This window comes from Clostridium sp. 19966, assembly GCF_032335695.1.
In the GTDB taxonomy this organism is placed as follows: domain Bacteria; phylum Bacillota; class Clostridia; order Clostridiales; family Clostridiaceae; genus JACTOJ01.
In genome coordinates, this window is sequence record NZ_JACTOJ010000005.1 from 115,344 (window position 1) to 173,014 (window position 57,671).

Here is a 57,671-nt window from a genome sequence, read left to right on the forward strand (position 1 = left end):
AGTAAGAATTCTTTAATTTCTTATTAATATTTATCAAATCAGGAGGGCATTATGTTAAAAAGGGCGCTTATTAGTGTTTTTAAAAAGGATGGCATACTAGAACTTAGTAAGTTCTTAGATAGTATAGGAGTTGAAATTATATCTACCGGAGGTACATATAAATATCTTAAAGAAAGTGGTATTAAGGTTATAGAAGTAAGTGAAGTAACTAATTTTCCTGAAATGCTTGACGGAAGAGTTAAGACTCTTAATCCTATGATACACGGTGGAATATTAGCTATTAGAGATAATGAAGAGCACATGAAAACATTAAAAGAAAAGGGCATAGATACTATTGATATGGTAGTGGTTAATTTATATCCTTTCTTTGAAAAAGTAAATGCTGATATATCCTTTGAGGAAAAGATAGAATTCATAGATATCGGCGGTCCTACTATGCTAAGATCTGCAGCTAAAAATTTTAGAGATGTTGTTGTTATATCTGATACAAGTGATTATACAGTAATTATTGATGAACTTAAAGAAAATAATGCTATAAGTTTTAATACTAGAAAGAAGCTTGCAGGTAAGGTATTCAATCTAACCTCTGCCTATGATGCGGCAATAAGTGATTTTCTATTAGATGAGGAAGATTATCCTGAATATTACACTGTTTCTTATAGAAAAAATTCTGTATTAAGATATGGTGAAAATCCTCATCAGAGTGCTGCATATTATGTAGATGCTGCAAACAGAGGTTCTCTTAAAGATTTCGAATTTTTAAATGGTAAAGAACTTTCATACAATAATATTAAAGATGTAGATATAGCATGGAAAGTTGTATCAGAATTCGAAGAAATAGCCTGTTGTGGACTTAAACATAACACTCCTTGTGGTGTAGCAGTTGGAGAAAGTGTTTACGATTCTTATGTAAAAGCTTATGAATGTGATCCAGTATCTATATTTGGTGGAATAGTTGCTGTAAATAGAAAACTTGATAAAGCTACAGCTGAAGAAATGATTAAAATATTTTTAGAAGTAGTTATTGCACCTGATTATGATGAAGATGCTTTAGAAGTTTTAAAAACTAAGAAAAACTTAAGAGTACTAAAATGCAATACTCTCCCAATGAATAAGAGAACCTTAGTTTCTGTAGATGGTGGACTGCTGGTACAATCAGAAGATAGAAATCTTATAGATAACTTGAATATTGTTACTGAAAAAGAGCCAACTAAAGAAGAAATTGAAAATATCATTTTTGGAATGAAGGTAGTAAAATATGTTAAGTCCAACGCTATTGTTGTTGTTAAGGATAAAAAGGCAGTAGGAATTGGTGGCGGTCAGGTAAATAGAATATGGCCTACCATAGATGCCCTAAAAAGAGGAGAAGGTGCTACAGTGCTGGCGTCTGATGCATTTTTTCCTTTTAACGACGTAGTAGAAGAAGCTGCTAAGTATGGAATAAAAGCCATAATTCAACCAGGTGGTTCTATAAGAGATAAAGATTCCATAGAAGCTTGTAATAAGCATGGAATATCTATGGTGTTTACTGGAATAAGACATTTTAAACATTAATTGAGGTGTAATATGAATATTTTAGTTATAGGTTCTGGCGGAAGAGAACATGCAATTGCATATAAAATTGCTCAAAATCCTAATGTAGAAACAGTTTATTGCGCACCAGGAAATGGTGGAACTCATTATGAAAACAAATGTAAGAATATCCATATATCATCTTTTGAAGAGCTAGCTTTATTTGCACAAAATAATAATGTTGAACTTACTATAGTTGGTCCAGAAGATCCATTAACAAAGGGAATTGTTGATGTATTTAAAAACAAAGGGCTTAAAATTTTTGGTCCTTCGGCTGAAGCTGCAAAATTAGAGGGAAGCAAGATATATGCCAAAAACTTTATGAAAAAATATGGAGTTAAAACTGCTGCTTATGAAAGCTTTCACGATTTAGATTCAGCGCTTAAATATGTTAGAAATTGTGATTATCCAATAGTTATAAAGGCCGACGGACTTGCTGCTGGAAAGGGTGTAGTTATAACTTCTGAGGTAAAAGAAGCAGAGGACACCATTAAAGATTTTATGATTAATGATATTTTTAGTGGTTCTGGTAAGAAAATAGTTATAGAAGAATTCTTGGATGGAGTAGAGGCTTCCATATTATCTATAACCGATGGAGAAACAATTCTTCCTTTTATATCTGCTAAGGATCATAAGCAAATATTTGATGAGAATAAAGGTCCTAATACAGGTGGAATGGGTGCTATTGCTCCTAATCCTTATTGCAGCGAAGAAGTATTAAAGGCTTTTAATGATGACATATTGCTCCCCACTTTGAATGGAATAAAAAGCGAACATTTGGATTATAGGGGTATAATATTCTTTGGTTTAATGATTACGAAAAAAGGAATATATTTACTAGAGTATAATGTGAGACTTGGAGATCCAGAAACACAGGCAGTATTGCCATTAATGGAAAGTGATCTTTTAGAGCTTGTTAATAGTGCCCTAAAGTTGGATTTAAAAGCTTTTAATTTAAGATGGAAAAAAGAACACAGCTGTTGCATAGTGGCCGCTTCAAAAGGATATCCAGGCAGCTACGAAAAGGGAATGCAGATACATGTAAATAACATGAACAGCGGCAAGGTATTTTGCGCTGGAGTATCATTAAATGAAGAAAAGGAAATGATAACTTCTGGTGGAAGAGTACTTTCTGTAGTTTCTCAAGGAACTAATCTTGAAGAAGCTATATCAGAAGCTTATAAAAATTTGAAATTAGTTAAATTTGATGGCATGTACCATAGAAAAGATATAGGTACATTGTATTAATAAATATTAAAGCAGCCTTGTATAGGCTGTTTTTTGCTTGTATAATTACTTTGATCAATATTTTATTTATATGGAGGAAAAAACTTTGAATTTATCAGGTAAGGTGGCAATAGTTACAGGAGCTTCAAGAGGTATAGGAAAAGCTATTGCTTTAGAGCTATCCTCTAAGGGTGCTTCAGTTATAATAAATTATTCTAAGGATAAAGATGGAGCAGAGGAAACATTAAATGAAATTTTAAAATCAGGTGGATATGCTATAGCAAAAGCTTGGAATGTTGGTAATTATGAAAGCTGTATAGAAGCAATAAACTATATTACAGAAAAGTTCGGTAAAATCGATATACTGGTAAATAACGCAGGAATATCAAAAATAGGACTTTTCATGGATATGAATAAAAACGAATGGGATGAAATTATAAATATAAATCTCAAAGGTATCATCAATATGTGTAACTTAGTTATTAATCCTATGTTAAAAAGCGGTGAAGGGAATATAGTTAATATTTCATCAATATGGGGTGTAAGCGGTGCTTCCTGTGAAGTGATATATTCAACTACCAAAGGAGCTATTAATGCTTTTACAAAAGCTCTTTCTAAAGAACTTGCTATGAGTAAAATAAGAGTTAACGCAGTGGCTCCAGGAGTTATAGATACCGCTATGAATAGATGGATGAGCTCTGATGAAGAAAAAGAGCTAATAGATGAAATTCCTTTAGGAAGGTTTGGTAAAGCTGATGAGGTAGCTAAAGCTGTTAGTTTTCTTTGCAGTGGAGATTCATCTTATATAACAGGACAAATATTGACTGTTGATGGAGGCTTTCTATAAAAGATTAATCTTTTATAGAAAGCTCTTTAACTTTATTTAAAGAAAAATAGAAGCATACAGAATGTTTTCTATTTTGTACTCCAAAAGTACTATTGTGAAGTAATAGTATATTTTTTACTATTGATAAACCAAGTCCAGTACCACCAGCTATTCTTATTCTTGATTTATCTACCTTATAAAATTTATCCCAAATATTTTCCAAATCTTCTTCCGGTATATTTTCACCGCTATTTTCAATTTCAACTATGAGTTTATCATCTTTTGAGTAACTGTTTACTTTCATTATCCCGTTCTCATCACAGTGCCTTACAGCATTAGTTAAAAAATTGGTTATAACTTGCTCAATTCTTTTAGGATCACCATATACTAAGGTTTCTTCTTCAATACTTACATTTAAATTTATGTTTTTTTGAGAAATAAATTGGGAATGCTTATTTAATGCCATTTTTAATAATTTATCTATATAAAAGTTTTCTGGAACAAGCTTAAAGGACCCGCTTTCAAGCTGTGATAAATCCAGCATATCCTTAACTAAAGAATTCATTTTGTTTGCTTCATCCATTATGACTTCAATATAAAAATCCTTGGATTCATCATCAACAATATTATCTTTAAGTCCTTCAGCATATCCAGATATGAGCGAAATAGGCGTTTTTAATTCATGAGAAACTCCAGCAACAAATTCTTTTCTCATTCTCTCCAAATTTCTTTCTTTTTCAATATCTTTTTCTAGTTGTGTGTTCCTTTCTTGTAAATCTTTTAAAGCTAACCCCAATCTAGCAGATAAGAAATTTAGTGCATTCGCTAAACTCCCAAGTTCGTCATCACTCTTAACATCACATTTTATTTGAAAATCCATATCGGCCATTTTAACTGCAGTATTATTAAGCTTAACTAAAGGTTTAGAAATCATATTTGAATAAACTCTAGATAATATTAATATTAAGAAAAGCATTGCTATAAAAATATATACATAAAACAGTTTGATTACTCCAGAAGCTTCCTGTATTGGCTGAAGAGAGCTTACAGCAACTACCAAATCCGTATCTGTAGATTTTAGTGGTGGAACTACACAAATTATATTATTCGTATTAAAATCGGGGTCATTATACATAGTGGTATAAACTTTTTTACTGGATTTTATATCATTTAAAGATTTTGATGATACATAATACCATTCATATAATATTTTTATTATAGTGTTAGATTTGCTTGTGTCATCCTCTTGTATGTTACTTGTTGAATATTTTGGCACACCTTGGCTATCTAATATAACTATAGTGGCATTATTTTTCACCTCAAATTCCTTCATCATATCCATTAATTCTGTACCGCTTTTAAACTCATCTGAATAAGTGCTATAAAGATGCTGGACATTTGAACTAAAAGCTTTTAATTTCATGTTCATATAAAACTTTTCGAAAAACATAGATTGAAAAAGCATAGTCAATAGAATAAACAGAGAGAGAAATATAGCTGTTACAATAAATAATTTCTTAGATATGCTTCCTTTCATTTTTTCACCTCAAATCTATAGCCGCTTCCTCTTATAGTTGTTATAAAGTCTGCTTTATCACCAAGCTTTTCCCTTATTCTTTTGATATTAGTATCCACTGTACGTGTGTCACCATAGTAATCAATTCCCCACACACTATCTAATATTTGTGTTCTTGTCAGAGCCATCCCTTTATTCTTGACTAAATACAATAAGAGTTCATATTCCTTAGGGGATAGAATGACTTCTTGTCCATCTACTTTTACATCATGAGATAATTCGTCTATAACCAATCCATCCATGTTGAATGTAGAATTTTCTGTTGAATTTATAGAATCAACTCTATTAAATATCGCCTTTATCTTTGCCATTAGTATTTTAGGACTAAAAGGTTTTGTTATATAATCATCTGCCCCAAATTCATAGCCTAAAAGTTTATCATCCTCTTCAGACCTAGCTGTAAGCATTATTATGGGTGTATTAGAATTTTTTCTTATGCTTTTACATACTTCAAATCCATCTAAAAAAGGCATCATTACGTCTAAAATTATTAAATCTATATTATTATTCTTAAATAAATTTATAGCTTCAATTCCGTTGGAGGCTTCTATATATGTATATCCCTCTCTTTTTAAATAATCTCCTATTAATTTTCTCATTCTTTCTTCATCCTCAACAATTAATATGCTTTTATTCATAAATACCTCTCCATTAATAAATTTACTTATATATTGTAAATTAGCATATTATACTATTAATTTCAATTAATAATTAAAATTTCAAACTTCTTTAATAAAAAATGGTGCATTTTTGCACCACTTCTTGTATAAAATATTAATTAAATAAATATTTTCTTCGAGTTTAACAGATCGTAAACATCATCCAGCGCTTCACCAAATCTTTGATAATGAACTACTTCTCTAGCCCATAGAAATTTTAATACATCCTTTATATCATTATCATCTGTTAAGTTTATTAAATGTTCATAAGTAATTTTTGCTTTTTGTTCAGCCGCCATATCTTCATGTAAATCTACCACAGGACTATCGCTAGTTTGAATATATGCTGCAGTCCAGGGTACTCCATTGGCATCATTAAAAAACAATGCTCTGCCATGCTGAGCATAGTGTCCACCTAATCCAGCTTCTTTTAGTTCTTCAACTGTGGCTCCATCCATAAGCTGATATACCATCGTTGCCATTATTTCTAAATGAGCTAACTCTTCTGTTCCTATATCATTTAGAAGTCCCTTTGTTTTGCCTGTTGGCATAGTGTATCTTTGATTCAAATATCTTAATGAAGCACTTAATTCACCATCTGGTCCTCCATATTGAGTTATAAGAAACTTCGCCATTTTTAAATCTTTATTTTTTATATTTACAGGATGCTGTAAGTCCTTTTGGTATAACCACATACTTTTTCCTCCTATTCACATATTTGCCAAGGCCAAGGCTCATCTACCCATTGCCAAGGCAGCTTACTTGAAAAATAGCCAAAATTTACAAAGGGCCCGTAATTGTCTTCGTATTTTTTTCTTAGCATATCCAATTCTTTAACCGTTTCATTATATTTTGCTGCAGCTTTTTCACAAGTTGGAAAATTATCTAAATATAAATTTAAGTCCACAGACATAAAATGCAATTCTCTAATCTGACTCAGCAATTTTCTTTTGCCTTCGTCTAATTTATACATTTCTTTCATTTACAAGTCCTCCTATCTATATTTTTTCATTTCATAGTTAATAGGCATGTTTGTAAAAACACTTCCTTTGTGTAACGCTTCTTTAGGAGAATACAATTCACCATAAGGCTGATTTATTATATATGCTCTTGCAAGCAGCATATTTTGTGACTTTAAATCAGTTTCACTTATTTCATCAAAAGGTACATTGTTATGGTCAAAGTTTCTGTAATCGTACATTAATTTCACCTCTATAATATTTTTTATTATAAATTGAATTTTGTTAACACAATAGTATGGTATTCATGATTATGTAAAAGGTTAATATAAATTCACTAATGTTTTACATAAAAAAAATAATGCATTATAATGAAATTATATTTACTATAAATAAAGTGTCAAACCTCATTATGCTTTAATAAGCTATATGTAGGTGATGTAATTATGATAGATTCAAAATTAACTTTTAGTGATATCTATAAAATGAGCACTTATGAAATAAGTAAAAGGTTTTTATATCTAGGTGAAGGCATAAGCCGAAAAGTATTTGCTATAAACGATAAATATGTGATTAAAATAGCTAAAGGCATGGAGGGTTTATATCAAAATAAAGTAGAACTCTATGTTTTTAAGCATTGTGGTGAAAAATACAAAAAATATCTTTGCCCTATAATTTGGCATAAACCAGATATGCTGGTAATGCCTAGAGCTGTTCCTCTAAAATCTATTGATTCCTCGTTGAAAAAGGTAAATTTAAAAAATATACGTAATGAAGAGGAAGCATATTCAGATATAATGAGATTAACAAGAAATTTCTTGCTCTTAAAGGACGATATTGAGTCCGCTAGTTCCTGGGGAAAAATCGATGGAACTGCAATTTTAATTGACTACGGGTGTACTAGTGAAGAGGGAGACGAATTTTATAATGATCTCTAAACAGACCTTAATTATTTATTTTTACAGGAGATATGCGTATGAGAAAAATTTATGTAGACAATTCATCTACAACTTTTCCTAAGCCAAAAGAAGTTGGTGATGCAGTATATGATTATTTAACTAATATAGGTGCTAATGTTGGAAGAGGAAATTATCAAAGTTCCTATTCCACCAGCAGAATCGTATATGAAACTAGAGAACTAATTTGTGAGATGTTTAACTTTGATGAACCAAGAAATGTTGTTTTTACAACTAATATTACTGAAAGTTTAAATGTTATTTTAAAAGGATTTCTAAAAAAAGGAGAGCACGTAATTATAACTTCTATGGAACACAATGCTGTTATTAGACCAATTCATACGCTTTTGAATAAAGGGATTAATCACAGCATTGTCCCTTGCAATAAACAGGGATTAATTAACTTAAAAGATTTAGAAAAATCAATAAATTCTTCTACAAAGCTAATTTTAGTAACTCATGTATCTAATGTTTCGGGCAGTATTATGCCAATAGATGAAATAGCTGCTATAGCTAAAAAATACAATATTTATTATGTAATAGACAGCGCCCAGAGTGCAGGCATTCTCCCAATAAACTTTAATGATTTAAGGCTAGCTGCATTACCCCTTACTGGACATAAAGGCTTACTTGGTCCTCAAGGTATTGGTGCTATTATACTAAGAGAAGATTTTGCAGCTAAATTAGATACTTTAAAAGAAGGAGGTACTGGCAGCTTTTCAGAAGCTCTTATTCAACCAGACATACTTCCAGACAAATTCGAAAGCGGAACATTAAATGTTCCAGGAATAATTGGACTTAATGCTTCCTTGAAATGGATAAAAGCTCGTGGTATTGAAAATATATATGAGCATGAAAAACTTTTAGGGAAAATTTTTCTAGATAACGTTATGAATATTAAAGGAGTAAATTTATATGGATCTAAGGATATAAACAATAGATTAAGCGTTTTCTCTATAAATATGGATAATATAGATGCTTCAGAAGCCGCTTACATATTAGATAGTGAATATGGAATAATGACAAGATGCGGTCTTCATTGTTCTCCGCTAGCTCACAAAACCTTAGGCACATTTCCAGAAGGAACTATAAGGATAAGTTTAGGATATTTTAATACTAAAGATGATATTGAATATATTTCCAAAGCATTAAATGATATATCTAAAGCAAAGAGGGGATAATTGTGACAAAACTTCTGAAAAAACAGAAGACTATATTAGCTTACATATTAGTTATATTAGTATCTTCAGCCTTATTTATATACAATTTTATAAATATATCAAATTTAAATCTGAATAACAAAGATAATTTAGCTGCGTATAATTATAGAATTTCAGTAATAATTTGGCTATGTAGCACTGCGCTAAGCATATTAATTCCATGTTTAATAATTTTTTCTGGAATTTCACAGAAAATCATCAGTAAGATAGAATATAGAATTAGTAATAAGTACATTTCAGCCTTTGTATTTTATTTATGCTATACAATAATTAACTTTATATTATATTTTCCATTTTATTTATTGGGAGGATATTTTAAAAATCATATACTACATTTATCAAATTTGAATTTCATACAATGGATAGCTTTAGAATTGAAATATTTGATAATTAACGGCTTAATAGAAGCATTAACCGTTACTGGTATATTCTTCATTATAAATATAAGTAAAAAACGATGGTGGTACATAGTAAGTCTAATCGCTATACCATATATAATATTTAGCACATTACTTTATCCTGTATTTATGGATCCTATATTTAATAAATTTACTCCTATGACTAATAAAAATCTTGAACAAAAAATACTTTCCTTAGCAGAAAAATGTAATGTAAATAATCTTAACATTTATGTGGTAGATAAGAGTAAAGAAACTAATACCATGAATGCATATATGACAGGGCTTTTTAACACAAAGCGAATAGTTATATGGGATACCACTCTAAAAAATATGAATGACAGAGAAGTTTTATTTACTACTGCTCATGAGTTAGGACATTATGTATTAGGTCATATACCTAAGTCTATAGCATTAGGATGTATTGGAGTATTTATAATTTTATTTATAGCAAATAAATTAGTAAATATAATTATAAAAACATATGGTAGTAAAATAGGCATAAAAAGCATTTATAATATTTCCGTCATACCTTTATTTGTGGTGATTCTAAATATAATTATGCTTTTTTCTGATCCTATAAGTAATGCTTATTCTAGACACGTAGAATTAGAAGCGGATAAATTTGCTTTAGAAATCACTCACGATAGTGATGCTGCTAAATCCTCAGAAATTAAATATTTAAAAGGCAATTTGTCTGTTTATGACCCTGGTCTTATATACAAAATATTCAATTATGACCATCCAACAGTAAAAGAAAGAATGGAACTGTATGATAACTATAAACCTTGGGAAAAGAATGAAAAAACAAAGTTCCAAAATTATTATAAAAAATAATTAAATAGATGTCAGAGCTATGTCTGACATCTTATTTAATTACTGTATTTCATTCATAAGAGTATTCGAAGAATTTTTTAATTCCTGAATCTCACTTTCAGGCGCATCTTTAATTGTATACCAGCCTTTTTGTCTCATAGCATCAAATACTTTGTATTGAACTTCTTCAGAAGACTTTAAATTTCCTACTAAAGTGTCTCTAAGGTTGTTACAAGAACTTTCGGTTATTCCACTGCTATAAGAGCTTATTCCATGTTTTTCAGTAGTTAAAATATCCTGTAAAATATCTTTATTGCTTAAGCCAGTCATAACATATCCCTCCTATTTTTTACTGATGTGAATCTAAATAATTCTTTAGATTAGTAAAGTTTTGTTTATGAATTCTAATTCCTTCATCAAATAGTGGCTTTAATGAATTGTCACTGCAGCTGTTAGAATATTGGCTATACTTTTTAGCAATTAATGATTCAAAGTTTAATTGGTCTTTTAAAATTTTTAGATTTGGTGCTTCTAATTGTTTAGTCATAGTGCTATTCATGGGTAAATTCCTCCTTGTAAATGATATTTACTACAAGCTTTATTATTAGCAAAACACTTAAAATTATTTATGCAATATGTAGTAAAATTAGAGTATTTCTATAAAACTATCTACTATAACTGCTTCGGTTAAGGTTTCAATATAATTTAGCACATTTTGAATTGAGCTTTCTGCATGTCTCTTACTATTACTTACTAAAGCTACTCCTAATATTATGGAATTATGCATATCTAAATCTTCAATTTCACCTATTGATATATTAAATTTATGACGACTATTATCTATAATTTTATTTACTATCATTCTTTTCTCCTTTAAAGAATGACACCATTCAGCAATGAGATGTATTTTTAAAGTTCCTATAAACAATTTAAATCACTCCTAATAATTTTATTAGTTTAATAATTTTTAATTGAAATTTATATATGCTTTTTATTAAATAGTGTAATATAATATTATTTTATTATACAGTTTTTTAAATATTTAAATAAAGCATTGACAAGTACCAGGCAAAAGGTGTTATAATTAATGCAACAAATCATATTATGTGAAAGGTGATAGGAATATGAATAGTTTGACTAGCTTATTAAAAAACAATAATTTCATATATTATTTTAGCCAAAGTTTTTATTATTACTTTGGTTATTTATCGTTAAATAAATATGGAATTATTAGATGAGTCAATATAAGTTAGTTATATTATTATATTCTTTTATTTTAAAAGGACTCATGGAGTCCTTTTTTTATTTATCATTTTTTAACTTATAAAATTTTATAAAAATGGGGGTTTTATCAATGGTAATAATTTTAAAAAAGGACGCTAAAATCGATGATGTAGAAAAAATAAAAAGAAAGGTAGAAAAACTTGGCTGCTCAGTTCATTTAAGTCATGGTGAAAGCTGTACTATAATAGGTGTAGTTGGAGATACCAGCAAAATAGATACAGGGATTTTTGAAGTTGAAGATTGTGTAGATAATGTAATGAGAGTTCAATCACCATACAAAAGAGCCAGCAGAGCTTTTCATCCAGAGGATACATTAATACAAGTTGACAATAAACAGATTGGTGGAAACAAGTTGACAGTAATAGCCGGACCTTGCTCTGTAGAAAATGAAAGCCAACTTATGACAATCGCTAAAGCAGTTAAGAAATCTGGAGCGACTTGCTTAAGAGGTGGGGCATACAAGCCAAGAACATCTCCATACAGCTTCCAAGGATTAGGCATTGAAGGTCTTAAGCTTTTAAAAGAAGCTAAAAGAATAACAGGACTTCCAGTAGTTTCAGAAGTTATGGCAATAGAACAAATAGATGGCATGCTAGACTACGTAGATATATTACAAGTAGGAGCTAGAAACATGCAAAACTTTGAACTGTTAAAAGAAGTAGGAAAAGTAAACAAACCTATTTTACTTAAAAGAGGTTTATCTGCTACTATTGAAGAACTACTTATGTCAGCAGAATACATTATGTCCAGCGGTAATGAAGATGTAATTTTGTGTGAAAGAGGAATTAGAACTTTTGAAAAGTACACAAGAAACACTTTAGATTTAAGTGCAGTATTAGCTATAAAAAAATTAAGCCATCTTCCTGTTATAGTAGATCCTAGTCATGCTAGCGGGAAATGGTGGATGGTAGAACCTCTTTCTAGAGCAGCTTTAGCAGTAGGTGCTGATGGAATTGCAGTGGAAGTTCATCATGATCCTGCTAATGCATTAAGCGATGGAGAGCAGTCAATTCTTCCAGAAAAATTTGATGCTATGATGAAATCTCTTAAGGAAATAGCTAAGGTAATGAATAAAGATATACAGGAGTAAAAATTATGGATTTGAGTGGCTTTAATGTAACTATTGTAGGTTTAGGATTGATAGGAGGATCAATAGCTTTATCTCTAAAAAAGTTGAATCCCAATAAAATATGGGCTATCGATAATAATAGAGATACTCTTAATTTAGCTATTAGTAATAAAGTTATTAGTGATAATATAAGTGACTCAGAAAAAATAAAAAAAAGTGATTTAGTTGTTATTTGTCTATATCCAAACGACACTGTAGAGTTTATAAAAAAGAATATTCATAATTTTAAAAGTAATGCTATTATTACGGATGTTTCTGGAATGAAAGAGAATTTGATAAAAGAGATAAACTCTATTGAAAGAAAAGATATAAATTTTATTGGAGGGCACCCAATGGCAGGCAAAGAAGTTTCTGGCTTTCAGAATGCTGATGCAAATTTATTTAAAGACTGCAACTACTTTATAGTGCCTTCCCAAAAATCTAGTAACGAAAGTATAGAATTGTATAAACAAATACTAGTTTCTATCGGTTGCAAAAAGGTAATCAATGTAGATGCTGCAGATCACGATAAGCTAATAGCTTATATAAGCCATTTACCTCATATAATAGCTGTGGCGCTCATCAATGCGGATACAAATAATCTATCACTTAATAATATAATCGGCGGCAGCTTTAAAGATGCTACACGAGTTGCAGATATAAATGCTAGACTTTGGAGCGAATTATTCATGGATAATAAAAAAAATATTATACCTGTTATAAATGATTTTATAACTTCTCTTGCTAAAATCAAAAATTCTTTAGAGAAAAATGATGTAAACACCTTAGAATGCCTATTAAATTCTGCTTCTCAAAAAAGAAAGGAGATAAAGAAATGATAACTTTGCCTATAAATCTTCCTGGTAAGGAATATACTATCTTTATCGAAAGAGATATCCTTAATAGTGTTGGAAATATCATAAAAGGTATTGTACCTTGCAAAAAAGCTGTAATAATAACTGACTCAAATGTGAATAAACTATATAGCAAAAAAGTATTGCAATCGCTTGAGGATTCCGGATATGAATGCCATATAATAGAACTTCCTGCCGGAGAAACAAGTAAAAGTATAGAAATGCTTGAATTTATATATGAAAATTTAGTTGAGCTCAATATGAACAGGGATGGAATACTTATAGCTCTAGGAGGTGGAGTAATAGGGGATATCACAGGCTTTGCGGCAGCTACATTCTTACGAGGCATTAAATTTATACAAATTCCTACTTCCATTATAGCTCAGGTAGACAGCAGTATAGGTGGAAAAGTAGCAGTAAATTTAAAAAGCGGTAAGAACTTGGTAGGCAATTTCTATCATCCAAAAGCTGTAATAATAGATCCTAATTGCTTAAATACCCTGCCTCATAAATTTTACTGTGACGGAATGGCAGAGGTTATTAAATATTCACTTATAAAAGATAAAGATTTATTTAATAAGCTTAGCAATTATAAAAACAAAGATGAATTGTTAGCAAATATTGAGGATATAATTTATACTTGTTGCAGCATAAAGAAAACTATAGTGGAAAAAGATGAGTTAGATAGAGGTGACAGAATGTTACTAAACTTTGGGCACACTATAGGTCATGCTGTAGAAAAATATTTTAATTACAATAAATATACCCATGGGGAGGCCATAGCTATAGGGATGTATAATATCACTTTAATTGGTGAAAAATTAGGATATTCAACATATGGCTGCAGTATTGTAATAAAAGATATATTAAAAAAATATGAGCTCCCTTTTGAATTAATAGACGTTGATATGGAAGTTATATTAGATAATATTAAAAATGACAAAAAGGTTTTCGATAAAGGAATCTCTTTTATATTTATTAAGGAAATAGAAAATTCATTTATAAAAAATCTTTCCTTAGATCAAGTAAGAAAAGTATTTTTGGAGGTATAAGTTTGGATAGTATTAATTTGAAGCCTGTAAATAATGTTTTAGGCGAGGTAAATATTCCTTCTTCTAAAAGTCTTAGTCATAGGGCAATAATTTGCGCTGCTCTTTCAGAGGGTGAAAGTATCATTAAAAATATAACTTTTTCTAGAGATATCTATGCTACTATATCCATACTTAAGAATCTCGGTATAAGCATTGCTGTATTTGAAAATAGTGTAAAGATAATTTCTAATGGCAAAATAAGATTGACAGATAGCACATTATTTAGTGATGAAAGTGGTTCCACTTTGAGATTTCTAATACCTGTAGCATTATTGCAAGAAGAAAAAGTTATTTTTACAGGTGCAGGAAAATTAATAGAAAGGCCCTTAAATCCATATTATAAAATTTTTCATGAGCAAAATATAAATTATAATAACGATAATGGTAAGCTGCCTCTTACTGTGCAGGGAAAAATAAAATCTGGAAACTTTCAGATACCTGGAGATATAAGTTCACAATTTATAAGTGGTCTTATGTTTGCATTGCCTCTTCTTCCTAATGACTCTACAATAAATATTGAAGGGCAGCTTGAATCCAAGGCCTATATTGACCTTACAATGGACTGCTTAAATAAATTTGGAATAAAAGTAATCAATAATAATTATAGAAGTTTTTATATTAAGGGAAATCAAAAATATGTTCCTATGGAATATAATGTAGAGGGAGATTTCTCTCAAGCAGCTTTTTTTATGGTGGCAGGAACAATAAGTGGTGAGGTTGAATGTAAAAATCTTAACATGGAATCCTTACAGGGAGATAAAAAAATAGTTGAACTGTTAAAGTCTATGGGTGCAATAATTGAAGAAAAGAATTCATCAATTATATGTAGAAAGTCAAAGCTTTCAGGAATTAATATAGATGCATCCGAAATACCTGACTTAGTTCCTGTACTTGCTGTTGCAGCTTCCTTGAGTCATGGCAGAACGAATATATATAATGCGGCCAGACTTAGGATAAAAGAATGTGATAGATTAGCTGCTACTTGCAGAGAGCTTAGCAGACTTGGAGCTGAAATCATTGAAAAAGATGATTCTCTTATTATAAATGGAAAAGAAACTCTTTTAGGAGGAGCAGTTGATTCTTGGAATGATCATAGAATCGTTATGGCTATGTCAATAGCAGCTCTTAGATGTAAGGATTCGGTTAAAATTAGTAATTATAAAGCCGTAAATAAATCTTATCCAAACTTTTTTGAAGACTATAAATCTATTGGTGGTAATATCTTTATATAAAAAGGAGCATTTTAATGAAAGACTTGGAACAATACAGGAACGAAATAGATTCTTTAGATAAGGACTTAATAAAACTCCTAGAAAGAAGATTTGAGCTTAGCATTAAAATAGGTGAATATAAAAAATTACAAGGATTGCCTGTACTTAATGAAGAAAGAGAAAAAGAAGTTATAAAAAAAAATTTAGCTTTAATTAGTAATCTAGAATTAAAAGAACCGCTTGAAAACATTTTGAAATACATAATGAAACAAAGCCGAAATATCCAAAAAACAATTAAATAGAAGGTGATAAATATGTCTCATAATTATGGACTTATTGGAGAAAAACTAGGTCATAGCATTTCTCCAATGATACACGATGAAATATTTAGCTATCTTAGTATAATAGGAAATTACAACATATATGAAATACCTAAAGAAAATCTATCAAATGAATTTTTAAAGTTTAAATATAGTGATATATCAGGATTAAATGTTACTATTCCATATAAAGTTGAAGTTATAAAATATTTAGATTCATTAGATAGAAAAGCTGAAATTATTGGATCAATAAACACTATAAGTTTCAAGGAAGGCAGAGTTGTAGGATATAATACAGATTTTGATGGAATAAGTTTTACTTTTGCAAAAAATCACATTAAGATTTCAAAAGAATCTTCCGTGGTTATATTAGGAAGTGGCGGAGCTTCTCATGCAGTTTTACAATATGTCACTGATAATGGAGTAGAAGACATAACTTTTGTAGTAAGAGATAGAATTAGAGCAAGTAATTCTAATAATAAATTAAAAAAGTATAAGCTTTTAGATTATACCGAATTAGATTTAATTGAAAAAAAAGATGTATTAATAAATACTACTCCTTGCGGAATGTATCCTGATGTAAATTCTTCACCTGTGCCACTAAAATTCCTTGAAGGCTTTAGTTTTGTATTTGATTTAATTTATAATCCATATAAAACAATTCTTTTAAAATATTGTGATGAGCTAAATATTAAATCTTCCAATGGGTTGTATATGTTGGTTGGTCAAGCTGTGGCTGCAGAAGAAATTTGGAATAATATTAAACTATCGTTGAAAGATATAGATATAATATATGAAAAAGTCTTAAAAAAGGGTGATTTCATTGCTAAATAAAAAGAATATAGTTCTCGTAGGTATGCCTGGAAGTGGTAAAACTACTATAGGCAGACTTTTAGGAAATGCGCTAAATATGGATTTTTGCGATATGGATGAATATATAGTAAAAAAAGAAAATATGAGCATAAGCGATATTTTTAAAAAAGGCGAAGAACATTTTAGAAGTATTGAAATAAATGCAGTTGAAGAAATAAGCAGACTGAGTAATTTAGTAATAGCTACTGGCGGCGGTGTTGTAACTAAGGAAATAAACATAAAAAATCTAAAAATAAATGGTATTGTAATATTCATAAACAGACCAATAAGTAATATTCTAGAGGATTTAGAAATAGAAAATAGACCTCTTTTAAAAGATAACAAAAAGCAATTAAAAAAGATTTATGATGATAGAATTTCTCTTTATAAGAAGTTTTCTGACATAGAAATAGTTAATGACAGTTCTACAGAAATTTTTATAGAAAAGTTATTATCAAATCTTGAGAGGAGAATCATATAATATGAAGTTACTAGTTCTAAATGGACCCAATATAAACTTTATAGGAATTAGAGAAAAAAGCATCTATGGTAATAAAGATTATAGCTACCTATGCAAAATAATAAATGAAGAAGCTGAGAAAAATAATATTGATGTTTCTATAAAGCAGAGCAATATAGAGGGAGAAATAATAAATTTTATACAAGAAGCCTACGATAATTATGACGGAATAATAATAAATCCTGGAGCCTACACTCATTATAGCTATGCTATATATGATGCACTAAAATCAGTAAATATACCTATAATTGAAGTACATATATCCAACATTCATTCAAGAGATGAATTTAGGAAAAAATCAGTTACTGCAGCAGCTGCTGTAGGTATCATAAGCGGATTTGGATTAAATGGATATTTAATGGCAATAAATGCTTTTTTAGAAATGATTATTAATTAAAAAAGGAAACCTTTTTAAGTTTCCTTTTTTTGTTAATATAGAGGCCTAATAAATTGTTGAGTCCAGTAATGGGTTCCAGACTTATTCACAGCAAGCCCTACACCAATTTGAGTATATGCAGGACTTAATATATTAGCTCTATGTCCCGATGAATTCATCCAAGAGTTCATAACTTCAGCAGGAGTCCTTTGTCCCATAGCTATATTTTCACCAGCAGCAGAAAATTTAATGCCAAAGGTCTCCATCATTTTAAATGGTGAACCATATGTTGGAGACATATGAGAAAAATAATGCTTATTAATCATATCCTGAGATTTATACCTAGCTACAGTACAAAGAGAATTATTTTTCGAAAGAGCTGGTAAACCTCTTCTGCTTCTTTGCACATTTACCAAACGTATAACCTCATTTTCCTGTGCAATTATACTGCTATTTACCTGAACAAAGTTAGTATTAATTGCTTTATAGGGTACAGTTGAAGCTGACACTGTAAAAACGCTTATCATTAATAAAGTAAGTGTAATAAAAAATATTTTTTTCATTTCATGCACCTCCAGTAATATTGTTTTACGCCAAGGTATTTTTATGTTTATATTCTAATGGCATTCCTTATATATACTGGATATTTAACTTTACTAATACAAACTTACAAATTATAGTATGTACTTTTTAATAGCAAAGCATCTTTTTCTAGAACAGGACTTTCGCAAATGACAGTCCCTTTGACCTTAAAATTCTTTAAGGCTTTCAAAAAATCTATATAATTAAAGTCACTTTCCTTAAAAGGCAAGTGGTTTCGCTCACCTTTAATAGTATAATTTATTCCGGAAACATGTATATGCATATCTTCAAGAGCTGCATTTCCTAAGTTATTCTTTATGTAGGCTAGTATAGCTGCAAAGTCTTCATAATTCTTTAATGATCCATTTTCTCTAGCATGGATATGAGAAAAATCTATACAGGGTTTACAAGTATCAATTTCTTTGCATAAGGAAACAATCTCTTTTAGATTCCCAAATTGAGTCGCTTTACCTGTGGTTTCCAATCTATATTCTACCGCCAAGTTAGGAAGCTTTTTTAAATTATCTGCTATTTTCTTAAAGCAATCTTCTGCAGAAGATTTTAAATAAAATCCGGGATGGAAAATAAGTCTATTTCCATGCGCAAGTCTAATTCCTTCGGCTCCCCTTACTATTCTTTCCATAGATTCTTTTAGCTTTATATCCTCTTCTGCATTTAAGTTTATGTAATAAGAGCCGTGTGCTGAAAGATAAAAATTCCCACATTCTTCTTGAGTTTTTATTATTTCTGCTTTATTTCTATAAGATACATTTACAGATCTTACAAAAGGAAGTTCCATTGCGTCAAGTCCGATGGAATAAAGATATCTTATCCCTGTACTGTAATTATATTTTTTATTTTCTTCTCCAATAGGGAGTCCAGAAATTCCAAATAATAATCTATCCATATTTTATTCCTTTCTCAAAACTAAAATATAACAAATTTAAATATGTTAATATAATTTTATAAACTGGTTAAAATGTTTATATAATGATAATTTTATGAAATTTTTATATTATTAAATATCCATATATAAATATAAATAATTTTTTTATAATAAGCAATGACTAAATTTCTTCTTTTATTTAAAAATAAGCACTATCAGTATTGATAATGGTATCAAAAATGATATAATAAATTTGTAGATTATATTTGGAGGAATAAATATGGAAAAAATAGCTATAATTACTGACACAACAAGTGATTTAGATGATGAGTTTGTAAGTAAGAATAATATAAGTGTACTGCCATTTACAATAAGTTATTCATATGGTGACTTTAAAGATAAATTTGAGATAACACCAATGGAAGTATATAAAAATTTAGATAAAGAAATTCCTAAATCTTCACTTCCTTCCATTCAAGATTTAGAAAATGCCATCGAGAAACTTAAATCTGAGGGATATAATAGAATATTAATTATTACTATATCCTCAGGCCTATCAGGATTTTATAATGCAGCTAATATGGTTGCAGAAAGTCATACAGATATAAAAATACATGCCTTTGACTCAAAATCACTATCTGCTGGAGAAGGATATATTGTTGAAAGGTGTGTAGAATTAATTAACAAGGGAACAAGCTTTGAAGAGATTATATCTAAGTTATCAGATATAAGATCCGGAGTTAAATTGTTTTTTATAGTAGGAACATTGGAATATTTAATTAAAGGAGGAAGAATAGGAAGAGTATCTGGAACAATTGGAGAATTTTTAAACATTAAACCTATAATCTCCGTTGGAAAAGAGGATGGTCAATATTATCAATATGCTAAAGTTAGAGGAAGGAAGCAATCTTTAAACAAAATTATTGAAATAGGGAAAGAAATCACTAAAGATTGTAAGAAAAAAATATATATACTTAGCGGAAATGCTGAGGAAGAATCTATATCTCTTTGTAAAGAATTCGAAAAACTTCCCAATGTAATTTCTGCTGAATATAGAGGGAATATAAGTGCCACTGCTAGTATGCATAGCGGACCTGGACTTGTTGGAATACTGTTTGTTGACTAATTTTAAATTGCCTAAGGGCAATTTTTTATTTTCTGAAATGTTGCTTTAATGCCTTATTAATCATATAATTACTTAAGAAATAAAACAATAAAATTATATGGTGATAATATGATAGAAAGATTACAAAAATATATGGCTAGATGCGGTGTTGCTTCTAGAAGAAAATGTGAAGAGTATATACTTGCTGGCAAAGTAAAGGTAAATGGACTAATCATAAAAGAGCTTGGAACTAAAATAGATGATTCCAAGGATATTATATATTTAAATAACAATTTAATAAAACCTGAGGAAAAGAAGATATATGTAATGTTAAATAAACCTACTGGATATGTAACCACAGTAAAAGATGAAAAGAGCCGTGCTACCGTACTTGACTTAATTGATTTAGAAGAGCGCATATATCCAATAGGAAGGCTGGATTACAATACCTCTGGATTGCTTCTTCTAACCAATGATGGAGAAGTATATAATAAGATTATTCATCCTCGAGAAGCTATAAACAAAATATATATTGCTACACTAAAAGGACACATAAATAATAATAAAGTCCTTAAATTTAAATCTGGTATAAATATTGGTGGATATGTTACAGCTCCAGCCAATATAGAGATTATTAAGGAATACAATGATAGTTCCAAGGTAAAGATAACTATTCATGAAGGTAAAAATAGACAAATAAGAAAAATGTGTAATGAAATTGGAAATCCGGTTATTACACTTCAAAGAATAAAAATAGGAAATATAGAATTAGGAAATTTGCAAATAGGTACTTGGAGGTATCTAAGTTCAAATGAACTTTCCTATATACAAAAATTATAGGTGATATTATGTTTAATTACGTTAATGATGTCAGTACTCTTTCTCACTACATAATTAAAAATTTTTGCACAAATTTTGAAACAGCAATAGATGCTACATTAGGAAATGGGCACGATAGTGATTTTTTATCAACTTTATTTAAGAAAACATATGCTTTTGACATACAAGAAATCTGCATTAATAATTATAAAAATAAATTTAATAATAATGTTGAACTTATTTTAGATTCACATGCAAATATTCTTGCATATGTAAAGGAACCTATAGATTGTGCTGTTTTTAATCTTGGTTTTCTGCCAGGAGGAAACAAGAATATAACTACAAATTATTCTAGTACTGTAAAAGGAGTTAAAACAGCATTAGAACTATTAAATAGAAATGGAATCATAACGGTAGCTATCTATAGCGGACACCATGAAGGAATTATTGAAAGACAAGCTCTTATAAATTTTCTTGAAACATTACCTAAAAATTTGTACGGAGTAATGCTTCATTCAGTTTTAAATAGATATAATTCTCCACCTGAGCTTATAGTGATTGAGAAAAAATGAAGGATTTAATATTTAAATCACCGCAATTATTTAAATATATATTTATCTTTAAAATATAAATCCTTGAATTTCAATAGTTTTAAGGCGAATTATTAAATTTATTTTAAGCGATTCTATAAAAGAAATGAATAAATCATTGATTAAATTTTCATTTACTGATAAAATGATGTTATACTTGCAAAAGCATAACATAGGGGTGGATTTATTTTGGAAGAAAACGGAAAACATGATTTGATGAGAATGATACAAGTAAAGTTTCCTAGACTAAGTAAAGGACAAAAGCTTATAGCAGAGTACATATTGAAGCATTATGATAAAGCTGCTTTTATGACCGCTGCAAAGCTTGGAAATAGTGTGGGTGTGAGCGAATCCACAGTAGTAAGATTTGCAAATGAATTAGGATACAGCGGCTATCCAACACTTCAAAAGGCTCTTCAGGAACTTATTAAGAATAAATTAACAACTGTACAAAGAATTGAATTATCAAATGATTTCATAAGCGAAGAAAATGCATTAAAGGGTGTTCTCAAATCGGATATGGAAAATCTTAGAGTTACATTAGAGAAAATTAATCATAAAGCTTTTGAAGATGTAGTAAATGGTATTTTTGTAGCAAAAAAAATATATATAATAGGTCTCAGAAGCTCAACCGCCTTAGCAGAATTCTTAGGTTTTTACCTTAATCTAATTTTGGACAACGTCAAACTTGTAGGATATGGGATGAGCGATATATTTGAACAAATAATAAATGTATCTAGCGATGATTTAGTTATAGGTATCGGTTTTCCAAGATACGCTAATAGAACTATAGAAGCTTTAGCATACGCTCAAAGTAAAAAAGCTAAAGTGGTTGCAATTACTGATAGTCTTCTTTCACCTCTAGCTTCTAAAGCCGATTACACTTTAATTGCTCAAAGTAATATGGCTTCTTTTGTAGATTCGCTAGTGGCTCCTTTGAGCGTTATAAATGCTCTTATTATTGCTGTAGGGTTAAGAGAAAAAGAAAAAATTTCATCAACTTTTACAGGATTAGAAGAAATATGGGAAGAATACAATGTATATTCATATAAAAATATAGACGATAAATAGTATATTTTGATATATAGGGTTCTAGCAAAATTAATCTAGAGCCTTATTTTTTCTTGCTTTGATATAAATAAAAAAATATAATATTAATTGTGACTAAAACTTTTCTTTGTATTTAGTTCTTCAAATTTCATATTTATAATAAGCTTATAGATTTTACATTTTAACGAGGTGATAAATTGAAAAAAGTAGTGGTAATTGGTGGTGGTCCAGCAGGTATGATGGCAGCCATGTCAGTCTCAAAAAAAGCTGAGGTTGTTTTATTAGAATCTAATGAAAAACTCGGCAAAAAACTTTTCATAACAGGTAAGGGCCGCTGCAACATTACCAACGCAAAAGATATATCTGATTTTTTTGATTATATTCCAGGAAATCCTGAATTTCTTTATAGTTCTTTATATACATTCACAAATAAAGACACCATGAATTTCTTTGAAAGTCTTGATGTTAAATTAAAAGTAGAAAGAGGAGATAGAGTTTTCCCTTTTTCAGATAAATCTTCAGATATTATAAATGCTTTTACCAAAGCTTTATATAGAAATAAAGTAAGTGTAAAATTAAATTCTAAAGTTGAAAAAATAGTAAAAAAAGATGGTATAATAAGCTATGTGGTTTTGAAAAATGGTGAAAAAGTAAGTGGTGATTATTTCATTTTGACAACTGGAGGTAAATCATATCCATTAACAGGTTCTACAGGAGATGGATACAGATTTGCCAAAGAACTAGGTCACCATATAATTCCTTTAAAACCATCGCTCGTACCAATAGAAGTGAAAGAAGCTTGGATTAAAGATCTTCAAGGTCTTTCACTAAAAAATGTAGAACTTAGTATAATAAATGGAAAAAAGAAAATTTATAAAGAATTTGGTGAAATGCTCTTTACTCATTACGGAATCTCCGGTCCATTAGTATTAAGTGGAAGCAGATATGTTACAAGTGACAAAGAGTTAATAGCATCAATAGACTTAAAGCCGGCTCTTTCTGAACAGGAATTAGATAAAAGAGTACAAAAAGATTTTCTTGAGTTTAAGAATAAGGATATTAAAAATTCTTTAAACGAACTATTACCTCAGAAAATTATAATACCAGTGATTCATAAGTCAGGCATTGATGAAAATAAAAAAATAAATTCTATAACTAAGCTAGAGAGAAAAAATCTTGTAAATGCTATTAAGCATTTTACTCTTTCTATTTCCGGGCTAAGACCGATTGAGGAAGCTATTGTTACTGCTGGGGGAGTAGATATCAACGAAATAGATGCACATACTATGCAGTCTACTTTAGTTAAAAATTTATACTTCGCCGGAGAGGTAATTGATGTAGACGCATATACTGGTGGATATAATATACAAATAGCACTTTCTACTGGTTTCATGGCTGCTAAAAGCATCTTAGATAAAATTGCTAGTTTATAACTGAAAGGTGGATTATCATGAGAATTTCTATAGCTATAGATGGACCTGCAGGAGCTGGTAAAAGCACTATAGCAAAGATTGTAGCGGATAAGCTAAATATTATGTACATAAATACAGGTTTAATGTATCGAGCCGTTACTTACAAAGCTCTTAAAAACCACATATCTACATCTCAAATCGAAGATTTGTGCGCGCTTATAGATAATATGAATATGCATTTTGATAGAGAAGATTTAATAGTTAATGACGAAAATCTCACTAAATATTTAACTAGCAGTGAAGTTAATCAAAATGTATCTTTTTATGCTTCAATTAAAGAAATACGAGAAAGATTAGTAAATTCACAAAGAAATATTGCTAAAAATTATGATATAATCATGGATGGAAGAGATATTGGAACTGTGGTATTAAAAAATGCTGCTTTCAAATTTTTTATAACTGCCACTCCTGAGGAAAGAGCCAAAAGGAGATTAAAAGAAATGGAAAGCAAGGGTGTATCTATTAGTTTTGAAAAAGTATTAGAAAATATAATAAGCAGAGACTTTGAGGATTCCCATAGAGCAGTGGATCCATTAATTAAAGCAGAAGATGCCTTAGAAATTGACACCACAGACAAAAGTATAGAAGACATAGTTAATATAATACTAGCAAAAGTTAGACATGATATTAACGAATCTTAATGTCAAAGGAGGAATATATGGCAAAGGAGATAATACTTGCAGAAAATGCTGGTTTTTGTTTTGGAGTAAAAAGAGCCGTTGAAACAGCTATAAAAACCGAAGAAGAAAATGATGCTAAAGTATATACACTTGGGCCGTTAATTCATAACAATGATGTAGTAAGTTTTCTTAAAAATAAAGGGATTACACCAATAGAAATGAATGATAATATAAAAAATGGCGATATTATAATAATTCGTTCTCATGGTGTTCCCTTTGATACAATAAAAGCATTAAATGAAAAAGAAGCTACTATTGTTGATGCCACTTGCCCTTTTGTTTCCCTTATTCATAAAAAAGTTAAAAAATATTATGAGCAAGGATATGCTATACTAGTAGTAGGAGATAGTTCTCATCCAGAAGTTATTGGTATAAATGGATGGTGTGATAATAATGCAATAATATCAAAGGATGGCAGTGATATTGTAACTTTATCTTCAAAGATTTGTGTTGTTTCTCAAACAACTGAAAAACAAGAAAATTGGCAAAAAGTACTTTCTGTAGTTACAAAACAATGCAAAGAAATAATAGCCTTTAATACTATTTGCAGCGCCACAGAGAAGAGGCAAAAAAGCGCTTTTGAAATATCTAAATCAGTGGATGTCATGTTTGTTATTGGAAGTAAAAGCAGTTCAAATACTAATAAATTATTTGAAATTTGTAAGGATAATTGTGAAAGTACTTTTTTAATTGAAAATAGTGATGAAATCCCTGTTTGGATTACAAAAAATCAAAATATAAAGATTGGTATAACAGCAGGTGCTTCGACACCTGATTGGATTATAAAGGAGGCAATTAATAAAATGAGTGAAGAAAATACAATTGAGTACAGTGAACAACTTACCTATATGGAGAAATTCGATAAAAGAATAAAGGTAGGCGAAATAGTTAAAGGGGAGATTATCTCTATAAATGAAAAGGAAGCTTTTCTTAATATAGGATATAAGGCTGAAGGACTTTTACCTATACAGGAAGTAACCTTCCAAAATGATATTAAGTTAAGCGATATACTAAGTATTGGTGAAATTGTAGAAACTAAAATAATAAGCATAAGAAATGAAGATGGGTATGTGGTACTATCTAGAATAGAGATTAAAAGAGAAGAAGGTAGAAAATATATAAAAGAAGCTTTCGAAGAAAATAAAACAGTAGATGTTCTAATAAAGGAAGAGGTAAAAGGTGGAGTAGTAGGAAACTATAATGGAATACGAATATTTATACCTGCTTCACATTTAGAGCTTGCTCATGTTGATAATTTAAAAAATTATGTAGGGAAAACTTACCCTGTAAATATAATTGAATATAGTGAAGGAAAAAGAAATTCAAGAATAGTAGGTTCAAGAAGGAATCTTCTTAAAGCTGCTCAAGATGAAATTGAAAGTAAAACTTGGGAAAAGCTCGAAAAAGATATAGTGGTTGATGGTGAAGTTAAACGCTTGACAGACTTCGGCGCATTTGTAGATGTAGATGGGGTAGATGGTCTATTACATGTATCAGAATTATCTTGGGGAAGAGTTAATAAACCTTCCGATGTGATAAAAATAGGCGAAAAACTAAAGGTTAAAATTATAGATATAGATAAAGAAAATAAAAAGTTATCTTTAAGTATAAAAGCTCTTTCTGAAGATCCTTGGGCTAACGTAGATGAAAGATATCCTGTTAATAATATAGTGCTTGGGAAAGTAGTAAGATTTGCTGATTTTGGTGCATTCATAGAGCTAGAGCCTGGAATAGATGCTTTAGTACATATCTCTGAAATAAGTCACAAAAGAATTAATAAGCCATCTGATGAGTTAATCATAGGTCAACAGGTAAAAGCTAAGATTTTAGATGTAAACAAAGAAGCTAAAAAGATAGGGCTAAGTATTAAAGCTGTAGAATAATAAAAATTATCTAATTTTTAAGATGTTATTGTAATTTATATTCAATAACATCTTTTTATTTTTCATCTAATATAATTAACTAAGATATATTTATAAATGTATTATAGATTAGGAGAAAATGTATGGAGTTTCATGAAAATATTTTAAACTATAAGGAAATAGATATTATAACTAAAGTGCTAAATCATTATAATATTTATGCCGATAGTATAAGTAAAGTAAGAAGTGCTTTTAAAATAACATCAGAAAATAAAATTTATTTTTTAAAAAAAATGAAACATGGATCTTCTAAGGTGAAAAATGGTTATTATATAGTAGAATATCTTAAAAAAAATTCTTTTGAGTATGTTGCTTCATATTTAAGAACAGCTAACGGAGAATATACTGTTAAAAGTGGAGGTCATGTTTTTTACTTAACTGAATGGATAGACGGTGAGGAGTGTAATTATAAAACCTTAGAGGAAGCTAAAAAGTGTGCAATTTTATTAGCTAATTTTCATTTAAGCTCAGGCCATATAGATACTCAAAAACTACATATTAAGTCAAATATGAAAAATTGGCCAAGATTAATGAATAAGTGTTTGCGAGATTTAGAAAAATACAAAAATATAATAGAATCAAAAAAAAATAGAAGTGATTTTGATAATCTATATTATAATAATGTGGATATTTATTATAATATAGGTATGACAGCCTTATCTATACTTAATAATTCTCAATACTATAAGTTATCTTACGAAGCAAATAAAAAAAGGACACTATGTCATGATAGTTTTTACTATCAAAATATATTAAAAAAAGACAATCAATATTATATTGTGGATCTTGATTCTATAGTAATAGATCTTCAAATAATGGATTTAAGTAAATTTATTAGAAGATTAATGCCTAAAAAAAATTATATGTGGGATTTTAATTTTGCTAAATCTTTAATAGAAAGTTATAATAACATTAAGACGCTGTCATTAGATGAATTAGAGATCATGCTCTCAATGATAGTTTTTCCTCATAGTTTTTGGAAGCTAGGAAGAAAAATGTATATCAAACATAAAAAATGGAATGATGAAAAATATCTAAGAAAACTTGATAAATTAATTAAATATAGTAATCAAAAGCAGTTATTTATACAAGATTATATAAAATATTTAGAAGCATATAATCTTGATAAATAGATACGTCACAAAATATTGATTTTGGAGTAAATTATGTTTAAGAGTAATATACTAAAAAAAAGCCAGTTAGATGCTTTAAAGCAATTAAATTCAAAAAGATTAGACTTTAACATGCTAAATGAAGATTTTTTTAATGCCTATAAAAGCAGTAATATTATAAATAGATTTATACTCAGGCACCAAGTAAATGTTTTAAAATATTATGATCAATGCATAGGTTTTTTATGGACTAACCCAATTGGTGCTAGCCGACATAATTTTTATATAAATTCTATGTATATAGAGGATAAGTATATAGATGGTGATATTCTTAATATTTTAAATATATTTAAGCACAAATCTTCAGTAATTTATGAATGTAAATTAAATAAAGTCAATCAATATGCATTAACTAAATTAGGGTTTAATGAAAAAGAAAGCACTTTAGAACTAAAAAAAATAATATCTGCTAAAGAAACTATATTTAATTTAAGCAATTTAAAATTTATCCCATTTAAAATAGGCCTTGATGAGAAAAGAAGATGCGATTTACAAAATGAAATATTTAAGAGCAGTACTAGAGAGCCATTAAACGTGGAAGATATATATATAGATGAAATTCAAGAATATTATGTAAATGATTGGTGTATATTTTTAAAGCTGAACAATGAATTTATAGGTTACGGCCAAATAATTAAATCTTCTAATATTCCCGTAATTGTTAATTTTGGTATTCACAGCAGATATCGAAAAAGAGGTTTTGGCGAAGCATTACTTTCGTATCTTATTAATATACTTTATGATGCTGGGTATAAGGAAGTGATAATAAAAGTAAATAAAAAGAATAATGCTGCCTATAATTTATATATAAAAAAAGGTTTTGTAAAATATGATGAGTATTTTACTTGGATTCTAAATAAGGGTTAATCAGCATTTATTATAAAATAGCCCCTAGAATCATAGGGGCTATTTTGATATCACACATTGAGTAATTAATAAAAAAGAGTTTCTTGAGGTACATATGATGGTTTTGAAGTTATAACATTATCTATTTTAGTTTTGTCATAATAAGCCCTATCAATGATTGTCTTATATTTCATATCATCTTTTTTTTCTTTTTCATCCTTTTTGGCATCATACATATTATCACTCCTCCTTTAGACATATTTTGCATAAGAAGAATGGTTTTTATACCAAATATAAGTACAAAATCTTTATATTTATAATTTTTTTTTATAATAAAAATGAAATGCTTTCAAAATTTCTATAAATTATATATAATTATCTGTGAAGAGTTCAAAATATTACACTGAAGGAGCTAAATTTAGATATGACCAAAAATGAAAAACAATTACTTTATTATATAGAGACTTGGGGTTGTCAAATGAATGAAGAAGACTCCGAGAAACTTTCAGGAATGCTTAAGAATATGGGATACACTCCTACAGATTCTAAGGATGATTCAGATATAATCATTTTTAATACTTGTTGTGTTAGAGAAAATGCTGAATTAAAAGTTTTCGGAAACTTAGGTGCTCTTAAAAAAAGAAAAAAAGATAATCCTAATTTAATAATAGCTTTATGTGGTTGCATGATGCAGCAGAAAGATATGGCTGAAAATGTACTAAAAAGGTATCCTTTCGTTGACATTATTTTCGGTACCCATAATGCACACAAATTCCCTGAATATTTAAACTCTGTACGCCATCAAGGAAAATCTGTTATAGAAATTCTTGATAAGGAAGTTGGAGTTGTTGAGGGTCTTCCAGTAGACAGGAAAAGTGATATAAAAGCCTTTGTTACCATTATGTACGGGTGTGACAACTTTTGTACTTATTGTGTTGTCCCTTATGTTAGAGGTCGTGAAAGAAGCAGAAAGAGCAGTGAGATAATTAATGAAATCGAACAATTAGTTAAGCAAGGATACAAAGAGGTAACTCTTTTAGGACAAAATGTTAATTCCTATGGAAAAGGCTTAGAAGAAGATATAGATTTTGCAAAACTTCTTAGGAAAGTTAATGAAATCGAAGGCTTAGAACGAATTAGATTTATGACCTCTCATCCTAAGGACTTATCGGATGATGTAATCTATGCTATAAGAGATTGCAGTAAAATTTGTGAGCAAATACATCTTCCTGTACAAAGTGGATCTTCTTTATTATTAAAAAAGATGAACAGGCACTATACAAAAGAATATTATATCGAATTAATTGATAAGATAAAAAAGGAAATTCCTAATGTAGCTATTACTACAGATATAATAGTTGGATTTCCTGGAGAAACGGAAGACGATTTTAATGATACATTGGAACTTGCTAAATATGTTAAATATGATTCTGCTTTTACTTTTATATATTCTAGAAGAAAATACACACCAGCGGATAAGATGGAAGAGCAGGTAGATGAAGAAATTAAACATAATAGATTCAATAGGCTTATAGATGTTATAAACGAAGCCAGCATAAAGAAAAACAAGTCCTATCAGGATAAAACTGTGGAGGTTTTAGTGGAGGGACCAAGTAAAAATGATGAGACTAAGCTTATGGGAAGGACTAGAACAGGTAAGCTTGTTAACTTTCCTGGAGATGCTAGCCTCATAGGCAAATTGGTAAATATAAAAATAGTAGAAGCACTCACTTTTTCTTTGAATGGTGAATTGGCATAATTAACTTATAAAAGCTCTGTTGGGGGCTTTTATATTTGGGAGGGAAATCGTATGGCACTTACACCAATGATGCAGCAATATTTAGAAGTTAAAGATAAATGTAAAGATTGCATTCTATTTTATAGATTAGGTGATTTTTATGAAATGTTCTTTGAAGATGCTGAAATAGCGTCTAAAGAACTTGAGCTTGTTCTTACTGGAAGAGATTGTGGACTGGAAGAAAGAGCTCCCATGTGTGGTATACCATATCATGCTGCAAATAGTTATATTGGGCGCCTCATAAGTAAGGGGTATAAGGTTGCAATAGGAGAACAGTTAGAAGATCCTGCAACAGCTAAGGGGATAGTAAAAAGGGGTATAATAAAAATTATAACCCCTGGAACTTTTACTGATTCCATGTTTCTAGACGATAATAAAAATAACTATATCATGAGCATGTATATTGATGAAGACAGCTTAATGTGCGGTTTATGCTTTGTAGATATATCTACTGGGGAATGTTATGCTACTAATTTTAATTTAGTTCCTACATTAATAATAGACGAAATTTCCAAATTTTCTCCTAAAGAAATTTTAATAGAGGAAAATATATCAGAATCTATTATCAATGATATTAAAGCAAAATTTCAGATTACATTAACTGTAAGATCTAAAGAGTATTTTAAGAATAACTATTTAGATAACCTAAATAGTCAATTTAAAAATGAAAGATTTGATAATTTAAATACCAGTGTATTATATAGTATAAACGGAATTCTTAATTACATACTTGATACCCAAAAGCTTACTTTGTCAAATATAACAGATCTTCAATTTTACAATATAATTGATTACATGAATATGGATATAAACACAAGAAAAAATTTAGAACTTACAGAGAACATAAGGGATAAATCAAAGAAAGACTCTCTTCTTCATATTATAGACAGAACATCTACTTCTATGGGAAGCAGAATGATAAGAAAATGGCTCGAACAGCCATTAATAAATAAGGTACTAATAGAAGATAGGCTGGATGCCGTTGAGGAAATAAGAAATAATTTTTCAATACTGTCTGAATTAAAAGAAGCTTTAAAAAAGGTTTATGATATAGAGAGGATTATAGGAAAAATTTCAGCACAAAGCGTAAATGCAAAGGAAATGCTTTCCTTAAAAAGCTCTGTAAACAATATACCTAAAATAAGGAATATTATAAAAGACTCTAATAGCAATTTACTAAGTTTTATCTATTCAAATCTAGACGAATTAACGGATATTTATAAGATTTTAGATCATTCAATTATAGAATCCCCTTCCTTATCTGTAAAGGAAGGAAATATAATTAAAGATGGCTATAATCCGGAAATTGACGAACTAAGAAAAGCAAAAATTCACGGAAGAGAATGGATAGCTTCTCTTGAAAATCAAGAAAGAGAATTTACTGGAATAAAATCTCTTAAAGTAGGTTATAATAAGGTATTTGGTTACTATATAGAAATTAGTAAATCCAATTATTCTTCTATTCCAAAAGATAGATATATAAGAAAGCAAACTTTAGCTAATGCTGAAAGATTTATAACAGAAGACTTAAAAGTAATGGAAGAAAAGATATTGGGTGCAGAAGAGAAACTATGTTCATTGGAATACAATGTTTTTGTTGAAATAAGAAATTCTATAGAAACCAATATAAATAGAATGAAAACTAGTGCCAGACTTATATCTGAAATTGATTGCATAACTTCTCTTGCTGATGTAGCTTTAGAGAATAATTATTGTAAACCTAAAATAAATGAAGAAGGTTACATCAATATTAAAGATGGAAGGCACCCTGTAGTGGAAAAAGTCATAAACAAGGGAACATTTATATGTAACGATGTTTATTTAAACAATAAGAATGATCAAATGATTATAATAACAGGTCCTAATATGGCAGGTAAATCTACATATATGAGAGAAGTAGCTTTGGCCTCAATATTAACACAAATAGGCAGCTTTATCCCTGCTTCTTCAGCAGATATATGTATTTGTGATAGAATATTTACTAGAATAGGTGCATCGGATGACCTCTCATCTGGAAAGAGCACTTTCATGGTAGAAATGTCTGAGGTGGCAAACATATTAAATAACGCTACTAATAATAGCTTGGTGCTTCTTGATGAGGTTGGTAGGGGTACTAGTACCTATGACGGTTTAAGCATAGCCTGGGCTGTTATAGAGTATATAAGTAATAATGATAATTTAAAATGTAAAACTTTATTTGCTACACATTATCATGAATTAACGAAATTAGAAGGTGAAATTCCGGGAGTTAAGAATTATTCTGTCTCAGTAAAAGAAATAGGAAACGAGATAGTATTTTTAAGAAAAATTGTGCGGGGTGGAGCTGACCAATCCTACGGAGTAGAAGTTGCAAAACTTGCAGGACTTCCCCAAAAAGTAATCGATAGATCTAAAGAAATATTAAGTATGCTTGAGAAGAACTCTTCAGAAGACGAAAATACTATAACTGTGTCTCAGGAAGTACAATCTTCAAAGCATGAAAAGAACAGAGATAACCAAGAAAATTCTGCTTATCAAATGAATTTTCTTGATTTAGAGAAAAATTCTCTTATTAAAGAGATTTCTTCTATAGATATTCTTAATTTAACGCCTATGGATGCTATGAATAAGCTATATGAGATAATAAAAAAATCAAAGAATTTATAAAGTGGGAGGTGATAATTTATGAAGAGAATTAATATGCTAACGGAAGAAACCTCCAATAAGATTGCTGCAGGAGAAGTAATTGAAAGACCTTTTTCTGTAGTTAAAGAATTAGTAGAAAACAGTATTGATGCTGGGAGTAATTCTATAGATATCATTATTGAAGAGGGTGGATTAAAGAGCATAAATATAATAGATGATGGTAGTGGCATTCATCCAGAAGATCTAAGCAAAGCCTTTTTACCTCATTCCACCAGCAAAATACAAAATATTGATGATATATTTAATATTAATACTTTAGGCTTTAGGGGAGAAGCACTTGCAAGCATTGCTGCAGTATCCAAAGTAAACTTAAAAAGCAGAACTAAAGAATTTGATTATGGAAGAGATATAGAAATAGAAAGCGGTAAAATAAATAGCATTAAAGACGCTGGCTGCAATTTAGGTACAAATATTTTAGTGAGAGATTTATTCTTTAATGTTCCAGCAAGACTTAAGTTTATGAAAAGTTCTTCCAAGGAAGCTTCCTCAATTTCAGATATTATCAATAGGCTAGCGCTGTGCAATCCAGACAAAAGCTTTAATCTTATTAATAATAATAAAAACGTGATGCATACTTATGGTACCAATAACATAGTTGATGTTATTAGAATAATATATGGAAAAACTGTTAGTGAAAATATAATTTATTTTGAAAATCATAATGATACAGCTTCCGTATATGGATATATAGGGAATGCAGATATTACTCGAGGTACAAGAAATCATCAATCTATATTTGTAAATAAAAGGTATATAAAAAGTAAATTGATTACAGCTGCAGTGGAAAACGCGTTAAAATCATTTTTGATGATAAATAAATTTCCTTTTTTTGTTGTATTTTTAGACATATACCCTGAATATATAGATGTTAATATTCATCCTACAAAAGCAGAAATTAAGTTTAAAGAAGATAGAGAAATATTTAAACTTGTTTTTGATGGAGTTCATAGCGGACTTAGAGAAAGCTTAAAAGAAAAGTTTGAGCTACAGCTTAAAAATGACATAAACGAATTAGAAAGCAATAGTCCTATTTTAAAAGAGTCTTTACCTGATGATAGTAACTATTTTAAAAATAATTCAGTCATTCCAGTTGAACCTATTACAATAGATCTTCCTTTAGATTTAAAGAAAAACTCTGATTCGCTAAACTCTTATACAAAAATATATGATCAAATAACACAAAATGATTATATAAAAAGTAATAAAAGTGAAAACATATCTGAAAATCAATTAGTTTATAAAGAGGAAAGTGCTAAGTTCCCCGATTTAAAATATATTGGAACTTTTAATAACACCTACATAATGTGCGAATATGCTTCAGAATTATATATAATTGATCAGCATGCTGCTCATGAAAGAATTATGTTTGAAAAGTATAGAAAGGAAATTGGAGAAGGTACAGTTACATCACAAATACTTCTTTCACCGGTTGTATTAGAACTTTCAGCAGAAGATTATTTTATATATTCCGAAAATGATGAAATTTTTAAAAATGCTGGTTTTAATATAGAAGTTTTTGGAGATAATACTATAACTATAAGAGAAGTTCCTTATATACTTGGAAAGCTTGAATACAAAAATATGTTTCTTTCTATGATTGATAGCATAAAAAATTCATCCAGCGCCAAAACTGTGGATATAAAATATAATAATATTGCTACTTTAGCCTGTAAATCAGCAGTTAAAGCTAATCATAAACTAAATGAACAGGAAATAGGTGCACTTTTAAATGATTTAAGATATGCTGAGGAGCCATTTAACTGTCCCCATGGGAGACCTACTATAATAAAAATGACACTATATGAACTTGAAAAAAAGTTTAAAAGAATTCAGTAGATATAATAATTATTATGTAAACTAAACAGGAGATAAATTAATGAAACCTAAAATAATAATTATAGCAGGGCCTACGGCTGTTGGCAAAACAGATATATCTATTAAGTTAGCGCACATGCTAGACACGGAAATAATTTCAGCAGACTCTATGCAAATATACAAAAGGATGGATATAGGATCTGCAAAAATTTCGCCAGAGGAGATGAGTGGAGTTCCTCATCATATGATTGATATAATAGAACCTTGGGAAAGTTTTAGTGTTGCTGATTTTAAAGAACAATCCGAAAAAATAATTTCATCGATGATACAGCATAACAAAATTCCATTAATAGTAGGCGGAACAGGTCTATATATAGACTCTTTAATTTGCAACTATAATTTTACGGATGCAAATAAAGATGAAAATTATCGACTTTATTTAGAAAACTTGGCTAATGAAAAAGGAGCTGAGTATATATTCCATATGCTTCAAGCTGTAGATTTTGAGGCTAGCTTAAAAATTCATAAAAATAATGTAAAACGAGTTATAAGAGCATTAGAAGTATATAAGCTAACCGGCAAGCCTTTTAGCCAGTTTGAAATTGATGAATCAGCTAAATATGATATACCTTATGATGTGTTGTATTTTGTACTTACAATGAAAAGAGAAGCCTTATATAATCGCATAAATTATAGAGTAGATAAAATGCTGGAATTGGGACTTATTGAAGAGGTTAAGCAATTGAAATCTTTCAATTGCAATGCAGATATGCAATCCATGAAAGGTATAGGATATAAAGAAATATTATATTATTTAGATGATAAATATACGCTTGAAGAAGCCATTGAATCTATAAAAAAGGGCAGCAGAAACTATGCAAAAAGGCAGCTTACTTGGTTTAGAAAAGATAGCAGAGTTCATTGGATAGAAAAAGAAAATTTTCGTTCTGATAATGATATTCTTACTTACATGATAAATTTAATAAAAAAATAATTCATATATTAAAAGGATTTTTTATAATTATATAGAATTAATAAAAAAAGAGGTATTTGGAGGGATAACATAATGAATAAAACAACTAACAATTTGCAAGATATTTTTTTAAATAATGCTAGAAAGAATAAAATAGTAGTGACAATCCATCTAGTGAATGGATTTCAATTAAAAGGCTTTGTAAAAGGTTTTGATAATTTTATTGTGGTTTTAGATAATGATGGTAAGCAGATGATGATATATAAGCATGCTATATCTACAATCACTCCAGGAAGAAACATACTTTTTAACAATACAAACGAAGATGAAAATATAGAATAATAAAAAAGAATAGGCTGTAATTGCCTATTCTTTTTTTATATGCTAATATTGTTACGGAGGTATGTGAACATGAATATTAACACTAAAGATTTTTTAAAAAGCAAATATAAAATAAAAAATGAAATCATAGAACTTATTGAGAGAGCAGAAAAAGAAGTAGCTGAAGAATTTGAATACTATGATGATATAAAGCAACTAAATCAATTAAAAGTATTAGCAGCTTTTCAAGATGAAAGAATAAGTGAATCACACTTTACTAATAGCACTGGCTATGGCTATGGAGATATAGGTAGAGACTCTTTAGATAAGGTCTTTGCTCAAGTCTTTAATACAGAAAGCGCACTAGTTAGACCTCATTTTGTTAATGGTACTCATGCTATAGGAACGGCTCTATTTGGTAATTTAAGACCTGGCGATACTCTACTGACTATAGGAGGATTACCTTATGATACATTACATAATATAATAGGAATTAGCGATAAAGAAAAGCTTGGTTCTCTAAGAGAATACGGAGTTAAATATAAGCAAATTAATTTATTAAATGATACTTTTCAATTAGATAAAATAAAGTTTGAATTATTAAACGATTCATCGATAAGACTAATTCATATTCAGAGATCTACTGGTTACGGATGGAGAAAATCATTTTCAATAGATCAAATAGAAGGAGTCATAAAATTTATAAAATCTATAAGAAATGATGTTATTTGTTTCGTAGATAATTGTTATGGAGAATTCATAGATATAAAAGAACCTACAGATGTAGGTGCAGATTTAATGGCCGGATCATTAATAAAAAATGCTGGAGGAGGTCTGGCTCCTACAGGTGGATATATTGTAGGAAAGAAAGAATTTGTTGAACAAGCATCCTATAGATTGACTGTTCCCGGAATAGGAGGGGAGTGTGGTTCAACTTTTGGAGTTATGAGACAGCTTTTCCAAGGGTTATTTTTAGCTCCTCATATATCTATAGAAGCTGTAAAAGGGGCTGTGCTGTGCGCTAAACTCTTTGAGTTAGCAGGGTTTGAGGTGTTGCCTAAATACAATGATAGGCGAAGCGACATAATTCAAGCTATAAAATTTAACGATAAAAATAAACTGATAAATTTTTGCAAGGGTATTCAGAAGGGATCGCCTATAGACTCTTTTGTAGAATGTGAACCTTGGGATATGCCAGGGTACAATGATCAAGTAATAATGGCTGCTGGCGCTTTTGTGCAAGGAGCCTCCATAGAATTATCTGCCGATGCTCCAATAAGAGAACCTTATATAGCATATTTACAAGGTGGATTAACTCTAGAACATGTAAAAATAGGGTTGATGATTGCTTTAAATAATATACTTTAATCAAAAAAGAAAGCTGCAGTAGTTTACTCAGCTTTCTTTTTGTTAATATGCTCTATAAAGACCAACAAGCCTTCCAAGAATTTTACAATCTTTAACAATTATAGGATCCAAATCTTTGTTTTCAGGTTGAAGCCTTATATGGTCTTTTTCTTTATAAAAAGTTTTTATTGTTGCTTCATTATCAATGAGAGCTACTACTATATCTCCATTATCAGCAATATCTGTTTTTTCTATTATCGCCATATCTCCATCTAAAATACCAGCTTCTATCATACTAACACCTTTAACATTTAGTATAAATAATTGATTATTATTTTTTACATAATTTAAAGGTATGCTGAAAGTATCTTCTATATTTTCAAAGGCTAAAATAGGCATACCAGCAGTTACTTTGCCTACAATAGGTATATTTATCATTTCTCTTTTACTGTTTGCTAATTCCGTTATCTCTAAAGCTCTTGGTTTAGTAGGATCTCTTCTGATTAAACCTTTCTTTTCTAATCTTTTTAAATGACCGTGAACAGTTGAAGTTGACTTAAGTTCTACTGCTTCACATATTTCTCTCACTGAAGGTGGATATCCCTTATCTTCGGTATATTTTTTTAAAAAATCGTATACTTCTTTTTGCTTAGTATTTCGTTCAGTCATAGTAATACACCTCTCAATCATAAATTAATTATAACATTATTTATATCAAATATCAAACTTACGTTCTATTATTTATTTTTCTATTGAAATTTAGTTCTTATTTCATTATACTATTGTAAGTGTAGGATATTATAAATTAATTTTATAATATATAATATTGTAAAAGGAGATACTTTTATGAGTAAAATGTGTTTATTTAATTCAAATAAATTATGTAATGACTGCGGTGAATGTAATATCTGTGATTTAGATAGCAGCAAAATTTGTGATAATTGTGGTAAATGTTTAGAAGAAAATAATGATGATTACAGAGAAGTTATAGTAGACAGTATAGAAGAAGATACTATGCAAGAGGAACTCGTTTTAGACGTAAGGGATGAGTTCGATGATAACTCTGATCCTGTAGAATATATAGAAGATGTAACTGGCTTAGGCGAAACCCTAGAAGATAAAGACAATGCTATTTTTGAAGAGTTATTTCCTGGATTTTTTATATCAAAGCATTTAAAGAAAAGCGATATATAAATCACACAATTAGAATTATAGAGCTTAAGAAATCAAAAGCCTTAAGCTCTATAATTCTACTACATATCATTTAAAGGGTTTGAATTTACAGCCTGTCTCAATTTATCATCATCAACATGAGTATAAATTTGTGTAGTGGATATATTTTCATGGCCTAAAATCATCTGAAGGCTTCTTATATCAACTTTTCCGTGCTTATACATAAGTGTAGCTGCAGTGTGTCTTAACTTATGCGGAGTATATTTTTGCTCATCCAATCCTGCTTCTCCAATATATTTTTTAACAATTCTTTCAACCGTTCTTTTATTAATTCTGCATTTCCTTTCGGAGACAAATAAGGCATCTTTGTGTTGAGAAGGAATTTGCGTTTGCTTTTTGCTTCTTTCTATTATGTAATTATTTAAAGCACTAATACAGGAATTATTTAAATATACAGTTCTTTCTTTATTTCCTTTACCTATTATAGTTAAAGTATCTCCTTTTATATTGCTAATATTGATACCGCACAATTCAGATAAACGCATTCCACAATTTAAAAACAATGTTATAATGCAATAATCTCTAACATAATTGGAATCTGTTTTATCCATTTTAGTAAGTAAAGCTTTGCTTTCATCCAAGGTTAAATATATAGGATGTCTTTTTTGAATTTTGGGGGATTCTAATTCAAGGGTAGGGTTTTCATCTAAAAATTTAGCCTTTCCATATAAATATTTGTAGAATGATTTCAAAGTAGCTACTTTTCTAGCTCTAGCATATGTACCATTGTTTCTATAATTTTCAGCAAAAGAAAGAAACGCAAATAAATCAGCTAATTTAATTTTCTTTATAAAATTATCATCTATATCGTTAATTTCTATTTCTTCAAATTCTAAATTTTTGTCTGCTAAACCCTTGTATATTTTCATAAACCTAAAAAAGGTAAGCAAGTCTACCTTATATGCATTTATAGTATTGGGAGACTTTCCTTTTATAGTTGATAAATAATTTACAAACTCTATAACTCTTTCAGGAAACCTTGTATCAGATATAATATTAAAATCATATTTCATACTTATACCAAACCTCCATAGGGGATAATTAAAGTTTTATGAGCATCAATAAACGCTTCTATGTTAATTATAGCATAAATTCCATACTTTTTTCAACCACATGTCGCTAAATGGTTATTTAGCGACGTATATTTAAGGTAAAATAGATCATATTTCTTTAAGTTTTATTGCTTTTGCAGCTATAATCCCAATTCCCTTTTATAAAATTTAATAAACAAATCATCAAATTATATTTGTTGTCGTAAAAAAATTATTAAAACAAATAATGTTGAATATCTGCTAAAGCGCGTTTTTACTTTATATATAGTAATTGTCGTTTATTAAGCTATTTATGCAGAAAATTTCTTTTTTCATTTTTGCTGATTTATTTTGCATTTATAACTTATGTATATTTATACCATTATTTCCCATCCACAGATTGAGTATAATTACGAAAATTATATATATAAACATTTTAATCCCAATTTGTGGATATATATCTTTTATAATTTTTTATAAAAAAATAGAATTCTCTTATACAAGAGAATTCTATTTTTAATAATTTTATTTTTTATAAATTAATTTCAGCATGAACGCCGATTATATCTTTATTAGATTCCAATATAGGTTTTACACACTCATTAACAAAATCGTCAACCTGAGAAGGAGCTCTCCCTACAAATTCAGAAGGATCAATGATATCAAGAATTTCTTTTTCACTCATATTGAAACCTTCATCATTAATAATTCGTTCTATCAAATCATTGTTTTTGCCTTCTTGTTTAACTCTAGAAGCAGCAGCCATAGAATGTATTCTAATTCTTTCATGTAATTCCTGTCTATCCCCACCTTTTTTAACTGCTTCCATAAGTATATTCTCAGTAGCCATAAAAGGTAATTCATTTTTTACATGAGACTCTATAACTTTCTCATAGACAACCATATTTTCTGATATATTTAAATATAAATTTAACACTCCATCCAAAGCTAAAAAGGCTTCAGAAACAGATAATCTCTTATTGGCAGAATCATCCAATGTTCTTTCAAACCATTGAGTTGAAGCTGTTATGGCTGGATTCATTGCATCAACTATAACATATCTAGATAAAGCGCTTATTCTTTCAGATCTCATAGGGTTTCTCTTATAAGCCATAGCTGATGAGCCAATTTGATTTTTTTCGAAGGGTTCTTCTACTTCCTTCATGTTTTGTAGCAGCCTTAAATCATTGCTAAATTTATATGCACTCTGAGCTATTTCTGATAAAGTATTTAAAACTATTGAATCAAGTTTCCTTGGATACGTTTGACCTGTAACCATATAAGAAGCTTCAAATCCCATGCTCTTGCATACCATTTGATCAAGTCTTTTTACCTTATCCTCGTCATCGTTAAATAGATTCATAAAACTAGCTTGAGTACCCGTAGTTCCTTTAACGCCTAATAATTTAATATTGCTTATAGCAAAATCTAGATTTTCTAAATCCATGGTAAGATCTTGAATCCATAAGCACGCCCTTTTTCCAACAGTTGTTAATTGAGCAGGTTGCAAATGAGTAAATCCAAGAGTAGGCATTTTTTTATATTTTACAGCAAATTTAGTAAGAGCAGCTATAACATTAATTAGTTTTTTTCTTATCAGCAATAAAGCTTCTTTTATAATTATTATATCTGTATTATCGCCTACATAACAGCTTGTTGCTCCTAAATGAATTATTCCTTTAGCAGATGGACATTGAAGTCCATAGGCATATACATGACTCATAACATCATGTCTAACTTCTTTTTCTTTCTTTTCAGCATCTTCGTAATTTATATTCTCAGCATTAGCTTTAAGTTCATTAATTTGCTCAGCTGTTATATTCAGCCCCAAATCCTTTTCGTTTTCTGCTAAAGCTATCCAAAGTTTTCTCCAAGTCCTAAACTTCATATCATCTGAAAATATATAACTCATTTCTTTTGAAGCATATCTAGCATTAAGCGGTGTATTGTATAAATCTCTCATTTTTAGCCTCCTTAAATGATCTTTAATATTAGTATTTAATAATTTAAAATAAAATTCTTTTTCTGTAAAGTACTCAGTTCTATATGCAATTATAGATAATATAATTCTATTATAATAATCTTATTTAATACTGTAGGAGGTTAATAAATATGTATAAATTAAGCCTGCCAGACAAGATTACTATTATATTGGTGCTGATTGGCGCATTAAATTGGGGTTTTATTGGAATAGGCAACAATGATTTCAATATAGTTGCACAGATTGCAAATGCTTTCGGATTTGCTTCTTCTGTTGTAGAAAGAATAATTTATTTAGTAATTGGCCTATCAGCATTAAATGTAATATATCTGCTTTACATATTAAAGCATAATAAATTTAATTAAACCACCAACATAACAAAGAGGGGACCAAAAGGTTCCCTCTAATTAATTATTCTTCTAAAGAATCAACAAGTTTTATTAATTCTTCTACAGCTAAGGTTTCATCATCTCCTGAAGCTGTAATCGTTATGTTTGAATTTCTAGATACTCCTAGGGATAAAACACCTATAAGGCTTTTGACATTAGCCTTTTTTCCATTATACTCAACTGTTATGTCTGATTTGAATGATGACGCTTTTTTAACTAAAAGAGTTGCCGGTCTAGCATGTAACCCGGTAGCACTCTTTACACATACTTCCTTACTTACCATGTAAATTCCTCCCTATTTTAATGTTACAGTCATAAATGTGTCTTTAGCTTTATTAGTTTTAAAATTTATATCAATAGTTTCTATGATTTCGGAGTTAGTAATTACTAACGGAGTAACTGTTGATGCTTGCATTTCAACAAACTCTCTATCAAAAAACAGAATCTTATCTCCAGCTTTTACTTTTTCTCCAACTTTTACATAAGAAGCAAAACCTCTTCCTTCCAATTTAACCGAATCAATACCTACATGTATTAATAATTGAAGATTGTCCTCGGTTTTGATTCCAATTGCATGCTTTGCATCATATACAAGAGTTATTTCTCCATCAACTGGTGAATAAACAAAATTACCTTTAGGTCTTATAGCAGCACCATCCCCCATTATCTTTTTATTAAAAAGATAATCGTTTACCTCTGTTAAGGCTAACACTTCGCCATCAATTGGTAAAAGTAGTTTAACTTGTTTTCCCATAGCATAATCACCCTTTACTAAAAATTACTTCTTAATTAATAATATATCACGATTTTTCTAATATTAAAATGTTTTAATATTAAATGACTATTTTTTTTATAAATTTCTCTATTCTATCCAATCCGTTTTTTATGTTATCCATAGAAGTTGCATAGGATAACCTTATGTAATCGTCAGCTCCAAATGCAGCACCAGGTACTACAGCAACTTTTGCTTCTTCTAAAAGTACACTAGAAAAAATAGTAGAATTTAAGATAGATTCTCCATTTATATATTTACCATATAAGTCTTTAACTTTTAGCATAACATAAAAAGCACCCTCCGGCCTTACACATGTTACATATGGGATAGCTTTAATTCTGTCAACCATATAATCACGTCTAGCATTAAATTGTTCTTTCATATATGCTATAGTATCTTGCGGACCAGACAGAGCTTCAACAGAAGCGTACTGAGTTATGGAATTAACATTCGATGTTGTATGGCTTTGGATGCTTCCCATTAGCTTTATAATTTCTTTTGCACCTGCTGCATATCCAATTCTCCATCCAGTCATAGAATATGTTTTTGAAAATCCATTTATAACTACAGTCCTATTATACGCATCTTGAGATAAAGATGCAATACTTATATGGGTAGAATCTCCATATATTAATTTTTCATATATCTCATCAGAAATAATAATAAGATTATATTTTTCTGCAAAGCTTGCAATCATTTCTAACTCTTTTTTACTATAAACTGCACCAGTTGGATTATTAGGACTATTAATTATTATAGCTTTAGTTTTACTAGTAACAGCTGCTTCTAGATTATCAAGTTTGTATTTAAAACTATCTTTCTCATCAGTATCTACATATACTGGAACTCCTCCATATAATGAAATAAGTTCAGGATACGTAACCCAGCAAGGCTTATTTATTATTATCTCATCATCCTTATTTAGTATTGCTTGAAAAACATTAGATAGACATTGCTTTGCGCCAGTAGAAACTATTATTTGCGATGTGCCATAATCTAAATTGTTATCTCTTTTAAATTTCTTTACTATTTCCTGTTTTAATTCTATTATGCCCGAAGATGGCGTATATTTAGTAAATCCATTATCCATAGCTGATTTAGCAGCTTCTATTATATTCTGCGGTGTATTAAAATCAGGTTCACCTGCTCCAAAACTAATAACATCAATACCATTCTTTTTCATTTCATTAGCTTTTGCAGTAATTTCTAAGGTTATTGACGGTTGCAACTTAGAGGCAAGATTAGAAAATTCCATTTTTCACCCTCCAATATAGATTAAACTAGAAGTTAATATGTACTTTATTAAATAATTACATATAAAATATATCATTAATAAGCTATATTGTAAATATATTATTAATGATATATAGGTTAACTAAATAAAAAAAACAGACCATTAAGGTCCGTTATTTATCTTGGCTGAATTATGAACTTAATAGCAGTTCGCTCTTCTCCTTCTATCACAATATCTGCAAATGCAGGAACACATATCAAATCTATTCCAGTAGGAGCAACAAAGCCACGTGCTATAGCTATTGCTTTTACAGCCTGATTTATAGCACCAGCTCCTATAGCTTGTATCTCAACTTCACCCTTCTCTCTAAAAACACCTGCTAAAGCACCTGCTACAGAATTTGGGCTAGATTTTGCAGAAACCTTTAATACTTCCATATTTGTACCTCCTTAATTACTATATAGAAAAGTAAATCTATTATATATTTCTACAAATTATTAAAAACTCCTTTTAAACTTTGTAAAAAATATATTTTTTTACAAAATTTAAAAAGGAGTTTTGTTTTCAAACTTATCTTATTTATTTTGCATAGTCAATAGCTCGGGTCTCTCTTATAATATTAACTTTTATTTGGCCAGGATATTCTAATTCATTTTCTATCTTCTTAACTAAATTCCTTGCCATTTCGATTGCCCCTGCATCATCAATTTGATCTGGTTTAACCATAATTCTAATTTCTCTTCCTGCTTGGATGGCATATGACTTTTCTACGCCTTCATATGAATTTGCAATCTCTTCGAGTTTTTCTAATCTTTTAATATATGCTTCTAAAGTCTCTCTTCTTGCACCTGGTCTAGCTGCAGATATAGCATCAGCTGCTTGAACTAATATAGCTTCTAAGCTCTGCATCTCTACATCACCATGATGAGCAGCTATAGCATTTACCACTATAGGAGTTTCATGATACTTTTTAGCAATATCACCACCAATAAGAGCATGTGGTCCTTCAATTTCATGATCTACTGCTTTTCCTATATCATGTAAAAGCCCCGCACGTTTTGCAATGGTGGAATCTAAACCAAGTTCACTAGCCATAAGTCCTGCTAAATATGCTACTTCTAAAGAATGTTTTAAAACGTTTTGACCATAACTTGTTCTGTACTTTAATCTTCCCAAAAGCTTTGTAAGCTCTTGGTGCAATCCATGTACTCCAGTTTCAAAGGTTGCTTGCTCTCCTTCTTCTTTTATGTCATTTTCAACTTCTTTTTTAGCTCTATCAACCATTTCTTCAATTCTAGCTGGATGAATTCTTCCATCAATTATTAACTTTTCAAGAGCTATTCTTGCTACTTCTCTTCTAATAGGATCAAAGCTTGAAAGTATAACAGCTTCAGGAGTATCATCTATTATTAAATCAACGCCTGTTAATGTTTCCAATGTTCTTATGTTTCTACCTTCTCTGCCTATTATCCTACCTTTCATTTCGTCATTAGGTAAAGCAACCACATGTACCGTTGATTCAGACACATGATCTGCCGCACATCTTTGAATGGCTGTAGTTATTATGTCTCTAGCTTTTTTGTCACATTCTTCTTTGGTTTTGGTTTCAAATTCCTTTATCATTACAGCAGAATCATGCTTCAATTCAGCATTTAACTCTTCCAAAAGAAGTTGTTTAGCTTCCTCAGAGCTAAGCCCTGATATTTTCTCTAATTCTTCTCTTTGCTTTGTATAGATTTCATTTACACTTTGCTGAAGAGTTTCAACCTCTTGAAGCTTATGGTTAATAGTTTCTTCTCTTTTTTCAAGCATATCGCTTTTCTTATCCAAGGATTCTTCTCTTTGTAAAATTCTTCTTTCTAATCTTTGAATTTCACTTCTTCTTTCCCTTGATTCTTTTTCAAAGTCAGTTCTTAATTTGTGAACCTCTTCTTTAGCTTCTAAAACTGCTTCCTTTTTAGTGGAATCCGCTTCTCTTTTAGCAGATTCCAAAACCTTAGCAGCTTCTTCTTGAACTCTAATGATATTTTTTTCAACTAAACTTTTCCTTACTAAGTACACAGCAAACAAAGCTGCTGATACTATAATAAATATTAATATGCCCATACCGATTTCAAATTCCATACGAACACCTCCTTTGCTTTTTTGCGTAAATTTTAGCAATCAATTATGAAAGCTAGAAAAGGTGTCATATATAACATCGATAATATTTTACTATGATAAACCAGTATTTGTATTTATTTTATATTATATTTTATATAATGTCAAGTTATAGATATTTAAGTACAGCAATAAACAGTATATTTAATTTATGTGCTTTTCTTTAACAAATAAAAAATCCAAGTATGCAATTTTTAAATAATACATAATTGCAATCACTTGGATAAAATAGTTTTTAAAATTTGAGACGATAATTTTTACTAAGAAATCTTATTTTTCTTTATTATTTTTTGTACCAGCATCTTTTATATCTTCTTTTTCCTTCTTATCATTTTTAGCCATAAGAGGCAATTCATATTTTTTTCTTATCATATTTTCTATTTCAAGGGATAAATCATAATTCTCTTTTAAAAATTGCTTAGAATTTTCTCTTCCTTGGCCAAGCCTAATATCATTGTAAGAAAACCATGCACCACTCTTTTGTATTATCTCTTCTTTTACGCCAACATCTAATATATTTCCTTCTCTTGATATTCCTTCATTATACATTATATCAAACTCTGCTTGCTTAAATGGTGGTGCAACTTTATTCTTTATAACTTTAACACGAGTTCTGTTACCAACAACATCTTCTCCTTGCTTTATAGAATCTATTCTTCGAATATCCATTCTAACTGATGCATAGAATTTTAGTGCTCTACCACCTGGTGTTGTTTCTGGATTTCCAAACATAACTCCTACTTTTTCTCTAAGCTGATTAATAAATATAGTTATGCATTTAGATTTGTTTATTGAACCTGCCAATTTTCTTAGTGCTTGTGACATAAGCCTCGCTTGAAGTCCTACATGTGAATCTCCCATTTCTCCTTCAATTTCAGCTCTAGGAACTAATGCGGCAACAGAATCCACCACTATAGTGTCTATAGCATTTGATCTTACTAATGCTTCAGCTATTTCTAAAGCCTGTTCCCCAGTGTCTGGTTGTGATACTATTAAGTTATCAATATCTACGCCTAAGGCTTTTGCATAAGAAGGATCCAATGCATGTTCAGCATCTATAAATGCAGCTGCTCCACCTTTTTTTTGAGTTTCAGCTATTATATGAAGCGCTACAGTAGTTTTACCTGAGGATTCAGGACCATATATCTCCACTATTCTTCCCCTAGGAACTCCTCCAATTCCTAAAGCTATATCCAAGTCCAAGCATCCTGTAGAAATAGAGTCTAAATTTAGCACACTATGTTCTCCTAATTTCATAACAGAACCTTTTCCAAATTGTTTTTCTATCTGACTCATTGCTGCCTCTATAGCTTTTAACTTATCCATATCCATATTACCCATAAGTATACCTCTCTTTCCGAACAAATGTTCCATATAAATTATAAATCATTTAATTTATTTAGTCAACCCAAAATATGTTATGCCTACAATTCGTAACATGAAATTTTTTAAACGATTAAGAAGTAAAAAGTAAGGGTGAAGAGTTTGTGAGAAATCATCTTTTGAGGAAGTCGATTTCAATTTGTAAATTCGCTAAATGGGAATTTTAGCCATAGCTTTTAACTCTTAATTCTTCTTTATTATTTTTCATCTACAAATTATTAATTATAATTTGTAAATTACGAATTGAAGATGTTATATGTAAGTAAATTTCATCCTTTCCAACATATTTTATAATAATTTAAAACAAAGAAGCTCCTACAAAATCAAGGAACTTCTTAACAGTCTTTTTAATTATTGACATTTATTTATTAATTATACACTACTTTTCTGTTTTAATGACATGTCTATTTTTTATAAAATAATCAAATCCGGAAAAAAGTGTTATTATAACTGCTATCCATAAGGCTATTGGTGATACTACAGTTAAAAACTCTTTTAATCCTGGGTATTGAAGTATAAAATTAGTTAATTCTTTCTGTTGAGTGACATTGACTTGTAGTAGGCATAAAATAATAGCCACTATCTGAGCCACAGTTTTCAGTTTTCCCCATAACCCAGCAGCCAGAACAATACCTTCACTTGCTGCAATAGATCTAAGACCTGTTACTGCTAATTCTCTAGCTATAATTATTATGGCAGCCCATCCTGGAATAACCCTATATTCCATTAATGAAATAAAAGCAGCTGTCACAAGAAGTTTATCAGCCAACGGGTCCATAAGTTTACCAAATTTAGTAATTTGATTTCTGCTTCTAGCTATATAACCGTCGAGTTTATCAGTTAATGCTGCTAATATAAAAACTAAAGTTGCTAATATAGTTCCATAAGGTATACCTCTAACTGCTATAAATATCAAGAACACTGGTATTAAAAAAATTCTAACTACAGTAAGTTTATTTGCAAGATTCATAGTAAACATCTCCTACTAAATCATATTCAAGAGCATCCGTTACTTCTACTTTTACAAACTCTCCTATTTTAAGTTCCGACTCTGATTTTACATATACTATTCCATCAATATCAGGACACATATATTGATTTCTTCCTATAAAATAATTGCCGTCATACTCTTCTATCAATATTTCATAGCAATTACCTATTTTGTTTCTATTATTATCAGCAACTATCTGCTTTTGAGTAAGCATTATTTCTTTTTCACGTTTAATTTTTATATCATCTTCAATTTCTCCAGTCATGTTAGCTGCCGCAGTTCCTTCTTCGGGAGAAAATCTGAAAACTCCTAAATTATCAATTTTCTCTTCTTTAACAAACTCTTTTAATTCGTTAAAATCGGATTCAGATTCGCCTGGAAATCCAACAATAAAAGTAGATCTTATGGCTATATTAGGAATTTTGCTTCTTAACTTTCTTATTACGCTAAGTATGTCTTCTTTACTGCCTCTTCTCCCCATCCTTTTAAGCACATTATTACTTATATGCTGTATAGGTATATCTATGTATTTGCATACTTTAGGGTTGTTTTGAATTTCATCGATAAGATCATCAGTTATTTCTTCTGGATAACAATATAAAAGTCGTATCCAATGTAAATTTTCAATCTTAGAAAGTTCTTTTAATAGCACAGGTAAATTTCTTCGCCCATATATATCAATTCCGAACATAGTTGTATCTTGAGCTACCAATATGATTTCTTTTATACCTTGCTCCACAATATTTTTTGCCTCATCAACTATATTCTCTATAGATCTGCTTCTGTATCTGCCACGTATACTTGGTATAGCGCAATATGTACAATTATTGTTGCATCCCTCTCCAATTCTAATATATGCATAATTTTTTCCTGTAGAAATTATTCTCTTTCCTTCGTTTATAAAATTATTTTCATTAGAAGAACATAGTAGTATTCTATTTTTATCTTGATAAAACTTATCTATACATTCTTTTATTTTATTATAGTCATTTACTCCTAGTATTATGTCCACTTCTGGCATCAATTCTTGTATTTCTTTATTGTATCTCTGAGTTAAACAGCCTGTTGCAATTAAAACTTCGCATTTGTATTTATGCTTATATTCTGCCATTTCAAAAATTGTATTTATTGATTCTTGCTTAGATGTTTCAATAAAGCCACAGGTATTTACTATTATTATCTGTGCCTCTTTTGGATTATTGGTTATTTCAAATTTATCTTTAAGATTACCTAAAATTATTTCAGTATCTATCCTATTTTTATCACAGCCTAAGCTAATTATGCCAACTTTATATTTTATCAAATTGCGCCCTCCTACGTTCTCATATGTACAAATACATTTTAAATCTCTTTTCTTTATTTCACAAGTATTTTTTACAAATTAATTTTTAAATTCATTATCATTGTAATCTAAATGATCTACTAGAACTTGCCTTGGTTTACTACCATCTCTTCCTGAAATTATACCTTTTGCCTCTAGCTGTTCAATTATTCTAGCAGCTCTGTTATATCCTACCCTTAGCCTTCTTTGTAACAAAGAGGTAGATGCTTGTCCACTTTCTACTACAATTCTAATGGATTCTTCAAGTAATTCATCACTCTCGCCGTCATCTGATTGATCTGAATTTATATGATTTAAAATTTCTTCCTTATATTCTGTGTTTTCTTCTTTCTTCTGATCTTTTACGAAATTAACAACTCTTTCTACCTCATCCTCAGAAATAAATGCACCTTGTATTCTTATAGGTTTAGACTCCCCAACAGGGTAAAATAGCATGTCTCCTCTTCCTAGAAGTTTTTCTGCTCCTGATGAATCTAGTATTGTTCTTGAATCTATTTGGCTAGAAACCGCAAAAGAAATTCTTGAAGGTATATTAGCTTTTATTACTCCTGTTATAACGTCTACTGAAGGTCTTTGAGTAGCAATAACTAGATGCATGCCTGCCGCTCTTGCCATCTGAGCTAGCCTTCCTATATAATCTTCAATATCTCCAGGGCACACCATCATTAAATCTGCTAACTCATCCACTATCATGACTATCCAAGGAAGTTTCTTTTCTACTAGCCCTTTAGAAGCAAGTTCATTGTACCCTTCTATATTCCTTACAGAATTATCAGCAAACAGCTTATATCTCCTTGTCATTTCATTAACCGCCCAATTTAAAGCTCCTGCAGCTTTTTTTGGATCAGTAACTACTGGTATTAAAAGATGTGGTATTCCGTTATATACACTCAATTCAACAACTTTTGGATCTACCATTAAAAGTTTAACCTCTTCCGGAGGGTACTTATATAGTAAACTCACTATCAAAGTATTTATACATACACTCTTTCCTGATCCAGTTGCACCAGCTATAAGAAGATGTGGCATTTTGGAAAGATCTGTAACTATACATTTCCCGGCTATATCCTTTCCTAAAGCAAATGCAATGTTTTTATTGCAATTTTGGAATTCATCAGACTCTAAAACTTCTCTTAAATATACAGCCATAAGTTCTTTATTTGGTACTTCTATTCCAACAGCAGCCTTGCCAGGTATAGGAGCTTCTATCCTTACTCCTTTAGCAGCAAGACTCAGTGCTATATCATCAGACAAATTTACTATTTTGCTAACTTTTACTCCCGATTTAGGCTGAAGTTCATATCTAGTTACAGATGGTCCTTTAGTTACTTGGATTACATTAGCATCCACGCCAAAACTATTTAAGGTAGATTCTAGCTTATTAGCGCTAGCTAACAAATCTTTCTTATCATCTTTATTCATTGTAACACTCTCGTTTATATTAAGTAATTCTATTTTAGGATATAAATATTCTTTTGGAATAGTATCTGTATCTTCCATAATCTTATCTGATAATTCCTCGTCTATAGATGTATCTGGCACATCTTTCTTTGTACGCTGATTAGATTCAGGCATTATAAGTATTTTTTTATCTTCAGGGGATTTATTTGCTGCAGGTTCATCCTCTATTTGAGTGTTCTTTAAATAATCCATGATTTTAATTTTCTTATTTATGCTTCCTATGTACTCGGTTTTTTCACCAACTGCTTTAGGGGTATCTTCTAATTTTTCTGTTACTATTTTTTTATTTGATTTTCTCTTTTCCATTTTCTGCTGCAGCTTATCTTTGTTACTATTTATTATGTCTGCTAATGACAAATTAAATATAATAACACTTATTATTAAGTAAGCTGAACTAAATACTATTAAGCAGCCTACGCTTCCAAGTATAGAATACAAAGGTACGTCTACTATATATCCTATTATTCCTCCATATGGTATTCCATTATAACTTATTATTTTGCCGACTCCAGACGAGAAAGATCCATTATAAAAGTAATCCATTTGAGATAATTGTAATGTAAACATAGTATTAAGAACAAAAGCTAGTATAGCATAAAATTTCTTATTAAAAGAAAGTTTCCCTCTTGAAGCAATTAAGCTTAACCCTATGAATATTATAAATATAGGAAATATAAATGCGCCAAGCCCAGCTACTGTTATCATAAATTTCTTAATAAAGGCCCCTGCCATCCCAGCTTTGTTAGTTATAAGACTAAAGATATCCAATATTCCTAAAGCTATTAGTAGAATACCATATATATCATAATTTAGTGCATTAGTTTTTTTCTTTCTAGACAATAGTACCACCTCAAAAATTTTATTCTACACTCAATGTTGTATATCCTGCAAATTAAAAAACATAACCACAGGGTATCCTATGGTTATTTATTTTTTTCATTAATTAGTTCCTCTAATTTTGCTAAAGCCTCTTTAATTCCACCTACTTCATTTATTATACCATATTCTACTGCTTGTTTTCCTATAAGTATTGTACCCATATCATTTAACAATTCATCCGTTTGTAGCATTAGCTTTTCCAATCTCTCTCTTTCTATTTTGGATGTTCTTGTAACAAATTCTATTATCCTCTTCTGCATCTTATTAAAGTATTCAAAAGTTTGAGGTACACCTATAACAAGACCATTTAATCTTATCGGGTGTACAATCATAGTAGCTGAAGGTGAAATAAACGAATAACTAGCAGCTGTAGCAAGTGGTACTCCTATTGAATGTCCTCCTCCAATTACCAATGACACAGTAGGTTTGCTAAGACTAGTTATCATTTCTGCTATAGCAAGTCCTGCCTCTATGTCTCCCCCTATAGTATTAAGTACTATCAATATTCCTTCTATTTTTTGATTTCTTTCCATGGATATAAGTTCAGGGATTACATGCTCATATTTGGTAGTCTTAGTTTGAGGTGAAAGCATCATGTGTCCTTCTATTTGTCCAATAATAGTTAATATATGAACTTTATCATCATCATTAGATAAATCCAAACTTCCTAATTCTTTAAGATTTTCTACTCTGTCAACTTCTTCTTCATTCATTTCTTTATCTGTCAAATTAATCCCTCCAGGCAAATTGGTATTTGTTTTGAAAAACTAAAATACTATATTATTATTTGCACTGGGAATTTTAATATTCGCATATAAGAAAATTAATTAAGAGTATTTACTAATGTATAATTTAAATTCATCATGCAAAGCCATAATAGCCTTTTTAGTATCTTCACCTTTTATCAGGCACCATATTGTCATATGAGAATCAGAAGTTTGAAGGACTTCTATATTTTCAAGTCTCAGCCTTCTTAATACCTTTGCCATAATTCCAGGAACGCCTTTCATTCCTGAACCTACTATAGATATCTTATCACAATACTCTTGAAAATTATATTTAATATTCATTGAATTTAATAAGGAATGTGCCAATTGTGCATCTTCTTCATCTACAGTAAATATCTTTTTATCAGGAAATACATTTATAAGATCTATACTTAAGCCGTTTTTACCAAGTACATCTAAAATTGTATCATAGGAATCTGTATTTTCGTTTTCTTCTGATGAAATATTAATTTGAAGTCTATTACTCATATGAGTAATTCCGGTTATAGCATTATTTTTTAACATATTAAACTCACTAGATATTAATGTACCTTCAGAATTATTAAGGGTGTTCTTGATTACTAATTTTGTATTATATCTCATGGCGACCTCTACAGCCTTAGGATGTATTACCTTTGCTCCTTGATCAGCCAACTGAAACACCTCATTATAACTAATCTCATGAATAAGAGATGCGTTGCTTACTATTCTTGGATCAGCAGTCATAATTCCATCTACATCTGTATATATTTCTACTTTATCAGCTCTTAAGACGCCTCCTAATATAGCTGCTGAGACATCGCTGCCACCTCTGCCAAGCGTTGTAAAATAACCCGATTTACTGATTCCTTGAAAACCAGTAACTATTGGAATTATGGACTGTTTTAGCATATCCGTAATTTTTTCAGCATCAGCATTCAAAATATTTGCATCACCAAAACCTTCATCTGTTATTATTCCTGCTTGTCCTCCAGTCATGGGCATGGATTTATATCCATAATCATTTAACTCGCTAGATAATACTACTGAACTTATTATTTCACCACAGCACATAAGCATGTCCGAGCCTTGTTTATTAGACTGCCTATATGTTTCACTTACTAATGAAAGTAATGTATCAGTAGCATAGGGATCATCAAGCCTTCCCATAGCAGAAACCACGACAATAGGCATAAATCCTGATTTGATAGCGTAGATTATTTTATCAATAACCTTTTTTCGTCTGTCTTTTGTCGATACAGAAGTTCCACCAAATTTCTGTATAATAATATTCAACTATTATTCCTCCTAAAAATTATAGTCGAGATTTTTTCATTAACTCTTCATCAGCGTCAATAATTATTGTTCTCAGTCCTATCTTTTTTACGCATTCCCAAGGAACCTCAAAAAATTCATTGTTACCAAAAAATCCAAATTTTGATTGATTTTTATTCAATATAATAAGCTTTAAATTACCACTTTCATCGATAATTAAATCATTATTAGCTAGATAATTATATTTTTCACCGTCATTAACATTGATAATTTCATATTTTTCCATATCACTATATAATTTAAGGTTATCACTCATACCATTACCTCCCTTATAGTATACATTAATATGATAAAATATGTTCCCATATTACATATACAAATTAAATGTTTATTAACTCTAATATAAAGCTGTTTTTAAACAAGATTGTATACGATATGCTTAATGCAAAAAATTCTATATTTTATGTAGTTTATTTATACAAATAAAAATAGCTAAAAAGTTTATGAAGTTTATAAATGGATAATCTCATAAATTTTTTAACTATTACTTTTTGATAAATACTATATTGTTTTTAAATTAATTGGCTTATAAGCAGTGGTGCTCTGTAAAACTAATTCTTTAAGTTCAGGCAAATCAGCTTTACTTCCCACAAATGCACAATTTAATATTCCCAATCTAAATGTTTTATCCATTACAATCTTTAAGCTTTGTAAATCGATTTTATCAATCTTTGCTATTATGTCTTGTGGAGTATTAATTTTATTGTGAAATAATAGCGATTTTCCATTGCTAAACATTCTGCTGCTGGTACTCTCAAGAGCAAGAATATAATTTCCTTTCATCTGCTCTTTAAATATTGAAAGCTTATCCTCTGATACTTCTAACAATGTGAAATCGTTGATTTCTGATTTAATAAGCTTGAGAGCTTCTAATGCATAGGCAGGACTTAATGCAACATATATATTAACAAGCCCAGTGTTATTATAAGAAGATAAGTAAGAATATATAGAATAGCATAAGCCTTTATCTTCGCGTATCTTTTGAAATAATATAGAGGATGCACCTCCTCCTAATATATTATTAAGTAATTGCAATGAATAAACTTCATCATTTCCTAAAGCAATGCCTTTTAATCCTAAATTTATATGAAGCTGTTCAATATTTTTAACTCTGCATTCAGCACCAACCTGAATTTCTGGTGAAGAATATTTAGTAATTTTTTTATTTTCGCTATGCCAATTTCCAAAGTATTTCTCTACTAACTTTTCCACTTCACTTGCCTTTACATTTCCGCAAATAGATATTACAGAGTTTTCTGGAATATAATATTGGTTTACATAATTTTTTATATGTTCTCTCGTTATGCTATTTACTGTAGTAAGCGTTCCCAATATAGGCATTGAGATAGAATCTTTTCCCCAAGAAGCCCTACATTGCAAATCAGAAAGCAAATCTTCCGGATTGTCTTCATTCATATTTATTTCTTCTAATACTACAGCTTTTTCTTTTTCCATATCACTATCAGTAAATTTACTATTGAACAACATATCAGATAAAACATCTAATGTTAATTCAAAATGAGTATCCAATACTTTTATAAAAAAACAAGTAGCTTCTTTTCCTGTAAATGCATTTATTTGTCCCCCAACTTCTTCTATCTCTTTAACTATATCTTTCGCACTTCGCCTGTTAGTTCCCTTGAATAACATATGTTCTATAAAATGTGATATACCGTTATTGTGTATATTTTCATTTCTAGAACCATTTTCTACCCATACTCCTACACTGACTGAATTCACATAATTTATTTCTTCCAAAACAACTTTTAAACCATTCGAAAGCTTTATAATACTATACATATTTCACCTTCCTTAAACAAATAGAATTAGATGTCACAAATAATAATTTACCTATTAATTTAAACCTTATACAAAAATAATTAAACTTATGCCATTTTATAGATAAAAAAATAAAAAGGCATAATGCCCTTCTATTTAATGTTACTTGTTATCTTTTTCGTTTTCCTTTTCGGTATCTTTTATTGCATCTTTTCTTGATAAGTTGATTCTTCCTTGGTTATCGATATCTGTAACTTTAACTAATATTTCATCTCCAACGGAAACAATATCTTCTACTTTGTTCACTCTAGCTATATCTAACTTAGATATATGCACAAGACCTTCTTTTCCTGGTAATATCTCTACAAATGCACCGAATGTGGTAATCTTAGTTACTTTTCCTAAATAAACCTCTCCAGCCTGAATCTCTTTAGTAAGATTTTCAATAATCTGGATTGCTTTTTTAGCTCCTACAGCGTCTTCTGACATAACAAATACTTTTCCATCTTCTTTGATGTCTATTTTTACACCAGTTTCTGCTATAATTTTGTTAATAGTCTTACCACCTGCTCCAATTACATCTCTAATTTTTTCTGGATCAATATTCATTGTATATGTTCTAGGTGCATATGGTGATAAATCATTTTTAGGAGCTGGAATACATGCTTTAATCTTTTCTAATATAAATAATCTAGCATCCCTAGCTCGATTTATAGTATTTCTTATGCATTCGTTTGATAATCCTTTTATTTTGGTATCTACCTGTATGGATGTTATTCCAACTTCAGTGCCTGCAACCTTAAAATCCATATCTCCAAAGAAATCCTCTATACCTTGTATATCCGTTAAAATTTCTTCTTCTATTAAATCTTCACTAGTTACTAATCCCATTGCAATTCCAGCTGCAGGTCTCTTTATAGGCACTCCTGCATCCAAAAGAGCTAATGTACTTCCGCAAACACTTGCTTGTGAAGTTGATCCATTTGAGCTTAAAACTTCTGATACCAATCTTATAGTGTATGGGAATTCTTCTTCAGATGGTATTAAAGGCTCTAATGCTCTTT

The 57,671-nt window shown here is 29.8% G+C and carries 60 protein-coding genes (2 of these 60 cut by a window edge); 32 read left to right on the forward strand and 28 right to left on the reverse strand.

What is annotated here, in order from left to right; genetic code table 11:
- The 4 genes from purN to ymfI all read left to right on the forward strand — a co-directional run.
- Positions 1-16, forward strand: partial view of a phosphoribosylglycinamide formyltransferase gene (purN, locus tag IAI10_RS06795; protein WP_315672539.1) — the final stretch only. Its footprint begins 593 nt before the window's first position; 16 of the gene's 609 nt are visible here — the last part of the coding sequence; the start codon falls outside the window, past its left edge; it ends in the stop codon at positions 14-16.
- A 35-nt stretch (positions 17-51) separates the two neighbouring features.
- On the forward strand, positions 52-1,554 hold the full coding sequence (purH, locus tag IAI10_RS06800) for a bifunctional phosphoribosylaminoimidazolecarboxamide formyltransferase/IMP cyclohydrolase (RefSeq protein WP_315672540.1): 1,503 nt from the start codon (positions 52-54) through the stop codon (positions 1,552-1,554).
- Positions 1,555-1,566: 12 nt separating this feature from the next.
- Complete coding sequence (purD, locus tag IAI10_RS06805; RefSeq protein ID WP_315672541.1) at positions 1,567-2,820, forward strand: phosphoribosylamine--glycine ligase; 1,254 nt, start codon at positions 1,567-1,569, stop codon at positions 2,818-2,820.
- 70 nt (positions 2,821-2,890) lie between these two features.
- Positions 2,891-3,646, forward strand: coding sequence for an elongation factor P 5-aminopentanone reductase (gene ymfI, locus IAI10_RS06810; RefSeq protein ID WP_396334356.1), 756 nt, complete (start codon positions 2,891-2,893; stop codon positions 3,644-3,646).
- Between the two features lie 4 nt (positions 3,647-3,650).
- Here ymfI and IAI10_RS06815 read toward each other — a convergent pair whose 3' ends face one another.
- The 5 genes from IAI10_RS06815 to IAI10_RS06835 form a co-directional block, all read right to left on the reverse strand.
- Entirely contained in the window at positions 3,651-5,162 is a 1,512-nt protein-coding gene (locus tag IAI10_RS06815; protein WP_315672543.1) for a HAMP domain-containing sensor histidine kinase, read from the reverse strand.
- On the reverse strand, positions 5,159-5,839 hold the full coding sequence (locus IAI10_RS06820; RefSeq protein ID WP_315672544.1) for a response regulator transcription factor: 681 nt from the start codon (positions 5,837-5,839) through the stop codon (positions 5,159-5,161). The genes IAI10_RS06815 and IAI10_RS06820 overlap by 4 nt, the downstream gene beginning before the upstream one ends.
- A 140-nt stretch (positions 5,840-5,979) precedes the next feature.
- A complete protein-coding gene (locus IAI10_RS06825; RefSeq protein ID WP_315672545.1) occupies positions 5,980-6,555 on the reverse strand; it encodes a manganese catalase family protein in 576 nt (191 codons plus the stop codon).
- A gap of 11 nt (positions 6,556-6,566) precedes the next feature.
- On the reverse strand, positions 6,567-6,842 hold the full coding sequence (locus tag IAI10_RS06830; RefSeq protein WP_315672546.1) for a spore coat protein CotJB: 276 nt from the start codon (positions 6,840-6,842) through the stop codon (positions 6,567-6,569).
- A gap of 12 nt (positions 6,843-6,854) precedes the next feature.
- The gene (locus IAI10_RS06835) at positions 6,855-7,061 is read right to left on the reverse strand and encodes a spore coat associated protein CotJA (protein ID WP_315672547.1); all 207 of its coding nucleotides are present in this window, start codon (positions 7,059-7,061) and stop codon (positions 6,855-6,857) included.
- A gap of 204 nt (positions 7,062-7,265) precedes the next feature.
- Here IAI10_RS06835 and IAI10_RS06840 point away from each other — a divergent pair, with 204 nt between their 5' ends.
- Genes IAI10_RS06840 through IAI10_RS06850 form a run of 3 tightly spaced genes read left to right on the forward strand, consistent with a single transcriptional unit; the run spans position 7,266 to position 10,230 of the window.
- On the forward strand, positions 7,266-7,757 hold the full coding sequence (locus tag IAI10_RS06840; protein WP_315672548.1) for a hypothetical protein: 492 nt from the start codon (positions 7,266-7,268) through the stop codon (positions 7,755-7,757).
- Positions 7,758-7,795: 38 nt separating this feature from the next.
- Positions 7,796-8,956, forward strand: a complete 1,161-nt coding sequence (locus IAI10_RS06845) for an aminotransferase class V-fold PLP-dependent enzyme (RefSeq protein WP_315672549.1) — start codon at positions 7,796-7,798, stop codon at positions 8,954-8,956.
- A 2-nt stretch (positions 8,957-8,958) separates the two neighbouring features.
- Positions 8,959-10,230: a M48 family metallopeptidase gene (locus tag IAI10_RS06850; protein WP_315672550.1), complete on the forward strand. Its 1,272-nt coding sequence runs from the start codon at positions 8,959-8,961 to the stop codon at positions 10,228-10,230.
- A gap of 39 nt (positions 10,231-10,269) precedes the next feature.
- On the opposite strand, the gene IAI10_RS06855 is transcribed toward IAI10_RS06850, so the two are convergent.
- The 3 genes from IAI10_RS06855 to IAI10_RS06865 form a co-directional block, all read right to left on the reverse strand.
- Positions 10,270-10,539, reverse strand: a complete 270-nt coding sequence (locus tag IAI10_RS06855; RefSeq protein ID WP_315672551.1) for a spore coat protein — start codon at positions 10,537-10,539, stop codon at positions 10,270-10,272.
- Positions 10,540-10,558: 19 nt separating this feature from the next.
- Positions 10,559-10,768, reverse strand: a complete 210-nt coding sequence (locus IAI10_RS06860; protein WP_315672552.1) for a hypothetical protein — start codon at positions 10,766-10,768, stop codon at positions 10,559-10,561.
- Between the two features lie 87 nt (positions 10,769-10,855).
- On the reverse strand, positions 10,856-11,137 hold the full coding sequence (locus IAI10_RS06865) for a DUF503 domain-containing protein (protein WP_315672553.1): 282 nt from the start codon (positions 11,135-11,137) through the stop codon (positions 10,856-10,858).
- 426 nt (positions 11,138-11,563) lie between these two features.
- On the opposite strand from IAI10_RS06865, the gene aroF reads away from it, so the two are divergent.
- The 8 genes from aroF to aroQ are packed head-to-tail and all read left to right on the forward strand — an operon-like array spanning position 11,564 to position 17,846.
- The gene (gene aroF / locus IAI10_RS06870; protein ID WP_315672554.1) at positions 11,564-12,583 is read left to right on the forward strand and encodes a 3-deoxy-7-phosphoheptulonate synthase; all 1,020 of its coding nucleotides are present in this window, start codon (positions 11,564-11,566) and stop codon (positions 12,581-12,583) included.
- A gap of 5 nt (positions 12,584-12,588) precedes the next feature.
- Complete coding sequence (locus IAI10_RS06875; protein WP_315672555.1) at positions 12,589-13,440, forward strand: prephenate dehydrogenase; 852 nt, start codon at positions 12,589-12,591, stop codon at positions 13,438-13,440.
- Positions 13,437-14,507, forward strand: coding sequence for a 3-dehydroquinate synthase (gene aroB / locus IAI10_RS06880; RefSeq protein ID WP_315672556.1), 1,071 nt, complete (start codon positions 13,437-13,439; stop codon positions 14,505-14,507). The genes IAI10_RS06875 and aroB overlap by 4 nt, the downstream gene beginning before the upstream one ends.
- Before the next feature lie 2 nt (positions 14,508-14,509).
- On the forward strand, positions 14,510-15,778 hold the full coding sequence (gene aroA, locus IAI10_RS06885) for a 3-phosphoshikimate 1-carboxyvinyltransferase (protein ID WP_315672557.1): 1,269 nt from the start codon (positions 14,510-14,512) through the stop codon (positions 15,776-15,778).
- Between the two features lie 14 nt (positions 15,779-15,792).
- Positions 15,793-16,059 (forward strand): chorismate mutase, encoded by a 267-nt coding sequence (locus IAI10_RS06890; protein WP_315672558.1) that lies wholly within the window; start codon positions 15,793-15,795, stop codon positions 16,057-16,059.
- A 12-nt stretch (positions 16,060-16,071) separates the two neighbouring features.
- The gene (gene aroE / locus IAI10_RS06895; protein ID WP_315672559.1) at positions 16,072-16,911 is read left to right on the forward strand and encodes a shikimate dehydrogenase; all 840 of its coding nucleotides are present in this window, start codon (positions 16,072-16,074) and stop codon (positions 16,909-16,911) included.
- Entirely contained in the window at positions 16,892-17,410 is a 519-nt protein-coding gene (locus tag IAI10_RS06900; protein ID WP_315672560.1) for a shikimate kinase, read from the forward strand. The genes aroE and IAI10_RS06900 overlap by 20 nt, the downstream gene beginning before the upstream one ends.
- A 1-nt stretch (position 17,411) precedes the next feature.
- Positions 17,412-17,846 (forward strand): type II 3-dehydroquinate dehydratase, encoded by a 435-nt coding sequence (gene aroQ, locus IAI10_RS06905; RefSeq protein ID WP_315672561.1) that lies wholly within the window; start codon positions 17,412-17,414, stop codon positions 17,844-17,846.
- Between the two features lie 32 nt (positions 17,847-17,878).
- Here the strand turns inward: aroQ and IAI10_RS06910 are convergent, their stop codons facing one another.
- Both IAI10_RS06910 and IAI10_RS06915 read right to left on the reverse strand, forming a co-directional pair.
- Entirely contained in the window at positions 17,879-18,388 is a 510-nt protein-coding gene (locus IAI10_RS06910) for a CAP domain-containing protein (protein ID WP_315672562.1), read from the reverse strand.
- Between the two features lie 104 nt (positions 18,389-18,492).
- Complete coding sequence (locus IAI10_RS06915) at positions 18,493-19,314, reverse strand: TIM barrel protein (protein WP_315672563.1); 822 nt, start codon at positions 19,312-19,314, stop codon at positions 18,493-18,495.
- Positions 19,315-19,573: 259 nt separating this feature from the next.
- On the opposite strand from IAI10_RS06915, the gene IAI10_RS06920 reads away from it, so the two are divergent.
- From IAI10_RS06920 to IAI10_RS06960, 9 genes are all read left to right on the forward strand, one after another.
- The gene (locus tag IAI10_RS06920; protein WP_315672564.1) at positions 19,574-20,419 is read left to right on the forward strand and encodes a DegV family protein; all 846 of its coding nucleotides are present in this window, start codon (positions 19,574-19,576) and stop codon (positions 20,417-20,419) included.
- 108 nt (positions 20,420-20,527) lie between these two features.
- A complete protein-coding gene (locus tag IAI10_RS06925) occupies positions 20,528-21,238 on the forward strand; it encodes a pseudouridine synthase (RefSeq protein ID WP_315672565.1) in 711 nt (236 codons plus the stop codon).
- An 8-nt stretch (positions 21,239-21,246) separates the two neighbouring features.
- Positions 21,247-21,789 (forward strand): class I SAM-dependent methyltransferase, encoded by a 543-nt coding sequence (locus IAI10_RS06930; RefSeq protein ID WP_315672566.1) that lies wholly within the window; start codon positions 21,247-21,249, stop codon positions 21,787-21,789.
- A gap of 207 nt (positions 21,790-21,996) precedes the next feature.
- Positions 21,997-22,878 carry a MurR/RpiR family transcriptional regulator gene (locus IAI10_RS06935; protein WP_315672567.1) on the forward strand — a complete coding sequence of 294 codons (882 nt, stop codon included), beginning with the start codon at positions 21,997-21,999 and terminating at the stop codon, positions 22,876-22,878.
- 176 nt (positions 22,879-23,054) lie between these two features.
- The gene (locus IAI10_RS06940) at positions 23,055-24,290 is read left to right on the forward strand and encodes an NAD(P)/FAD-dependent oxidoreductase (protein ID WP_315672568.1); all 1,236 of its coding nucleotides are present in this window, start codon (positions 23,055-23,057) and stop codon (positions 24,288-24,290) included.
- Between the two features lie 17 nt (positions 24,291-24,307).
- Entirely contained in the window at positions 24,308-24,970 is a 663-nt protein-coding gene (gene cmk, locus IAI10_RS06945) for a (d)CMP kinase (RefSeq protein WP_396334352.1), read from the forward strand.
- 17 nt (positions 24,971-24,987) lie between these two features.
- A complete protein-coding gene (locus tag IAI10_RS06950; RefSeq protein WP_315672569.1) occupies positions 24,988-26,892 on the forward strand; it encodes a bifunctional 4-hydroxy-3-methylbut-2-enyl diphosphate reductase/30S ribosomal protein S1 in 1,905 nt (634 codons plus the stop codon).
- A gap of 122 nt (positions 26,893-27,014) precedes the next feature.
- The gene (locus IAI10_RS06955; RefSeq protein ID WP_315672570.1) at positions 27,015-28,064 is read left to right on the forward strand and encodes a CotS family spore coat protein; all 1,050 of its coding nucleotides are present in this window, start codon (positions 27,015-27,017) and stop codon (positions 28,062-28,064) included.
- A 33-nt stretch (positions 28,065-28,097) separates the two neighbouring features.
- Positions 28,098-28,970, forward strand: coding sequence for a GNAT family N-acetyltransferase (locus IAI10_RS06960; protein ID WP_315672571.1), 873 nt, complete (start codon positions 28,098-28,100; stop codon positions 28,968-28,970).
- Positions 28,971-29,035: 65 nt separating this feature from the next.
- Here IAI10_RS06960 and IAI10_RS06965 read toward each other — a convergent pair whose 3' ends face one another.
- A complete protein-coding gene (locus IAI10_RS06965) occupies positions 29,036-29,185 on the reverse strand; it encodes a hypothetical protein (RefSeq protein ID WP_315672572.1) in 150 nt (49 codons plus the stop codon).
- Between the two features lie 188 nt (positions 29,186-29,373).
- Between IAI10_RS06965 and miaB the strand changes: the two genes are divergently transcribed.
- From miaB to IAI10_RS06995, 6 genes are all read left to right on the forward strand, one after another.
- The gene (miaB, locus tag IAI10_RS06970) at positions 29,374-30,708 is read left to right on the forward strand and encodes a tRNA (N6-isopentenyl adenosine(37)-C2)-methylthiotransferase MiaB (RefSeq protein WP_315672573.1); all 1,335 of its coding nucleotides are present in this window, start codon (positions 29,374-29,376) and stop codon (positions 30,706-30,708) included.
- A 51-nt stretch (positions 30,709-30,759) separates the two neighbouring features.
- Positions 30,760-33,393 (forward strand): DNA mismatch repair protein MutS, encoded by a 2,634-nt coding sequence (gene mutS / locus IAI10_RS06975; RefSeq protein WP_315672574.1) that lies wholly within the window; start codon positions 30,760-30,762, stop codon positions 33,391-33,393.
- An 18-nt stretch (positions 33,394-33,411) separates the two neighbouring features.
- On the forward strand, positions 33,412-35,268 hold the full coding sequence (gene mutL / locus IAI10_RS06980) for a DNA mismatch repair endonuclease MutL (protein ID WP_315672575.1): 1,857 nt from the start codon (positions 33,412-33,414) through the stop codon (positions 35,266-35,268).
- A gap of 40 nt (positions 35,269-35,308) precedes the next feature.
- Complete coding sequence (gene miaA, locus IAI10_RS06985; RefSeq protein WP_315672576.1) at positions 35,309-36,241, forward strand: tRNA (adenosine(37)-N6)-dimethylallyltransferase MiaA; 933 nt, start codon at positions 35,309-35,311, stop codon at positions 36,239-36,241.
- Positions 36,242-36,313: 72 nt separating this feature from the next.
- A complete protein-coding gene (hfq, locus tag IAI10_RS06990; protein ID WP_315672577.1) occupies positions 36,314-36,562 on the forward strand; it encodes an RNA chaperone Hfq in 249 nt (82 codons plus the stop codon).
- A 69-nt stretch (positions 36,563-36,631) separates the two neighbouring features.
- Entirely contained in the window at positions 36,632-37,909 is a 1,278-nt protein-coding gene (locus IAI10_RS06995) for a methionine gamma-lyase family protein (RefSeq protein ID WP_315672578.1), read from the forward strand.
- 42 nt (positions 37,910-37,951) lie between these two features.
- Here the strand turns inward: IAI10_RS06995 and lexA are convergent, their stop codons facing one another.
- Complete coding sequence (lexA, locus tag IAI10_RS07000; RefSeq protein WP_396334353.1) at positions 37,952-38,557, reverse strand: transcriptional repressor LexA; 606 nt, start codon at positions 38,555-38,557, stop codon at positions 37,952-37,954.
- A gap of 177 nt (positions 38,558-38,734) precedes the next feature.
- Between lexA and IAI10_RS07005 the strand changes: the two genes are divergently transcribed.
- On the forward strand, positions 38,735-39,082 hold the full coding sequence (locus tag IAI10_RS07005; protein WP_315672579.1) for a hypothetical protein: 348 nt from the start codon (positions 38,735-38,737) through the stop codon (positions 39,080-39,082).
- A gap of 59 nt (positions 39,083-39,141) precedes the next feature.
- On the opposite strand, the gene IAI10_RS07010 is transcribed toward IAI10_RS07005, so the two are convergent.
- Complete coding sequence (locus tag IAI10_RS07010; RefSeq protein ID WP_315672580.1) at positions 39,142-40,134, reverse strand: tyrosine recombinase XerC; 993 nt, start codon at positions 40,132-40,134, stop codon at positions 39,142-39,144.
- Positions 40,135-40,684: 550 nt separating this feature from the next.
- Positions 40,685-42,115, reverse strand: a complete 1,431-nt coding sequence (gene purB, locus IAI10_RS07015; RefSeq protein ID WP_315672581.1) for an adenylosuccinate lyase — start codon at positions 42,113-42,115, stop codon at positions 40,685-40,687.
- Positions 42,116-42,264: 149 nt separating this feature from the next.
- On the opposite strand from purB, the gene IAI10_RS07020 reads away from it, so the two are divergent.
- Positions 42,265-42,498, forward strand: a complete 234-nt coding sequence (locus tag IAI10_RS07020) for a DUF378 domain-containing protein (protein ID WP_315672582.1) — start codon at positions 42,265-42,267, stop codon at positions 42,496-42,498.
- Between the two features lie 46 nt (positions 42,499-42,544).
- Here IAI10_RS07020 and IAI10_RS07025 read toward each other — a convergent pair whose 3' ends face one another.
- The 14 genes from IAI10_RS07025 to IAI10_RS07090 form a co-directional block, all read right to left on the reverse strand.
- Positions 42,545-42,805: an HPr family phosphocarrier protein gene (locus IAI10_RS07025; RefSeq protein WP_315672583.1), complete on the reverse strand. Its 261-nt coding sequence runs from the start codon at positions 42,803-42,805 to the stop codon at positions 42,545-42,547.
- Between the two features lie 12 nt (positions 42,806-42,817).
- Positions 42,818-43,276 (reverse strand): PTS glucose transporter subunit IIA, encoded by a 459-nt coding sequence (locus IAI10_RS07030; RefSeq protein WP_315672584.1) that lies wholly within the window; start codon positions 43,274-43,276, stop codon positions 42,818-42,820.
- Between the two features lie 79 nt (positions 43,277-43,355).
- Complete coding sequence (locus tag IAI10_RS07035; protein WP_315672585.1) at positions 43,356-44,552, reverse strand: pyridoxal phosphate-dependent aminotransferase; 1,197 nt, start codon at positions 44,550-44,552, stop codon at positions 43,356-43,358.
- A gap of 155 nt (positions 44,553-44,707) precedes the next feature.
- Positions 44,708-44,968 (reverse strand): stage V sporulation protein S, encoded by a 261-nt coding sequence (locus IAI10_RS07040; RefSeq protein WP_315672586.1) that lies wholly within the window; start codon positions 44,966-44,968, stop codon positions 44,708-44,710.
- Positions 44,969-45,110: 142 nt separating this feature from the next.
- Positions 45,111-46,655: a ribonuclease Y gene (rny, locus tag IAI10_RS07045; protein ID WP_315672587.1), complete on the reverse strand. Its 1,545-nt coding sequence runs from the start codon at positions 46,653-46,655 to the stop codon at positions 45,111-45,113.
- A gap of 306 nt (positions 46,656-46,961) precedes the next feature.
- A complete protein-coding gene (gene recA / locus IAI10_RS07050) occupies positions 46,962-48,023 on the reverse strand; it encodes a recombinase RecA (protein WP_315672683.1) in 1,062 nt (353 codons plus the stop codon).
- A gap of 430 nt (positions 48,024-48,453) precedes the next feature.
- A complete protein-coding gene (pgsA, locus tag IAI10_RS07055; RefSeq protein WP_315672588.1) occupies positions 48,454-49,044 on the reverse strand; it encodes a CDP-diacylglycerol--glycerol-3-phosphate 3-phosphatidyltransferase in 591 nt (196 codons plus the stop codon).
- Entirely contained in the window at positions 49,028-50,368 is a 1,341-nt protein-coding gene (gene rimO / locus IAI10_RS07060) for a 30S ribosomal protein S12 methylthiotransferase RimO (RefSeq protein WP_315672589.1), read from the reverse strand. Before rimO ends, pgsA begins: the two co-directional genes overlap by 17 nt.
- 78 nt (positions 50,369-50,446) lie before the next feature.
- The gene (locus IAI10_RS07065) at positions 50,447-52,717 is read right to left on the reverse strand and encodes a DNA translocase FtsK 4TM domain-containing protein (protein WP_396334354.1); all 2,271 of its coding nucleotides are present in this window, start codon (positions 52,715-52,717) and stop codon (positions 50,447-50,449) included.
- A gap of 74 nt (positions 52,718-52,791) precedes the next feature.
- Positions 52,792-53,460, reverse strand: coding sequence for an ATP-dependent Clp protease proteolytic subunit (locus IAI10_RS07070; RefSeq protein WP_315672684.1), 669 nt, complete (start codon positions 53,458-53,460; stop codon positions 52,792-52,794).
- A gap of 114 nt (positions 53,461-53,574) precedes the next feature.
- Positions 53,575-54,789 carry an aspartate kinase gene (gene dapG / locus IAI10_RS07075; protein ID WP_315672591.1) on the reverse strand — a complete coding sequence of 405 codons (1,215 nt, stop codon included), beginning with the start codon at positions 54,787-54,789 and terminating at the stop codon, positions 53,575-53,577.
- A 19-nt stretch (positions 54,790-54,808) separates the two neighbouring features.
- Positions 54,809-55,084, reverse strand: coding sequence for a YlmC/YmxH family sporulation protein (locus IAI10_RS07080; protein WP_315672592.1), 276 nt, complete (start codon positions 55,082-55,084; stop codon positions 54,809-54,811).
- A 245-nt stretch (positions 55,085-55,329) separates the two neighbouring features.
- Entirely contained in the window at positions 55,330-56,628 is a 1,299-nt protein-coding gene (locus tag IAI10_RS07085; protein ID WP_315672593.1) for a pitrilysin family protein, read from the reverse strand.
- 141 nt (positions 56,629-56,769) lie between these two features.
- Positions 56,770-57,671 carry the end of a polyribonucleotide nucleotidyltransferase gene (locus IAI10_RS07090; protein WP_315672594.1) on the reverse strand. The gene runs 1,213 nt beyond the window's last position, so only the last 902 of its 2,115 coding nucleotides appear in the window; its start codon lies beyond the right edge, outside the window; the stop codon is at positions 56,770-56,772.

Coding starts and splice junctions, on each gene's coding strand:
- purH (WP_315672540.1), top strand. CDS start 52: ATGTTAAAAAGGGCGCTTATTAGTGTTTTTAAAAAGGATGGCATACTA.
- purD (WP_315672541.1), top strand. CDS start 1,567: ATGAATATTTTAGTTATAGGTTCTGGCGGAAGAGAACATGCAATTGCA.
- ymfI (WP_396334356.1), top strand. CDS start 2,891: ATGGAGGAAAAAACTTTGAATTTATCAGGTAAGGTGGCAATAGTTACA.
- IAI10_RS06815 (WP_315672543.1), bottom strand. CDS start 5,162: ATGAAAGGAAGCATATCTAAGAAATTATTTATTGTAACAGCTATATTT.
- IAI10_RS06820 (WP_315672544.1), bottom strand. CDS start 5,839: ATGAATAAAAGCATATTAATTGTTGAGGATGAAGAAAGAATGAGAAAA.
- IAI10_RS06825 (WP_315672545.1), bottom strand. CDS start 6,555: ATGTGGTTATACCAAAAGGACTTACAGCATCCTGTAAATATAAAAAAT.
- IAI10_RS06830 (WP_315672546.1), bottom strand. CDS start 6,842: ATGAAAGAAATGTATAAATTAGACGAAGGCAAAAGAAAATTGCTGAGT.
- IAI10_RS06835 (WP_315672547.1), bottom strand. CDS start 7,061: ATGTACGATTACAGAAACTTTGACCATAACAATGTACCTTTTGATGAA.
- IAI10_RS06840 (WP_315672548.1), top strand. CDS start 7,266: ATGATAGATTCAAAATTAACTTTTAGTGATATCTATAAAATGAGCACT.
- IAI10_RS06845 (WP_315672549.1), top strand. CDS start 7,796: ATGAGAAAAATTTATGTAGACAATTCATCTACAACTTTTCCTAAGCCA.
- IAI10_RS06855 (WP_315672551.1), bottom strand. CDS start 10,539: ATGACTGGCTTAAGCAATAAAGATATTTTACAGGATATTTTAACTACT.
- IAI10_RS06860 (WP_315672552.1), bottom strand. CDS start 10,768: ATGAATAGCACTATGACTAAACAATTAGAAGCACCAAATCTAAAAATT.
- aroF (WP_315672554.1), top strand. CDS start 11,564: ATGGTAATAATTTTAAAAAAGGACGCTAAAATCGATGATGTAGAAAAA.
- IAI10_RS06875 (WP_315672555.1), top strand. CDS start 12,589: ATGGATTTGAGTGGCTTTAATGTAACTATTGTAGGTTTAGGATTGATA.
- aroB (WP_315672556.1), top strand. CDS start 13,437: ATGATAACTTTGCCTATAAATCTTCCTGGTAAGGAATATACTATCTTT.
- IAI10_RS06890 (WP_315672558.1), top strand. CDS start 15,793: ATGAAAGACTTGGAACAATACAGGAACGAAATAGATTCTTTAGATAAG.
- aroE (WP_315672559.1), top strand. CDS start 16,072: ATGTCTCATAATTATGGACTTATTGGAGAAAAACTAGGTCATAGCATT.
- aroQ (WP_315672561.1), top strand. CDS start 17,412: ATGAAGTTACTAGTTCTAAATGGACCCAATATAAACTTTATAGGAATT.
- IAI10_RS06910 (WP_315672562.1), bottom strand. CDS start 18,388: ATGAAAAAAATATTTTTTATTACACTTACTTTATTAATGATAAGCGTT.
- IAI10_RS06915 (WP_315672563.1), bottom strand. CDS start 19,314: ATGGATAGATTATTATTTGGAATTTCTGGACTCCCTATTGGAGAAGAA.
- IAI10_RS06920 (WP_315672564.1), top strand. CDS start 19,574: ATGGAAAAAATAGCTATAATTACTGACACAACAAGTGATTTAGATGAT.
- IAI10_RS06925 (WP_315672565.1), top strand. CDS start 20,528: ATGATAGAAAGATTACAAAAATATATGGCTAGATGCGGTGTTGCTTCT.
- IAI10_RS06930 (WP_315672566.1), top strand. CDS start 21,247: ATGTTTAATTACGTTAATGATGTCAGTACTCTTTCTCACTACATAATT.
- cmk (WP_396334352.1), top strand. CDS start 24,308: ATGAGAATTTCTATAGCTATAGATGGACCTGCAGGAGCTGGTAAAAGC.
- IAI10_RS06950 (WP_315672569.1), top strand. CDS start 24,988: ATGGCAAAGGAGATAATACTTGCAGAAAATGCTGGTTTTTGTTTTGGA.
- IAI10_RS06955 (WP_315672570.1), top strand. CDS start 27,015: ATGGAGTTTCATGAAAATATTTTAAACTATAAGGAAATAGATATTATA.
- IAI10_RS06960 (WP_315672571.1), top strand. CDS start 28,098: ATGTTTAAGAGTAATATACTAAAAAAAAGCCAGTTAGATGCTTTAAAG.
- IAI10_RS06965 (WP_315672572.1), bottom strand. CDS start 29,185: ATGTATGATGCCAAAAAGGATGAAAAAGAAAAAAAAGATGATATGAAA.
- miaB (WP_315672573.1), top strand. CDS start 29,374: ATGACCAAAAATGAAAAACAATTACTTTATTATATAGAGACTTGGGGT.
- mutS (WP_315672574.1), top strand. CDS start 30,760: ATGGCACTTACACCAATGATGCAGCAATATTTAGAAGTTAAAGATAAA.
- mutL (WP_315672575.1), top strand. CDS start 33,412: ATGAAGAGAATTAATATGCTAACGGAAGAAACCTCCAATAAGATTGCT.
- miaA (WP_315672576.1), top strand. CDS start 35,309: ATGAAACCTAAAATAATAATTATAGCAGGGCCTACGGCTGTTGGCAAA.
- hfq (WP_315672577.1), top strand. CDS start 36,314: ATGAATAAAACAACTAACAATTTGCAAGATATTTTTTTAAATAATGCT.
- IAI10_RS06995 (WP_315672578.1), top strand. CDS start 36,632: ATGAATATTAACACTAAAGATTTTTTAAAAAGCAAATATAAAATAAAA.
- lexA (WP_396334353.1), bottom strand. CDS start 38,557: ATGACTGAACGAAATACTAAGCAAAAAGAAGTATACGATTTTTTAAAA.
- IAI10_RS07005 (WP_315672579.1), top strand. CDS start 38,735: ATGAGTAAAATGTGTTTATTTAATTCAAATAAATTATGTAATGACTGC.
- IAI10_RS07010 (WP_315672580.1), bottom strand. CDS start 40,134: ATGAAATATGATTTTAATATTATATCTGATACAAGGTTTCCTGAAAGA.
- purB (WP_315672581.1), bottom strand. CDS start 42,115: ATGAGAGATTTATACAATACACCGCTTAATGCTAGATATGCTTCAAAA.
- IAI10_RS07020 (WP_315672582.1), top strand. CDS start 42,265: ATGTATAAATTAAGCCTGCCAGACAAGATTACTATTATATTGGTGCTG.
- IAI10_RS07025 (WP_315672583.1), bottom strand. CDS start 42,805: ATGGTAAGTAAGGAAGTATGTGTAAAGAGTGCTACCGGGTTACATGCT.
- IAI10_RS07030 (WP_315672584.1), bottom strand. CDS start 43,276: ATGGGAAAACAAGTTAAACTACTTTTACCAATTGATGGCGAAGTGTTA.
- IAI10_RS07035 (WP_315672585.1), bottom strand. CDS start 44,552: ATGGAATTTTCTAATCTTGCCTCTAAGTTGCAACCGTCAATAACCTTA.
- IAI10_RS07040 (WP_315672586.1), bottom strand. CDS start 44,968: ATGGAAGTATTAAAGGTTTCTGCAAAATCTAGCCCAAATTCTGTAGCA.
- rny (WP_315672587.1), bottom strand. CDS start 46,655: ATGGAATTTGAAATCGGTATGGGCATATTAATATTTATTATAGTATCA.
- recA (WP_315672683.1), bottom strand. CDS start 48,023: ATGGATATGGATAAGTTAAAAGCTATAGAGGCAGCAATGAGTCAGATA.
- pgsA (WP_315672588.1), bottom strand. CDS start 49,044: ATGAATCTTGCAAATAAACTTACTGTAGTTAGAATTTTTTTAATACCA.
- IAI10_RS07070 (WP_315672684.1), bottom strand. CDS start 53,460: ATGAATGAAGAAGAAGTTGACAGAGTAGAAAATCTTAAAGAATTAGGA.
- IAI10_RS07080 (WP_315672592.1), bottom strand. CDS start 55,084: ATGAGTGATAACCTTAAATTATATAGTGATATGGAAAAATATGAAATT.
- IAI10_RS07085 (WP_315672593.1), bottom strand. CDS start 56,628: ATGTATAGTATTATAAAGCTTTCGAATGGTTTAAAAGTTGTTTTGGAA.